General features: G+C 59.9%; 54 protein-coding genes and 5 tRNA genes (2 of these 59 running past the window's edge). 38 read left to right on the top strand and 21 right to left on the bottom strand.

The features are described from left to right. Positions 1 to 205, top strand: the 3' portion of a protein-coding gene (locus BLU37_RS03145) for a hypothetical protein (RefSeq protein WP_090202215.1). Its footprint begins 155 nt before the window's first position; the window shows 205 of its 360 coding nt (coding positions 156-360); its start codon lies beyond the left edge, outside the window; it ends in the stop codon at positions 203 to 205. Positions 206 to 247: 42 nt separating this feature from the next. On the opposite strand, the gene BLU37_RS03140 is transcribed toward BLU37_RS03145, so the two are convergent. After that, positions 248 to 2101: an Lnb N-terminal periplasmic domain-containing protein gene (locus tag BLU37_RS03140; protein ID WP_090202214.1), complete on the bottom strand. Its 1854-nt coding sequence runs from the start codon at positions 2099 to 2101 to the stop codon at positions 248 to 250. A 63-nt stretch (positions 2102 to 2164) separates the two neighbouring features. Then, positions 2165 to 2653, bottom strand: a complete 489-nt coding sequence (locus tag BLU37_RS03135; RefSeq protein WP_010451777.1) for a DUF3015 domain-containing protein — start codon at positions 2651 to 2653, stop codon at positions 2165 to 2167. Positions 2654 to 2925: 272 nt separating this feature from the next. Here BLU37_RS03135 and BLU37_RS03130 point away from each other — a divergent pair, with 272 nt between their 5' ends. Continuing rightward, positions 2926 to 5364, top strand: a complete 2439-nt coding sequence (locus BLU37_RS03130; protein ID WP_010451779.1) for a Lon protease family protein — start codon at positions 2926 to 2928, stop codon at positions 5362 to 5364. Positions 5365 to 5566: 202 nt separating this feature from the next. Next, positions 5567 to 5884, top strand: coding sequence for a PA4575 family protein (locus BLU37_RS03125; protein WP_010451781.1), 318 nt, complete (start codon positions 5567 to 5569; stop codon positions 5882 to 5884). A gap of 4 nt (positions 5885 to 5888) precedes the next feature. Here BLU37_RS03125 and BLU37_RS03120 read toward each other — a convergent pair whose 3' ends face one another. Continuing rightward, positions 5889 to 7715 (bottom strand): hypothetical protein, encoded by a 1827-nt coding sequence (locus BLU37_RS03120; RefSeq protein WP_090202213.1) that lies wholly within the window; start codon positions 7713 to 7715, stop codon positions 5889 to 5891. A gap of 172 nt (positions 7716 to 7887) precedes the next feature. Between BLU37_RS03120 and BLU37_RS03115 the strand changes: the two genes are divergently transcribed. Both BLU37_RS03115 and BLU37_RS03110 read left to right on the top strand, forming a co-directional pair. Further along, on the top strand, positions 7888 to 8376 hold the full coding sequence (locus tag BLU37_RS03115) for a TIGR00645 family protein (RefSeq protein WP_010451783.1): 489 nt from the start codon (positions 7888 to 7890) through the stop codon (positions 8374 to 8376). Between the two features lie 189 nt (positions 8377 to 8565). Then, a complete protein-coding gene (locus BLU37_RS03110) occupies positions 8566 to 9183 on the top strand; it encodes an FKBP-type peptidyl-prolyl cis-trans isomerase (RefSeq protein ID WP_090202212.1) in 618 nt (205 codons plus the stop codon). 142 nt (positions 9184 to 9325) lie between these two features. Here BLU37_RS03110 and BLU37_RS03105 read toward each other — a convergent pair whose 3' ends face one another. The 3 genes from BLU37_RS03105 to BLU37_RS03095 all read right to left on the bottom strand — a co-directional run bounded on the left by BLU37_RS03105 (position 9326) and on the right by BLU37_RS03095 (position 11287). Continuing rightward, entirely contained in the window at positions 9326 to 9583 is a 258-nt protein-coding gene (locus tag BLU37_RS03105) for a PA4570 family protein (protein WP_010451786.1), read from the bottom strand. A 228-nt stretch (positions 9584 to 9811) separates the two neighbouring features. Then, positions 9812 to 10153, bottom strand: coding sequence for a zinc ribbon domain-containing protein YjdM (locus BLU37_RS03100; RefSeq protein WP_010451787.1), 342 nt, complete (start codon positions 10151 to 10153; stop codon positions 9812 to 9814). 165 nt (positions 10154 to 10318) lie between these two features. Further along, positions 10319 to 11287: a polyprenyl synthetase family protein gene (locus tag BLU37_RS03095; RefSeq protein ID WP_090202211.1), complete on the bottom strand. Its 969-nt coding sequence runs from the start codon at positions 11285 to 11287 to the stop codon at positions 10319 to 10321. Between the two features lie 378 nt (positions 11288 to 11665). On the opposite strand from BLU37_RS03095, the gene rplU reads away from it, so the two are divergent. The 5 genes from rplU to BLU37_RS03070 all read left to right on the top strand — a co-directional run bounded on the left by rplU (position 11666) and on the right by BLU37_RS03070 (position 15407). Next, the gene (gene rplU, locus BLU37_RS03090; protein WP_007950961.1) at positions 11666 to 11980 is read left to right on the top strand and encodes a 50S ribosomal protein L21; all 315 of its coding nucleotides are present in this window, start codon (positions 11666 to 11668) and stop codon (positions 11978 to 11980) included. Positions 11981 to 12014: 34 nt separating this feature from the next. Beyond that, a complete protein-coding gene (gene rpmA, locus BLU37_RS03085; RefSeq protein ID WP_003281574.1) occupies positions 12015 to 12272 on the top strand; it encodes a 50S ribosomal protein L27 in 258 nt (85 codons plus the stop codon). 189 nt (positions 12273 to 12461) lie between these two features. Further along, positions 12462 to 13685: an Obg family GTPase CgtA gene (cgtA, locus tag BLU37_RS03080; protein ID WP_010451806.1), complete on the top strand. Its 1224-nt coding sequence runs from the start codon at positions 12462 to 12464 to the stop codon at positions 13683 to 13685. A gap of 121 nt (positions 13686 to 13806) precedes the next feature. Further along, on the top strand, positions 13807 to 14925 hold the full coding sequence (gene proB / locus BLU37_RS03075; RefSeq protein WP_010451809.1) for a glutamate 5-kinase: 1119 nt from the start codon (positions 13807 to 13809) through the stop codon (positions 14923 to 14925). Positions 14926 to 14945: 20 nt separating this feature from the next. Next, entirely contained in the window at positions 14946 to 15407 is a 462-nt protein-coding gene (locus BLU37_RS03070) for a CreA family protein (protein WP_026007560.1), read from the top strand. Positions 15408 to 15622: 215 nt separating this feature from the next. Here BLU37_RS03070 and rpsT read toward each other — a convergent pair whose 3' ends face one another. Next, on the bottom strand, positions 15623 to 15895 hold the full coding sequence (gene rpsT, locus BLU37_RS03065; RefSeq protein ID WP_010451812.1) for a 30S ribosomal protein S20: 273 nt from the start codon (positions 15893 to 15895) through the stop codon (positions 15623 to 15625). A gap of 253 nt (positions 15896 to 16148) precedes the next feature. On the opposite strand from rpsT, the gene murJ reads away from it, so the two are divergent. The 6 genes from murJ (at position 16149) to ispH (ending at position 23543) form a co-directional block, all read left to right on the top strand. Next, positions 16149 to 17687: a murein biosynthesis integral membrane protein MurJ gene (murJ, locus tag BLU37_RS03060; RefSeq protein WP_090202210.1), complete on the top strand. Its 1539-nt coding sequence runs from the start codon at positions 16149 to 16151 to the stop codon at positions 17685 to 17687. 87 nt (positions 17688 to 17774) lie between these two features. After that, positions 17775 to 18725, top strand: coding sequence for a bifunctional riboflavin kinase/FAD synthetase (gene ribF / locus BLU37_RS03055; protein WP_090202209.1), 951 nt, complete (start codon positions 17775 to 17777; stop codon positions 18723 to 18725). After that, the gene (gene ileS, locus BLU37_RS03050; protein ID WP_090202208.1) at positions 18722 to 21553 is read left to right on the top strand and encodes an isoleucine--tRNA ligase; all 2832 of its coding nucleotides are present in this window, start codon (positions 18722 to 18724) and stop codon (positions 21551 to 21553) included. The genes ribF and ileS overlap by 4 nt, the downstream gene beginning before the upstream one ends. Beyond that, a complete protein-coding gene (gene lspA, locus BLU37_RS03045; protein ID WP_010451819.1) occupies positions 21546 to 22061 on the top strand; it encodes a signal peptidase II in 516 nt (171 codons plus the stop codon). Before ileS ends, lspA begins: the two co-directional genes overlap by 8 nt. After that, positions 22054 to 22509: an FKBP-type peptidyl-prolyl cis-trans isomerase gene (fkpB, locus tag BLU37_RS03040; RefSeq protein ID WP_019361550.1), complete on the top strand. Its 456-nt coding sequence runs from the start codon at positions 22054 to 22056 to the stop codon at positions 22507 to 22509. Before lspA ends, fkpB begins: the two co-directional genes overlap by 8 nt. 86 nt (positions 22510 to 22595) lie before the next feature. Further along, positions 22596 to 23543, top strand: a complete 948-nt coding sequence (ispH, locus tag BLU37_RS03035) for a 4-hydroxy-3-methylbut-2-enyl diphosphate reductase (protein ID WP_010451823.1) — start codon at positions 22596 to 22598, stop codon at positions 23541 to 23543. On the opposite strand, the gene BLU37_RS03030 is transcribed toward ispH, so the two are convergent. Then, the gene (locus BLU37_RS03030) at positions 23520 to 24059 is read right to left on the bottom strand and encodes a GspH/FimT family pseudopilin (RefSeq protein WP_090202207.1); all 540 of its coding nucleotides are present in this window, start codon (positions 24057 to 24059) and stop codon (positions 23520 to 23522) included. The two genes, ispH and BLU37_RS03030, sit on opposite strands and share 24 nt — an antisense overlap. 129 nt (positions 24060 to 24188) lie before the next feature. Between BLU37_RS03030 and BLU37_RS03025 the strand changes: the two genes are divergently transcribed. The 7 genes from BLU37_RS03025 to thiO are packed head-to-tail and all read left to right on the top strand — an operon-like array spanning position 24189 to position 31029. Further along, positions 24189 to 24656: a GspH/FimT family pseudopilin gene (locus BLU37_RS03025; RefSeq protein ID WP_090202206.1), complete on the top strand. Its 468-nt coding sequence runs from the start codon at positions 24189 to 24191 to the stop codon at positions 24654 to 24656. Then, on the top strand, positions 24656 to 25126 hold the full coding sequence (pilV, locus tag BLU37_RS03020; RefSeq protein WP_090202205.1) for a type IV pilus modification protein PilV: 471 nt from the start codon (positions 24656 to 24658) through the stop codon (positions 25124 to 25126). The genes BLU37_RS03025 and pilV overlap by 1 nt, the downstream gene beginning before the upstream one ends. Continuing rightward, a complete protein-coding gene (locus BLU37_RS03015; protein WP_090202204.1) occupies positions 25123 to 25842 on the top strand; it encodes a PilW family protein in 720 nt (239 codons plus the stop codon). The genes pilV and BLU37_RS03015 overlap by 4 nt, the downstream gene beginning before the upstream one ends. 38 nt (positions 25843 to 25880) lie before the next feature. Next, positions 25881 to 26345, top strand: a complete 465-nt coding sequence (locus tag BLU37_RS03010) for a pilus assembly PilX family protein (RefSeq protein WP_232000458.1) — start codon at positions 25881 to 25883, stop codon at positions 26343 to 26345. Next, positions 26332 to 29463 (top strand): pilus assembly protein, encoded by a 3132-nt coding sequence (locus BLU37_RS03005; RefSeq protein ID WP_090202202.1) that lies wholly within the window; start codon positions 26332 to 26334, stop codon positions 29461 to 29463. The genes BLU37_RS03010 and BLU37_RS03005 overlap by 14 nt, the downstream gene beginning before the upstream one ends. A 12-nt stretch (positions 29464 to 29475) precedes the next feature. Further along, entirely contained in the window at positions 29476 to 29874 is a 399-nt protein-coding gene (locus tag BLU37_RS03000) for a type IV pilin protein (RefSeq protein WP_010451835.1), read from the top strand. A gap of 51 nt (positions 29875 to 29925) precedes the next feature. Continuing rightward, positions 29926 to 31029, top strand: a complete 1104-nt coding sequence (gene thiO / locus BLU37_RS02995) for a glycine oxidase ThiO (protein WP_090202201.1) — start codon at positions 29926 to 29928, stop codon at positions 31027 to 31029. A gap of 46 nt (positions 31030 to 31075) precedes the next feature. On the opposite strand, the gene BLU37_RS02990 is transcribed toward thiO, so the two are convergent. The 4 genes from BLU37_RS02990 to BLU37_RS02975 all read right to left on the bottom strand — a co-directional run bounded on the left by BLU37_RS02990 (position 31076) and on the right by BLU37_RS02975 (position 35389). Beyond that, positions 31076 to 32419, bottom strand: a complete 1344-nt coding sequence (locus BLU37_RS02990; protein ID WP_090202200.1) for a sigma-54-dependent transcriptional regulator — start codon at positions 32417 to 32419, stop codon at positions 31076 to 31078. A gap of 2 nt (positions 32420 to 32421) precedes the next feature. Next, complete coding sequence (locus tag BLU37_RS02985; protein ID WP_090202199.1) at positions 32422 to 34011, bottom strand: sensor histidine kinase; 1590 nt, start codon at positions 34009 to 34011, stop codon at positions 32422 to 32424. Further along, positions 34001 to 34234, bottom strand: a complete 234-nt coding sequence (locus tag BLU37_RS02980; protein WP_010451843.1) for a PP0621 family protein — start codon at positions 34232 to 34234, stop codon at positions 34001 to 34003. The genes BLU37_RS02985 and BLU37_RS02980 overlap by 11 nt, the downstream gene beginning before the upstream one ends. Before the next feature lie 138 nt (positions 34235 to 34372). Then, a complete protein-coding gene (locus BLU37_RS02975; protein ID WP_019361540.1) occupies positions 34373 to 35389 on the bottom strand; it encodes an outer membrane protein assembly factor BamD in 1017 nt (338 codons plus the stop codon). A 150-nt stretch (positions 35390 to 35539) separates the two neighbouring features. Between BLU37_RS02975 and rluD the strand changes: the two genes are divergently transcribed. The 7 genes from rluD to BLU37_RS02940 all read left to right on the top strand — a co-directional run bounded on the left by rluD (position 35540) and on the right by BLU37_RS02940 (position 40641). Then, positions 35540 to 36502 (top strand): 23S rRNA pseudouridine(1911/1915/1917) synthase RluD, encoded by a 963-nt coding sequence (gene rluD / locus BLU37_RS02970; protein ID WP_019361539.1) that lies wholly within the window; start codon positions 35540 to 35542, stop codon positions 36500 to 36502. Then, positions 36499 to 37224 carry a peptidoglycan editing factor PgeF gene (gene pgeF / locus BLU37_RS02965; RefSeq protein ID WP_090202198.1) on the top strand — a complete coding sequence of 242 codons (726 nt, stop codon included), beginning with the start codon at positions 36499 to 36501 and terminating at the stop codon, positions 37222 to 37224. Before rluD ends, pgeF begins: the two co-directional genes overlap by 4 nt. Positions 37225 to 37353: 129 nt before the next feature. Then, positions 37354 to 39918, top strand: coding sequence for an ATP-dependent chaperone ClpB (gene clpB / locus BLU37_RS02960; RefSeq protein WP_090202197.1), 2565 nt, complete (start codon positions 37354 to 37356; stop codon positions 39916 to 39918). 310 nt (positions 39919 to 40228) lie between these two features. Next, positions 40229 to 40304, top strand: a tRNA-Asn gene (locus BLU37_RS02955). Positions 40305 to 40313: 9 nt separating this feature from the next. Then, positions 40314 to 40390, top strand: a tRNA-Pro gene (locus tag BLU37_RS02950). Positions 40391 to 40395: 5 nt separating this feature from the next. Continuing rightward, positions 40396 to 40471: transfer RNA gene (locus BLU37_RS02945), tRNA-Lys, on the top strand. Positions 40472 to 40564: 93 nt separating this feature from the next. Then, positions 40565 to 40641 (top strand) — tRNA-Pro (locus BLU37_RS02940). A 121-nt stretch (positions 40642 to 40762) separates the two neighbouring features. On the opposite strand, the gene BLU37_RS02935 is transcribed toward BLU37_RS02940, so the two are convergent. The 3 genes from BLU37_RS02935 to BLU37_RS02925 form a co-directional block, all read right to left on the bottom strand. After that, a complete protein-coding gene (locus tag BLU37_RS02935; protein WP_090202196.1) occupies positions 40763 to 42070 on the bottom strand; it encodes an NAD(P)/FAD-dependent oxidoreductase in 1308 nt (435 codons plus the stop codon). 63 nt (positions 42071 to 42133) lie between these two features. Then, positions 42134 to 42307, bottom strand: coding sequence for a DUF3094 family protein (locus BLU37_RS02930; RefSeq protein WP_090202195.1), 174 nt, complete (start codon positions 42305 to 42307; stop codon positions 42134 to 42136). A gap of 170 nt (positions 42308 to 42477) precedes the next feature. Further along, a complete protein-coding gene (locus BLU37_RS02925; protein WP_010451875.1) occupies positions 42478 to 43107 on the bottom strand; it encodes a DUF1780 domain-containing protein in 630 nt (209 codons plus the stop codon). Between the two features lie 119 nt (positions 43108 to 43226). On the opposite strand from BLU37_RS02925, the gene BLU37_RS02920 reads away from it, so the two are divergent. Further along, positions 43227 to 43925, top strand: coding sequence for an energy-coupling factor ABC transporter permease (locus BLU37_RS02920; protein WP_090202194.1), 699 nt, complete (start codon positions 43227 to 43229; stop codon positions 43923 to 43925). Positions 43926 to 43992: 67 nt separating this feature from the next. Continuing rightward, positions 43993 to 44208 carry a hypothetical protein gene (locus BLU37_RS02915; RefSeq protein ID WP_010451878.1) on the top strand — a complete coding sequence of 72 codons (216 nt, stop codon included), beginning with the start codon at positions 43993 to 43995 and terminating at the stop codon, positions 44206 to 44208. A gap of 11 nt (positions 44209 to 44219) precedes the next feature. On the opposite strand, the gene yacG is transcribed toward BLU37_RS02915, so the two are convergent. The 5 genes from yacG to pilB are packed head-to-tail and all read right to left on the bottom strand — an operon-like array spanning position 44220 to position 48837. Next, a complete protein-coding gene (gene yacG / locus BLU37_RS02910; protein ID WP_090202193.1) occupies positions 44220 to 44423 on the bottom strand; it encodes a DNA gyrase inhibitor YacG in 204 nt (67 codons plus the stop codon). After that, positions 44420 to 45043, bottom strand: a complete 624-nt coding sequence (gene coaE / locus BLU37_RS02905) for a dephospho-CoA kinase (RefSeq protein ID WP_090202192.1) — start codon at positions 45041 to 45043, stop codon at positions 44420 to 44422. The genes yacG and coaE overlap by 4 nt, the downstream gene beginning before the upstream one ends. Further along, on the bottom strand, positions 45043 to 45912 hold the full coding sequence (locus BLU37_RS02900) for a prepilin peptidase (RefSeq protein ID WP_090202191.1): 870 nt from the start codon (positions 45910 to 45912) through the stop codon (positions 45043 to 45045). The genes coaE and BLU37_RS02900 overlap by 1 nt, the downstream gene beginning before the upstream one ends. Positions 45913 to 45915: 3 nt before the next feature. After that, entirely contained in the window at positions 45916 to 47133 is a 1218-nt protein-coding gene (locus BLU37_RS02895) for a type II secretion system F family protein (protein WP_090202190.1), read from the bottom strand. Between the two features lie 3 nt (positions 47134 to 47136). Further along, on the bottom strand, positions 47137 to 48837 hold the full coding sequence (pilB, locus tag BLU37_RS02890) for a type IV-A pilus assembly ATPase PilB (RefSeq protein WP_090202189.1): 1701 nt from the start codon (positions 48835 to 48837) through the stop codon (positions 47137 to 47139). A 224-nt stretch (positions 48838 to 49061) separates the two neighbouring features. Between pilB and BLU37_RS02885 the strand changes: the two genes are divergently transcribed. The 4 genes from BLU37_RS02885 (at position 49062) to BLU37_RS02870 (ending at position 52807) form a co-directional block, all read left to right on the top strand. Beyond that, complete coding sequence (locus tag BLU37_RS02885) at positions 49062 to 49469, top strand: pilin (protein WP_090202188.1); 408 nt, start codon at positions 49062 to 49064, stop codon at positions 49467 to 49469. A 98-nt stretch (positions 49470 to 49567) separates the two neighbouring features. Further along, positions 49568 to 51235 (top strand): tetratricopeptide repeat protein, encoded by a 1668-nt coding sequence (locus BLU37_RS02880; protein WP_172832994.1) that lies wholly within the window; start codon positions 49568 to 49570, stop codon positions 51233 to 51235. Between the two features lie 407 nt (positions 51236 to 51642). Further along, on the top strand, positions 51643 to 52692 hold the full coding sequence (locus BLU37_RS02875) for an O-antigen ligase family protein (protein ID WP_172832993.1): 1050 nt from the start codon (positions 51643 to 51645) through the stop codon (positions 52690 to 52692). 39 nt (positions 52693 to 52731) lie between these two features. Further along, positions 52732 to 52807, top strand: a tRNA-Thr gene (locus BLU37_RS02870). A 122-nt stretch (positions 52808 to 52929) separates the two neighbouring features. Here the strand turns inward: BLU37_RS02870 and BLU37_RS02865 are convergent. Further along, a complete protein-coding gene (locus BLU37_RS02865; RefSeq protein WP_331716696.1) occupies positions 52930 to 53616 on the bottom strand; it encodes a helix-turn-helix transcriptional regulator in 687 nt (228 codons plus the stop codon). Between the two features lie 258 nt (positions 53617 to 53874). Between BLU37_RS02865 and BLU37_RS02860 the strand changes: the two genes are divergently transcribed. Together BLU37_RS02860 and BLU37_RS02855 are read left to right on the top strand one after the other, a co-directional pair. Beyond that, a complete protein-coding gene (locus BLU37_RS02860; RefSeq protein WP_090202185.1) occupies positions 53875 to 54498 on the top strand; it encodes a glutathione S-transferase family protein in 624 nt (207 codons plus the stop codon). Between the two features lie 145 nt (positions 54499 to 54643). Further along, positions 54644 to 55859, top strand: partial view of an AlkA N-terminal domain-containing protein gene (locus BLU37_RS02855; protein ID WP_090202184.1) — the 5' portion only. Its footprint extends 281 nt past the window's final position; 1216 of the gene's 1497 nt are visible here — the first part of the coding sequence; it begins with the start codon at positions 54644 to 54646; its stop codon lies beyond the right edge, outside the window.

Raw genomic sequence — 55859 nt, 5'->3', positions numbered from 1 at the left:
AGCCGTCGAGGAGCCCGCCAGCCGGTTTCAACTGCAGCCGGAGTTGCCCGTGGTGGATATCCGTTTCTCGGAGCGGACGGAACCGGAGAGTGTCGGCAATATCAGCATCGACAATATGCGCCGGCGCGATCAGGAACATTGCCTGCGCCTGCTGGAGCAGTCGGTGGAGCGTGATCCCGGGCGAGCGAAGCTGCTGTGTGATTGAGCCGGTTGGACGTGTCATGGCCCGCTCCGTCGCGGGCCCGATTCAATAGTGGTACCACTTCAGCTCCAGCATGACTTCGTTTTCCGCTGACGCCAGTTTGCTGAACTCGCGTTGAGCGCTCAGGCGCAGGCCGAGGTTACGCGACAACTCCCATTGCTGATTGAGGCTCAGGCTGCGGCGCACTTCACCATTGGTGAAATAGTCGCCCTTGGCTTCCAGGCTCAGGTTGCCCAATGGGTTCTTCCATAACAGGCCGGTGTTGAAACCGCTGGCCGGCGAGACGAAGGCAGCGAAATCGGCGTTGTGTTCCAGGCGTACGGTGCCCAGGGCAAAGCCGAGCAGGTTGTCGCTCAGTTGCCAGGTGCCGCCGGCACCGCCATTCACATGGCTGACCAGGGTCTGGTCGTCATGCTTGCCGGGGACCCGCTCCAGCCCGCCGGTGACTTGCCAGGACCAGGGTTGCAGCAGCTCATTGCGCGGTGTCAGCGAGCGGATGGTCGCCAGGTCCAGTTGTTGCAACTGCCAGTGGTTGCCCTCGTACTGGCGCAGTTTCATTTGCAGGATTTCGATCTGCGCGCCCAGAGGGAAGCCCTCGGCGTTATCGTTCAGGTCGTGGTAGGCCATGCGCAGGCCGTACTCGCCAAAGGCCCGGCTGCCCCGAGTGCCGACGCCGGCCTGCCAGGTCCGCGACTCATGACCGTTTTCCGGTAGCCCGGGCGGGGTGATCTGCAACTCCGGCGCCGGATTGCGATTGATTGCCCGCAGCAGTTCGAAACTGCGTTGTGCCTGTACCGGGTCACGCTCCTGGCCGTTGGCCCGATAGCGTTCGAGCCGATAGGCGGCATCGACGATCAAAGCCTGGCGATCGCGGGGCAGAGCCTTGAAGGCCGGGTCTTGCAGGACTTTCTGTTCGGCACTGACCTTGAGTACCCATTGTTGTTCGTCGGCGCTCAGGGGCTTGGCCCGTTCCAGCAGTTCACGCTCGCGGGACGGGCGGTAGTCGATCTTCTCCACCAGGCCAGCTTCCTTGACCGCCTTCACGGTGTCGGTGGGGATCGCCGTCAGCGGAAACTGCCCGGTCAGGCGCAGTCTGGGGCGGGCGACCTGCAGCAGTTCGAGCAGGCGATAGGAGCAGTTCTCGTCGAAGAAGAAATAGTCGAACTGGATCTGTTTCAGCTCCCAGACGTGCTCGACCATGCGTGCGGTTTCTTCCGGGGTCAGGTTCAGCCGGTATTCCCACAGGTCGCGGTTTTCCAGGCTACGGTATTCGGCCAGTTTTTCCTGGTAGGGGACCAGGGCGAACAGGCCCGGGTAGCCACCCATCAAACCTTTCCAGGCATAGAGGATGCTGTTGTCCGAGCCTTCGATGTAGGCACCGAAGTTGATCGCGTAGCTGAGCAGCGCGGTCTGATCGCGCTGGACATCGGCCTGGTCGATCCGCAGCAGGGTATGTCCGAACATCGACGATGGGCTGTTCAGGTAGGCTGCGGGAAAGATCATCACTGTGCTGTGGGGCGAAACTTCCTTGAACCACTGCTTGAAGTCGGAACAGTCCACGGCCGGCAGGTCGTTCAACTGCAATTGGGCCTTGAGCCAGCGAGTCCGTGCGGGATACACGCACTGTGCATGCTGATTGCCGGCGCTGGCCGGGGCGTAGAGCGCGGCGACGGTAGCCTTCAGTTCGGCATCGGGATGATGGGCACCCTCGGCGGCGAGAAAGAATTTTTTGTCATTGACGTAGCTGCGCCAGCCACCGAGCTTGGCGTGTTCGTAATGGCCCAGGGAAATCCAGAAGGGATCGTTGGCCAGTTGCTGCAAACGTTGATCATCGAGGTGTGAAGCGGCCTGGAGCGGAGCACAGGCGCAGAGCGCCAGATAGGCAAGGCGTTTGAGCATGGTGGGCAACTGTTGTCCGGGTCGGGCAGGGAATGCCCGCCCCGAGGGGCGGGCGGGTCACGCTCAAGCCTGGGTAGCGTACTTGGCCAGGCGCGGGTCGTTCTTGAGAACGGCCAGGGTATTGGTATGCACGTCGTCGGCGGTGACGTCGGCCTTGCTGAAGATCTGCTGGAAGTGCTCGTGGGTCACGGCAGCGAAATGCGCGCGATCCTCGGGGGCGACACCCAGCACCACAGCGTAGGTGGTCAGGGCTTCGCCCTGGCCCTTGGCCATGTCTTCCGACAGCTCGTTCATCATGCCATTCATGGCGATCCAGGATTTGCCGCCGTAGGTCAGGGCGTCCTTGGTCGAGCAACCGTTGGTACCGGACGTCATGCCGAAGGTGGCGTTACCGGAAGTGCCGTTGGTGGTGGAAGCCAGGAAGTGAGCCGGGGTGCCGCGCTGGCCTTTGAACAGCATGTTGCCCCAACCGCAATCCGGCCCGCCTGGTGCCTGTGCCATGGCCTGGAGGGAGACAACGGTGAAGAGAGTACCGAGAAGAATCCGTTTCATAGCTTTGTTCTCTTTGTGTGCATGCCAAAAAACAAGGGACCGGTCTGTGCAAGCGCCGGTGGGCCGGTTATCTCTCCGGCCGCGCACGTTGGAGTTTAGGCATTATCCAAGGGTTCCGTGATTTTTTGCTCGAATAATGAACTCTGTCTTCTGTGGGACGGTTCCGAGTGCTTGAGCCTCGACTTGAGGATTCATCCATCGGTCGCCTTGCCAGCCGGGTACGGGCAGCGCCAGAATGCTTTTATCTGCCCCGCCTGATGTAAGGAAGCCCGATGTCTGATTCTGTTGCTGCCAGCCTGCGTCTTGCGCCTGAAGCGCTGACTCGCCCTTTTTCCGCTGAACAGTTCAGCTTCTCTACCACCAATGATCTGGAGCCTTTTCGCGGTGTGCTTGGCCAGGAACGCGCGGTCGAAGCGTTGCAGTTCGGTGTGGCGATGCCACGCCCCGGTTACAACGTGTTCGTCATGGGCGAACCGGGAACCGGTCGGTTTTCATTCGTCAAACGTTACCTCAAGGCCGAAGGCAAGCGTTTGCAGACCCCTTCGGACTGGGTTTACGTCAATCATTTCGATGAACCACGGGAGCCACGTGCGCTGGAGTTGCCTGCGGGCGAGGCCGGCGCCTTCATCAGTGACATCGGTGGTCTGATCGACAATCTGCTGGCGACTTTTCCGGCAGTATTCGAGCACCCTTCCTACCAGCAGAAAAAAAGCGGTATCGATCGCTCCTTCAATCAGCGCTACGACCGCGCGCTGGATGTGATCGAGCGCCTGGCGCTGGAGAAGGACGTCGCCCTGTACCGTGACAGCAGCAATATTGCCTTTACTCCGATGAGCGACGGCAAGGCCCTTGACGAAGCAGAGTTCGCCCAGTTGCCGGAGGCCGAGCGCGAGCGTTTCCATGCCGACATCGCCGACCTCGAGGAACGCCTCAACGAGGAACTGGCCAGCCTGCCGCAATGGAAACGTGAGTCGAACAATCAACTGCGCCAGTTGAACGAAGAAACCATCACCCTGGCCTTGCAGCCCCTGCTTGCACCGTTGTCGGAAAAGTACGCGGAAAATGCGGCCGTCTGTGGGTACCTGCAAGCCATGCAGGTCAATCTGCTCAGGACCGTGGTCGAGCAACTGGTCGACGACAGCAAGACTGACGCCGTGGCCCGCAAGCTGCTCGAAGAGCAGTATGCCCCGAGCCTGGTGGTCGGCCATCCGGCCAGCGGCGGTGCGCCGGTGGTGTTCGAGCCGCACCCGACCTACGACAACCTGTTCGGCCGGATCGAATACAGCACTGACCAGGGCGCGTTGTACACCACCTACCGGCAACTGCGCCCCGGGGCGTTGCACCGGGCCAATGGCGGTTTCCTGATCCTCGAAGCCGAGAAGATGCTCAGCGAGCCGTTCGTCTGGGATGCCCTCAAGCGGGCGTTGCAGTCGCGCAAGTTGAAGATGGAGTCGCCGCTGGGCGAGCTGGGGCGCCTGGCGACCGTGACCCTGAACCCGCAAGTGATCCCGTTGCAGGTCAAGGTCATCATCATCGGCGCTCGCCAGCTCTACTACACCCTGCAGGACCTGGATCCGGATTTTCAGGAGATGTTCCGGGTGCTTGTGGACTTCGACGAAGACATTCCAATGGTCGACGAGAGCCTTGAGCAGTTCGCGCAGTTGCTCAAGACCCGTACCTCGGAAGAGGGCATGGCGCCGCTGACCGCCGATGCGGTGGCGCGCCTGGCGACCTACAGCGCGCGCCTGGCCGAACACCAGGGGCGTTTGTCGGCGCGCATCGGCGATCTGTTCCAGTTGGTCAGCGAGGCGGATTTCATTCGGCACCTGGCCGGCGATGAACGGACTGACGCCGGCCATATCGAGCGGGCGCTGAAGGCCAAGGCCACGCGTACCGGGCGAGTATCGGCGCGGATTCTCGACGACATGCTGGCGGGTATCATCCTCATCGATACCGCCGGTGCGGCAGTCGGCAAGTGCAACGGTCTGACGGTGCTGGAGGTCGGTGATTCGGCGTTTGGCGTGCCGGCGCGAATTTCCGCCACGGTCTATCCGGGTGGCAGCGGCATCGTCGACATCGAGCGTGAAGTGAACCTTGGCCAGCCGATTCACTCTAAAGGGGTAATGATCCTGACCGGCTACCTGGGTAGCCGATATGCCCAAGAGTTTCCCTTGGCGATTTCCGCGAGTATCGCCCTGGAGCAGTCCTACGGTTACGTGGATGGCGACAGCGCGTCCCTCGGCGAGGCCTGCACGTTGATTTCGGCCTTGTCGAAAACGCCGCTCAAGCAGTGCTTTGCCATTACCGGCTCGATCAACCAGTTCGGTGAGGTGCAGGCGGTCGGTGGGGTCAACGAGAAGATCGAAGGGTTCTTCCGTCTCTGCGAAGCTCGTGGCCTGACGGGCGAGCAGGGGGCGATCATCCCGCAGGCCAACGTCGCCACCCTGATGCTCGACGAGAAGGTCCTGCAGGCGGTACGTGCCGGGATGTTCCACGTCTATGCGGTGCGCCAGGCCGACGAGGCGCTGAGCCTGCTGGTGGGCGAGCCGGCCGGTGAGCCGGATGCCGATGGCCAGTTCCCGGAAGGCAGCGTCAATGCGCGGGTGGTGGAGCGTCTGCGGGTGATCGCCGAACTGATCAGTGAAGAGGATCTCAAGGAGGCCGAGAAGGAGGCCGCCGAGCAGGCGCTGGCGGAGGTCAAGCCGTCCTGATGTCCGCTGGTGGGGGCCGGCAGGCTGGCCTCCACGCCACGCTCAAGAGTTTGACGTTTTTCGAAAAGGTGTCCGTTTGTCCTCCAGGCTCATGTACAGCCTGGATTTATTCTATTCTCAGGGCAAGGACATCCACAGTAGTCACTGGAACCATGCAGACCCCGTTGGGGCCTGAAGACAGGATCTACCGAGGGTCGCCGTCATGTCGCGCAGCCTGTGTCTTACCCGCCAATGCCTGGGGCTGGTCACCCGTATCGAATGCGTCATTCGCCCGCTTGCCGGGGATAACGGTATGTGGGCTCTGCTGTTTGCCGCTGGAATGGCGGGTGAGCAGCCCTCCGCAATCAAATCCCAGGGCCCGTTCCATGGCCCCTTCGTTGCCGAATCGATCCTCGACTCGATTGTCGAAAGCCTGACCCTGCACGGCTACCAACTGGCCGAGGAACCGCAGATCTGGCGTCTGCACCTGCAGGCTCAGCTCCGGCAGATCAACGGCTCGCGTGGCCGGCAGTTGCATTGAGAGATCATTCGGTCGGTTCGTTGTTCTGGACCTTGTCGAGCTTGACCTCGAAACCGTACTCGACGGTCTGCAGGTCGGTGCGCTGGTAGCTTTCCAGTTGCGTTGGCTGGCCGTAGAAGTAATGCACCTCATTGACCGGTGCCGAGCCGGTTTTTTCATTGGGGCTGCTGGTGAGGACTTCCTTCAGGTAGTTGCCGCTGTCGTCCTTGGCGTAAAAGCGCCAGGACTCGGCGGGAAACTGCTTCTGGTCGACAATCAGCGCGTTGCCTCGCAATTCCAGGCCTTTGGGCAACTGGCGCGCATCGAGAGTGTTTTTCTGGATGCTGGCGAGAAACATCGGGATCGAGCCGATGGCATAGGCCGGTGTTTCCGGAAACAGGTTGAGATCGTAGGTGATCGAGCCTTCCAGCGGATCGACCTCGAAGGCTTCCTTCGGCAGTTCCAGGGGCTCGCCGCGCTTGCCGTGCTCATCTTCGGCGAAAAAGGTGACCGGGCTGTCGCCGGGGTTGAGGGATGAACCGAGTAGTTCGTCGTTGAAGGTCCTGGGGTGGTCGAACTCGATACGGGCTGCGCTGGCATCCTCGACCGATTGGCTGATAGTGACGCTCTTTTTCAGTCGCTCGGCATCGAGGTTGGCGTCCTTGAGGTAGCTGACGGCCTGGTCGTCGTAGACCACCACGGGCATCGGCAACGGCTGGACTTCCTTGCCGGTAGTGTTGTCGAACTGGCGTACCGGCAGGTCCAGCTCCTTGCGGTTGACGATGGCGTCGGAGAAATCGAGCACGCTGACCTCCAGCGTATCGACCAGGCCATTGAAGTACACACGGGCATAACGGCTGGGCTGGCTGGCCTCGAAGGCTTTCTGTTCGCCGTCGAGTTTTTTCTCGAATTCATCGCTCCAGCTTTTCTGCTTGAGCATTTCGTCCAGTTGCTTCTGATAGAAGGCGAGCTGGGCGGCGTTTTCATTGATCGAGCCTGAGCGCGAGAGGAACTGTCCGGTTTTGTCCTTGGCCTGGACAATCAGCGGATTGAGTGGGGTATCGCCCAACTGCGGGGACTGCGGCGCACTGTTGCTCAGTTCGATTTCGGCATTGTTCTTGTCGAGGGAGACCAAGGTCAGGCTGACGTTGTCTTGGCTCTGGCGTTTGCCGACGTCCTTGCCGGTCAGGGTGAAGGTCACGATCTTGCGGGGCGCGATCACTTCGACCTTGCCATGCAGGGTGACCGGTTGCGGCTGCTTGCTGTTCTCGACCTCCAGCCCCTCGATGTAGGGGTAGGTGATTGTCAGGTCATCGGGGTTGGTCATGTTGGCGCTGGACGGGCTCAACTGGATACCGGGATCGGTCTCTGACCATTCGGGCTGGAAGGGAATCACCTGTTTGTTGCTCAGGGTCACCGACTGCCATTCCAGCGCATGGGGGAAGGGAAATTCGGTCGGGTAGTTGAAGCTGAACGGGAAGATCGGCTGCAGGTCGGTCAGGTAGTCGGAGCTGGATTTCTTGCGCAGTACGAACAGCCCGTTGATGTAGGTCTCGGCCAGGGCCTGTGGGCTGGCGTAGTGCTTGAGCAACGCCAGGGCATCTTCGCTGTACTCGGTTTCGATCGGCTTTTCCCGCAGGCGCAGGCGCGCCCGTTCAAGCAGCAGCAGCGAGCCGCCGAGGTCCGCCACCGCGTCCTTGAGCTTGGGGTCCTGGAGGCTATCCAGGGTTTTCTCGAACTGCGCGGTTCTTTCCTCAAGGCTGGCCTGTGGCGGCTTGTCGTGAGGGGAGCAAGCGCTCAGCAGCAGAGCGACCGAGAGTCCGAGGCAACTCAGGGGGCGTTGCAAATCCATTGTTCAGTTTTCCTGTCCACAGTACGTGCGCAATGTCATTGATGCCGACACTAGCAGAAAAACATGCGTTCGCAGCTGTCCTCCTGTTGAACGAGGTGTTTGGCGCAGGCTTTTTCTCTCTGGTTGAGGCGCTGGTATACTCAGCGCCATTTTCAGGCGATGTGTGAGATTCATGGAACGGTTTATCGAAAATGCGATGTATGCCTCGCGCTGGCTCCTGGCCCCGATCTACTTCGGGCTGTCCCTGGGACTGCTGGCCCTGGCACTGAAGTTCTTCCAGGAAGTGTTTCACGTTATCCCCAACGTGTTTTCCATGGCCGAGTCGGAACTGATCCTGGTGCTGCTGTCGATGATCGACATGGCGCTGGTGGGCGGGCTGCTGGTGATGGTGATGATGTCCGGCTACGAAAACTTCGTTTCCCAGTTGGACATCGCCGATGACAAGGAGAAGCTCAGCTGGCTGGGCAAGATGGACTCCACCTCGCTGAAGATGAAAGTGGCGGCTTCCATCGTGGCAATTTCCTCGATTCACCTGTTGCGCGTGTTCATGGACGCCAAGAATGTCGATCCGGTGCATTTGCAGTGGTATGTGATCATTCACATGACGTTCGTGGTATCGGCGTTCGCCATGGGGTATCTGGATAAAGTCACCAAGCATTGATCCCTGGCTGTTCAGCCGACCTGCACCGCCCGTGCGTTGTGAAACGCACGGGCGGTATCGTTTCTGGGCTGGAGGCTGCTAACCCCGCGTGCTTCTGTGCTAGTCTGCTGGCCCTTTTTGGTTCCGGGCGCGAGGGAAAATGCCAGCTTCAGGGTGTTTTCCAGAGCAGACCCATAGCGGAGCAGTGTCATGTCCGAAGTAAATCTGTCCACCGACGAAACCCGCGTCAGCTACGGCATTGGCCGTCAGTTGGGCGACCAGCTGCGTGACAACCCGCCACCTGGCGTGAGCCTGGACGCGATCCTGGTGGGCCTGACCGATGCGTTCAACGGTCAGCAAAGCCGTGTTGGCCAGGAAGAGCTGTCCGCCAGCTTCAAGGTCATCCGTGAAATCATGCAGGCCGAAGCGGCCGCCAAGGCTGAAGCCGCAGCGGGTGCCGGCCTGGCATTCCTGGCTGAAAACGCCAAGCGTGACGGTATCACCACCCTGGCGTCGGGCCTGCAGTTCGAAGTGCTGACTCAGGGCGACGGCGCCAAGCCGAGCCGTGAGGACACCGTGCGCACTCACTACCACGGTACCCTGATCGACGGTTCCGTGTTCGACAGCTCCTACGAGCGTGGCCAGCCAGCCGAATTCCCGGTAGGCGGCGTGATCGCCGGTTGGACCGAAGCACTGCAACTGATGAACGCCGGCAGCAAATGGCGTCTGTACGTGCCGAGCGAGCTGGCTTACGGCGCCCAGGGCGTTGGCAGCATCCCGCCACACAGCGTGCTGGTATTCGACGTCGAGCTGCTCGCCGTCCTGTAACGCGCTGTAGGAGCAGGCGGTGTGGCGATCCGACTGGTCCGCGATGGGCTGATGGCCTACTCGCGGATCAACCGGATCGTAGCACCGTGTGCTCCCACAAGGCCTGCTTTCACAGAGGCTGCGGTGTGAAAATGGATGATGTTCACATCTGCAACTTGCTGTTGATGTCCACCGTCGGGCGCAATGCCCGGGCATAACAGAACAGAAACAGGTTGCGCACCAGTTCCTTGAGCACCAACGGTTCGCTGGAACTCAGGCTGCTGACATCCAGGTCGCCCTGATCCTGCAGTTCATGCAGTGCTTCTTCCTCCAGTACCGCACAGACTTCGCCCGTTTCCCGATGCAGGATGCGCAGGTAAGGGTGTGGACGGTCCAGCCAGGCATCGATCAAATAAGTCATGGTCTCATCTCCTTGATGGGTTTCAATGAGAATAATTCTTATTCAAATAATAGCAAGTGCCTATTGGCGGATTCCTGTTTTTTTGTGTGGGGAATTTGTCTGGGGACAAGGGATCGGGTGTAGGTGGGGGATGCAGTGTCAGGCGGATATGCCTGCGGATGATGCCGAAAGGGCGCTCCGGGCTGCCGGCGACAAGGCTTTGGGCCTGATCGCCAGCGCCGTGTCGGCTCAGGCTTTCCTGACGAATTCCGACTTGAGTTTCATCGGGCCGATGCCGTCGATCTTGCAATCGATATCGTGATCGCCGTCGCACAGGCGGATGTTCTTGACCTTGGTGCCGACCTTGACCACCAGCGAGGTGCCCTTGACCTTGAGGTCCTTGATCACGGTGATGGTGTCGCCGTCCTGGAGAATGTTGCCCACAGAATCCTTTTTCACGCTGTCGTCGGATGCGGCTTCAGCTTCGCCACTAGCGGACCACTCATGGGCGCACTCGGGGCAGACCAGTTGGACGCCATCTTCGTAGGTGAATTCGGAATTGCATTTGGGGCAGGGTGGCAACGTGCTCACTAGGGCTCCTCAGGTTCAGGGAAGGCTAAAAGCGCACATTATATAGGGTTTTATCGGCGAAAGGGGGCGTCGCGGACGTCTGCAGGAGCGAGGCTTGTCCGCGAAGCTTTCGGCGGCCCCAAGGCCCATTCGCGGGCAAGCCACGCTCCTGCCAGGGGCGGCTTGTCAGTGGGTACGGGCGACGGCGAACTCGCTCAGCTCGACCAGGGCATCGCGGTACTCGCTGGCTGGCAGTGCTTCCAGGCAGGCAATGGCGCGAGCGACGTAGTCACGGGCCAGTTGCGCGGTGTATTGCAAGGAGCCCGAAGCTTCCACGGCGGCGCGGATGCTTTCGAGGTCTTCGATCCCGCCTTTCTGGATCGCCTGGCGAACCAGGGCGGCCTGTTCCGGTGTGCCTTCGCGCATGGTGTAGATCAGCGGCAGGGTCGGCTTGCCTTCGGCGAGGTCGTCACCGACGTTCTTGCCCAGGGTTTCGGCGTCGCCCTTGTAGTCCAGCAGGTCGTCGACCAGTTGGAAGGCCACGCCCAGGTGATCGCCAAAGGTGCGCAGGGCTTCGGCCTGTTCCGGGGTCGCTCCGCAGAGGACGGCGGCGCTGTGGGTCGAGGCTTCGAAGAGCATCGCGGTCTTGCCGCGGATGACTTCCATGTAGGTTTCTTCGGTGGTACTGGCGTCGCGGACCTTGGACAACTGCAGCACTTCGCCTTCGGCGATGATGCGGGTGGCCTGGGAGAGGATCTTCATCACGGGCATCGAGCCCAGTTCGACCATCATCTCGAAGGAGCGCGAATAGAGGAAGTCGCCGACCAGCACGCTGGGGGCGTTGCCCCACATGGCATTGGCGGTGGAGCGACCACGGCGCATGCCGGACATGTCGACCACGTCGTCATGCAGCAGGGTTGCGGTGTGCAGGAACTCGATGGTTGCCGCCAGCAGGCGCAGGTCGTCGCCTTCACGACCGAGGGCCTTGCCGCTCAGCAACACCAATAAAGGACGCAGGCGCTTGCCCCCGGCCGAGGTGATGTAGTCACCGATTTTCGAGACCAGCGGCACCCGCGAAGTCAGTTGCTTCTTGATGATGCCATCGACGGCGCTAAAATCGTCCGCCACCGCGCGGTAGAAAGCTTGGGGTTGCATCAGCGAGAGTCGCTCCAGAAGGGTTGCGCGGCATGCTAGGGCGGGGGGTAAGGCCTGTCAAGGCAGCCTCAGGCACTGTGAAAGCTACTGCGCTCGATAATCCTGCGTCAAAAGCAGGCTCGGAATGCTCATTTAGGCCCCTAAACTCCGCTTCCTCGCCTGCTTTTTCCTTGTCTTCTCTTCGCTCGCTACGCTTTCACAGCGCCTGCGATCCACTTGCAAGGAGCCAGCGGCTTGCGTACAATCGCGCACCCTGAACTTCCTGGGCAGCACCTGCCTTACGCAATTGCACTTGGGCCGTTCCAGCCCCATGCAGCCATGCCAGCCAATACCTTTACCTATAAAGCGCTGGGTGAGCAGGATTATCGGAGAAATACCATGTCTTACGCAGTAATCGTTACCGGCGGCAAGCAGTACAAAGTCGCCCCAGGTGAATACCTGAAGATCGAAAAGCTGGAAGTCGCCACTGGCGAATCCGTTACCTTTGATCGCGTTCTGTTGGTCGCCAATGGCGATGACGTGAACATCGGCGCTCCAGTTGTTGCTGGCGCTACCGTTGTGGCTGAAGTGATCTCCCAAGGTCGTCACGATAAAGTCCGCATCATCAAGTTCCGTCGTCGTAAGCACCACATGAAGCGTATGGGCCACCGTCAGTGGTACACCGAGATCAAAATCACCGGTATTCAGGCTTAATTCAGCCTAATCCCCTTTTTGGAGAATTGAACTCATGGCACACAAAAAAGCTGGTGGTAGTACCCGTAACGGTCGCGACTCAGAAGCCAAACGCCTTGGCGTGAAGATGTATGGCGGCCAGGCTATCAAAGCGGGCAACATCATCGTGCGTCAGCGCGGCACCCAGTTCCACGCTGGTTACGGCGTTGGCATGGGCAAAGATCACACCCTGTTCGCTAAAGTCGAAGGCGTGATCAAGTTCGAAGTCAAAGGCGCCTTCGGTCGTCGTTACGTGAGCGTCGTCGCGGCTTAATCGCGGCAATGCTGGAGAAGCCCTGTCTTGCGACGGGGCTTTTTCGTTTGTGGGGTGAGTCTCTTGCAAAGCTGTTTGCATGGGCCCGGCGTTGGTTTCGCGGGTAGGTTGGTAGCGCTGCGCTCATCTTTGCAAGAGTCTTATGTCTTGATTTCTATCGGCTCGTCCTGGTGACGAGAGGCGTGTGTTATGAAGTTTGTTGATGAAGTATCGATTCGCGTAAAAGCTGGTGATGGCGGTAACGGTTGCATGAGTTTCCGTCGGGAAAAATTCATCGAGAAGGGTGGCCCCAACGGTGGTGATGGTGGGGATGGCGGCTCGGTCTACATGGTTGCCGACGAAAACCTCAACACCCTGGTGGATTACCGCTATACCCGGCATTTCGATGCCGAGCGCGGTTCGAACGGCGGCAGCACCGACTGCACCGGCAAGAAGGGCGATGATCTGGATCTGCGTGTGCCGGTCGGTACCACGGTGATCGACTCCGCTACCCAGGAGATCATTGGTGACCTGGTCAAGCATGGCCAGCGTCTGCTGGTGGCTCATGGTGGCTGGCATGGTCTGGGTAACACCCGCTTCAAGTCCAGTACCAACCGTGCGCCGCGCCAGACTACGCCAGGTAAGCCGGGCGAGCAGCGTGATCTCAAGCTGGAAATGAAGGTGTTGGCCGACGTCGGTCTGTTGGGGCTGCCGAATGCCGGCAAGAGCACGTTCATTCGTTCGGTTTCGGCTGCGCGACCGAAGGTTGCGGACTACCCGTTCACCACGCTGGTGCCGAACCTGGGTGTGGTCAGTGTCGATCGCTGGAAGAGCTTCGTCATCGCCGACATTCCGGGGTTGATCGAAGGTGCTTCGGAAGGTGCTGGCCTGGGTATCCGTTTCCTCAAGCACCTGGCGCGTACCCGTCTGCTGCTGCACCTCGTCGATATGGCGCCGCTGGATGACAGCAGTGCCGCGGATGCCGCCGAAGTGATCGTCAACGAGCTGGCGCGCTTCAGTCCGTCGCTGGCGGAGCGTGATCGTTGGTTGGTGCTGAACAAGTGCGACCAGATCCTCGAGGAAGAGCATGAGGCGCGGGTCAAGGAAGTGGTCGACCGCTTGCAGTGGACCGGTCCGGTCTATGTGATTTCGGCGATTGCCAGTGAGGGCACCGAGCGCCTGACTCGCGACATCATGCGTTATCTGGAAGATCGTCTCGATCGTCTGGCCAATGATCCGGCCTATGCCGATGAGTTGCGCGAACTCGACCAGCGTATCGAGGATGAGGCCCGTGCCCAGTTGCAGGCCCTGGATGACCAGCGTGCCCTGCGCCGTAGTGGCGTCAAGAGCGTCCATGACATCGGTGACGATGACTGGGACGAAGAAGACGTTGATGATGACGATGGTCCGGAAATCATTTACGTCCGCGACTGATTCATTCGGTAAACTAGAACGCCGCTCTCTCGAGCGGCGTTTTGGTATCCGTAACACGTAAATCACATAATCGCGTGAGTGGCGCTCGGTCGCGCTGCTCGCTGGCAAAGGTTGGAAGATCATGCGGAGCAAGGTGACAGGTGCGCAGCGTTGGGTCGTCAAGATTGGCAGCGCACTGCTGACGGCAGACGGCAAGGGGCTGGATCGCGCGGCGATGGGAGTCTGGGTTGAGCAGATGGTGGCCTTGCACGAGGCCGGCGTGGAGCTGGTGCTGGTGTCGTCCGGTGCGGTGGCTGCGGGCATGAGTCGGCTTGGCTGGACCGCGCGACCGAGTGCCATGCATGAGTTGCAGGCTGCTGCGGCTATCGGTCAGATGGGGCTGGTGCAGGCCTGGGAATCGAGCTTTGCCGAGCATGATCGCCATACCGCGCAGATTCTGCTGACTCACGACGACCTGTCCGACCGCAAGCGCTACCTCAATGCCCGCAGCACCTTGCGGGCGCTGGTGGAGCTCAAGGTCATTCCGGTGATCAACGAGAACGACACGGTGGTCACCGATGAGATTCGCTTCGGTGACAACGATACCCTGGCGGCGCTGGTGGCCAACCTGGTGGAGGCCGATCTGCTGGTGATCCTGACGGATCGCGACGGTATGTTCGATGCCGATCCGCGCAACAATCCCGATGCCCAGCTGATCTATGAGGCTCGGGCCGACGATCCGGCGCTGGATGCAGTTGCGGGTGGTACCGGCGGCGCTCTGGGGCGTGGCGGTATGCAGACCAAGCTGCGTGCGGCGCGGCTGGCGGCACGTTCGGGGGCGCACACCATTATCGTGGGCGGTCGTCTGGAGCGGGTGCTGGACCGCCTCAAGGCAGGTGAGCGTATCGGTACTCTGCTATCGCCGGAGCGCGGTATGCTGGCTGCGCGCAAGCAGTGGCTGGCCGGGCATCTGCAGACCCGTGGCACCCTGGTGCTCGACGAGGGGGCGGTCAATGCCCTGGCGCGGGATCACAAGAGCCTGCTGCCCGTGGGGGTCAAGCGGGTTCAAGGCAGTTTCCGTCGTGGCGAGATGGTGGTGTGTGTGGCGCCGGACGGTCGTGAGATCGCTCGCGGGCTGGCCAACTACAGTGCGCTCGAGGCGCAGAAGATCATTGGGCAGTCGTCGGATGCCATTGTCGGCCTGTTGGGGTATATGGCGGAGCCGGAGCTGGTTCATCGCGACAATCTTATTCTGGTGTAACGGATTCGAGGGTAGTGGGCATGGGATTGGCAAAAGGATTGTTCGGGTTGTTCCTGGCGTTGCCGTTGCTGGCGTCGGCCGAGGAGATCGGTCAGGTATCCACGGTGTTCAAGTTTGTCGGGCCGAATGACCGGATCGTGGTCGAGGCTTTCGATGATCCGAAGGTCGAGGGGGTGACCTGCTATCTGTCGCGCGCCAAGACTGGTGGCTTGAAGGGCGGTCTGGGGTTGGCAGAGGATCGTGCCGAGGCCTCGATTGCCTGTCGTCAGGTGGGCGCAATCCGCTTCAGTGGTGAGCTCAAGGATGGCGAAGAGGTGTTCAAGGAGCGTACCTCGCTGGTGTTCAAGACCATGCAGGTGGTGCGTTTCCTCGACAAGAAGCGCAATACCCTGGTGTATCTGGTCTATAGCGACCGCCTGATCGAGGGTAGTCCGCAGAACGCGGTGACGGCGATTCCGATTCTGCCTTGGCCAAATCGGTAATTTGCAGAGGTGGTGCGCGCCCTGGCTTGCCGAGGCGTTGGACACTCCCTGTGTAGGAGCCGGGCTTGCCCGCGAATAGGCTCTTGAGCCTTGCATCGTTGATGAGGTCGCTTTCGCGGGCAAGTCCTGCTCTTACGGGGTCGGGTCGCCGCAAGGGCTGAATCGCAGGCAATAAAAAACCGACCCTAGGGTCGGTTTTTTAGCAGGCTTGTTGCTTAGGCAGCAACAGCCAGGGCCTTGATGTGGCCATTCAGACGGCTCTTATGACGAGCGGCCTTGTTCTTGTGGATGATGCCTTTATCGGCCATACGGTCGATAACAGGCACGGCCAGAACGTAGGCGGCTTGTGCTTTGGCAGCGTCTTTTGCGTCGATGGCTTTAACTACGTTCTTGATGTAGGTACGAACCATGGAACGCAGGCTGGCGTTGTGGCTGCGACGCTTCTCAGCCTGTTTAGCACGTTTTTTGGCGGAAGGTGAGTTGGCCACCGTCGAGCTCCTCGAAAGACTTTTTAGGGAATAGCAAACAAAATAGGCCGCGAATCATGCCGATGAGTTGAAGTCTTGTCAAGGGCGAACGATGTGCTCCGCTGAGTGGTAGGTACGTAACACCGGGATATTTCTTTCCGGCCTACGACCTGTAAACTCGCGAACTTTGGCTCTGCGCTGTTGCGGCGCGGAGTATCGCACAGCCGGGCGGATCATTTCGCCTGTTCTTTATCCAAAGGCGCACAATCTTTCAATGAATCTGCTCAAGTCGTTGGCCGCCGTCAGCTCTATCACGATGCTCTCCCGGGTGCTGGGTTTCGTGCGCGATACCATTATTGCCCGTGCCTTTGGTGCCGGAATGGCGACGGATGCCTTCTTCATTGCCTTCAAATTGCCCAATCTGCTGCGGCGAATCTTCGCCGAGGGGGCTTTTTCCCAGGCATTCGTTCCCATTCTGGCGGAGTACAAAAGCCAGCAGGGCGATGAAGCGACACGCACTTTCATTGCCTATGTCAGCGGCCTGCTGACCCTGGTACTGACGCTGGTGACCGCGCTGGGCATGCTCGCTGCCCCCTGGGTGATCTGGGCGACGGCGCCAGGGTTCGCCGATACGCCGGAGAAATTCAGGCTGACTTCCGACCTGTTGCGGGTGACCTTTCCTTATATATTACTGATCTCACTGTCGTCGCTGGCCGGGGCGATCCTCAACACCTGGAACCGCTTCTCGGTGCCGGCGTTCGTGCCGACCCTGCTGAACCTCAGCATGATCATCTTCGCCCTGTTCCTGACGCCTTATTTCGATCCGCCGGTGATGGCGCTCGGTTGGGCGGTGCTCGCCGGTGGCCTGGCGCAGTTGCTCTATCAACTGCCGCACCTGAAGAAGATCGGCATGCTGGTGCTGCCACGCCTCAACCTGCGCGACAGCGGGGTGTGGCGGGTGATGAAGCAGATGCTGCCAGCGATTCTCGGGGTCTCGGTCAGCCAGATTTCACTGATCATCAATACCATCTTCGCTTCGTTCCTGATGGCGGGTTCGGTGTCGTGGATGTATTACGCCGACCGTCTGATGGAATTGCCTTCCGGGGTATTGGGTGTGGCGCTGGGGACCATCCTGTTGCCGATCCTGTCCAAGACCTACGCCAGCAAGGATCGCCATGAATACTCGCGCATCCTCGATTGGGGGCTGCGCCTGTGTTTCGTGCTGGTCTTGCCGTGTTCGCTGGCGCTGGCGATTCTTTCCGAGCCCTTGACGGTCTCCCTGTTCCAGTATGGTCAGTTCAGCGCCTTTGATGCCTCCATGACTCAGCGGGCGCTGATCGCCTACTCGGTCGGCCTGTTGGGGATCATCATGATCAAGGTGCTGGCGCCGGGGTTTTATGCGCAACAGAACATTCGCACCCCGGTAAAGATCGCGATCTTTACCCTGGCCGTCACCCAACTGCTCAATCTGGTGCTGATCGGCCCCCTGGCCCATGCGGGGTTGGCGCTGGCCATCAGCGGCGGTGCCTGCCTCAATGCCGGCCTGCTGTTCTGGCAACTGCGCCGGCAGAAACTGTTCGTGGCGCAGGCCGGCTGGGGGATGTATCTCCTGAAGCTGGTGGTCGCCGTGGTGGTGATGTCGGCAGTATTGCTGGGGCTGATGCACGTAATGCCAGCCTGGGATCAGGGGGGCATGTTCGAACGGTTCCTGCGGCTGGGTGCCCTGGTGGTGGCGGGTGTGGTGGCCTACTTCGGGATGCTGCTGCTGATGGGCTTGCGCCTGCGGCATTTCAATCGCAAGTCGTTGATGTGATCAGCGCAGCCGATGTCGACGCATGACGGGTACTAAGCACGGCCGGGTATGGTTATAATCGACCACTTTATGAGCAAGAAGCGCGTTATGCAGCTGGTTCGAGGCCTCCACAACCTGCGTCCCCGGCACCGGGGCTGTGTCGCCACCATTGGCAACTTTGACGGTGTTCATCGTGGTCACCAGGCTATCCTGGCGCGTCTGCGCGAGCGTGCGCAGGAGTTGGGGGTACCCAGCTGCGTGGTGATTTTCGAGCCACAACCGCGCGAATTCTTTGCCCCCGAGACTGCGCCGGCGCGTCTGGCACGCTTGCGCGACAAGCTGCAACTGTTGGCCGCCGAAGGCGTCGATCGGGTGTTGTGCCTGGCGTTCAATCAGCGGCTGAGCAAACTCAGCGCCTCCGAGTTCGTCGATACCATCCTGGTCGACGGCCTGGGCGTACAGCATCTGGAGGTTGGCGACGACTTCCGTTTCGGTTGCGACCGTGCCGGTGATTTCGATTTTCTGCTGCAGGCCGGCAAGGCCAGTGGCTTTACCGTCGAGGCGGCGCAGACCGTCGAACTCGATGGCCTGCGGGTCAGCAGTACCCAGGTGCGTAACGCCCTGGCGGCGGCTGACTTTCCTCTGGCCGAACGTCTGCTCGGTCGCCCGTTCCGGATTGCCGGGCGGGTGCTGCACGGACAGAAGCTGGCGCGCCAATTGGGTACGCCAACGGCCAACGTGCAACTCAAGCGTCGTCGCGTGCCGCTGACCGGGGTTTACCTGGTCAGTGTCGAGATCGACGGCCAGCCGTGGCCGGGCGTCGCCAATATTGGCGTGCGGCCCACGGTAGCGGGTGATGGCAATGCCCACCTGGAAGTGCATCTGCTGGATTTTGCCGGTGATCTGTACAACCGGCGTTTGACGGTGGTTTTCCACCACAAGCTGCGCGATGAGCAGCGATTCGCCTCTCTGGAGGCGCTCAAGACGGCGATCAATGCGGACGTCGCCGCCGCCCGTGCCCATTGGCAGGGTTCACCGCTTACAAAGAGCCTGAAATGACCGACTACAAAGCCACGCTTAACCTCCCGGACACCGCCTTCCCGATGAAGGCCGGCCTGCCACAGCGCGAACCGCAGATTCTGCAGCGCTGGGACAGCATTGGCCTGTACGGGAAGTTGCGCGAGATTGGCAAGGATCGTCCGAAGTTCATCCTTCACGACGGTCCTCCCTACGCCAACGGCACGATTCATATCGGTCATGCGCTGAACAAGATTCTCAAGGACATGATCGTCCGCTCCAAGACCCTGGCCGGTTTCGATGCCCCCTATGTGCCGGGTTGGGACTGCCATGGCCTGCCGATCGAGCACAAGGTCGAAGTGACCCACGGCAAGAACCTGGGCGCCGACAAGACCCGCGAACTGTGCCGCACCTATGCTGCCGAACAGGTCGAGGGGCAGAAGTCCGAATTCATCCGTCTGGGTGTACTGGGCGACTTCGCCAACCCCTACAAGACCATGGACTTCAAGAACGAGGCCGGTGAAATCCGCGCCCTGGCCGAAATCGTCAAGGGCGGCTTCGTGTTCAAGGGCCTCAAGCCGGTGAACTGGTGCTTCGATTGCGGTTCGGCGCTGGCCGAAGCCGAGGTCGAATACCAGGACAAGAAGTCCTCGACCATCGACGTCGCGTTCCCGATCGCCGATCAGGACAAGCTGGCGGCTGCTTTCGGTCTGCCCTCGCTGACCAAGCCGACCTCGATCGTGATCTGGACCACCACCCCGTGGACCATCCCGGCCAACCAGGCGCTGAACGTCCATCCTGAGTTCAACTACGCGCTGGTGGATGTCGGTGACCGCCTGCTGGTGCTGGCCGAGGAACTGGTCGAGTCCTGTCTGGCGCGCTACAAGCTGGAAGGCTCGGTGGTTGCTGTCGCCAAGGGCCAGGCCCTGGAGCTGATCAACTTCCGTCATCCGTTCTATGACCGCCTGTCGCCTCTGTATCTGGCCGAGTACGTCGAACTGGGTGCCGGTACCGGTGTGGTTCACTCCGCCCCTGCCTACGGCGAGGACGACTTCAAGAGCTGCAAGCACTACGGCATGGTCAACGATGACATCCTCACGCCGGTGCAGAGCAACGGCGTGTATGTCGAGTCCCTGGAGTTCTTCGGTGGCCAGTTCATTTTCAAGGCCAACCCGGCCATCATCGAAAAACTGGCCGAAGTCGGTGCGCTGCTGCACACCGAAACCATCAACCACAGCTACATGCACTGCTGGCGTCACAAGACCCCGCTGATCTACCGTGCCACCGCGCAGTGGTTCATCGGCATGGACAAGGCGCCGACGTCCGGCCCAACCCTGCGTGAACGTTCGCTCAAGGCGATCGAAGACACCCAGTTCGTACCGGCCTGGGGCCAGGCGCGCCTGCACTCGATGATCGCCAACCGTCCGGACTGGTGTATCTCCCGCCAGCGCAACTGGGGCGTACCGATCCCGTTCTTCCTCAACAAGGAAAGCGGTGAACTGCACCCGCGTACCGTCGAATTGATGGAGCAGGTGGCCCAGCGCGTCGAGCAGGAAGGCATCGAGGCCTGGTTCAAACTGGACGCTGCCGAGCTGCTCGGTGACGAGGCGCCGCTGTACGACAAGATCAGCGACACCCTGGACGTCTGGTTCGACTCGGGTACCACCCACTGGCACGTACTGCGCGGCTCGCACCCGTTCGGTCACGACAGCGGTCCGCGGGCCGATCTCTACCTGGAAGGCTCCGACCAGCACCGTGGCTGGTTCCACTCGTCGCTGCTGACCGGCTGCGCCATCGACAACCACGCGCCGTATCGCGAACTGCTGACCCACGGCTTTACCGTCGACGAAGCCGGTCGCAAGATGTCCAAGTCCCTGGGCAACGTGATCGCGCCGCAGAAGGTCAACGACACCCTGGGCGCCGACATCATGCGCCTGTGGGTCGCCTCGACCGACTATTCGGGCGAGATGGCCGTCTCCGACCAGATCCTGCAACGTAGCGCCGACGCCTACCGGCGTATCCGCAACACCGCGCGTTTCCTGCTCTCCAACCTGAGCGGCTTCAACCCGGCCACCGATATCGTCCCGGCCGAGGAAATGCTCGCCCTGGATCGCTGGGCCGTGGACCGCACACTGCTGCTGCAGCGCGAGCTGGAAGTGCACTACGGTGAATACCGCTTCTGGAACGTCTATTCCAAGGTGCACAACTTCTGCGTGCAGGAGCTTGGCGGCTTCTACCTCGACATCATCAAGGACCGCCAGTACACCACCGGTGCCGACAGCAAGGCCCGGCGTTCCTGCCAGACCGCGCTGTTCCACATCTCCGAGGCGCTGGTGCGCTGGATCGCGCCGATCCTGGCTTTCACAGCCGACGAGCTGTGGCAGTACCTGCCGGGCGAGCGCAACGAATCGGTGATGCTCAACACCTGGTACGAAGGCCTCAGTGAACTGCCGGAAGGCTTCGAGCTGGGTCGCGACTACTGGGATCGGGTCATGGCGGTAAAGGCTGCGGTCAACAAGGAGCTGGAAGTGCAGCGCGCCGCCAAGGCGGTGGGTGGCAATCTGCAGGCTGAAGTGACCCTGTTCGCCGAAGATGCACTGGTCGCCGATCTGGACAAGCTGAGCAACGAGCTGCGCTTCGTGCTGATCACCTCCACCGCGACGGTTGCGCCGCTGGCGCTGGCGCCGGTGGATGCGGTGGTCACCGAAGTGCCGGGGCTGAAACTCAAGGTGGTCAAGTCCGGCCACGCCAAGTGCGCCCGTTGCTGGCACTGCCGCGAGGACGTCGGGGTCAACCCGGAGCACCCGGAAATCTGCGGCCGTTGTGTCGACAACATCAGCGGCGAAGGCGAGGTGCGTCACTATGCCTAATGCCAGTGCCGGCCGTTTCGGCCGCCTGGGCTGGTTGTGGTTGAGCGTGCTGGTCCTGGTCATCGACCAGGTCAGCAAGCTCCACTTCGAAAGCTCGCTGACCCTGTACCAGCAGATCGTGATCATTCCCGATTACTTCAGTTGGACCCTGGCCTACAACACCGGCGCGGCCTTCAGCTTTCTGGCCGAGAGTTCCGGCTGGCAGCGCTGGCTGTTCGCCCTGATCGCGGTGGTGGTCAGTGCGGTGCTGGTGGTCTGGCTCAAGCGCCTGGGCCGCAACGAAACCTGGCTGGCGATTGCCCTGTCGCTGGTGCTGGGTGGGGCGTTGGGCAATCTGTACGATCGTGTGGCGCTGGGCCATGTCATCGACTTCATCCTCGTGCACTGGCAGAACCGCTGGTACTTCCCGGCGTTCAACTTTGCCGACAGCGCGATTACCGTTGGCGCGGTGATGTTGGCGCTGGACATGTTCAAGAGCAAAAAGTCCGGAGAAACCGTTCATGACTGAACACGCAGTGACTGAGCAACGGATCGGGCAGAACACCCAGGTGACCCTGCATTTCGCCTTGCGCCTGGAAAACGGCGACACGGTCGATAGCACTTTCGACAAGGCGCCGGCTACTTTCAAGGTCGGTGATGGCAACCTGCTGCCTGGTTTCGAAGCCGCCCTGTTCGGTTTCAAGGCTGGCGACAAGCGTAGCCTGACCGTCCCGGTGGAAAACGCCTTTGGCCAGCCCAACCCGCAGAACGTGCAGGTCATGCCGCGTTCGCAGTTCCAGGACATGGAACTGTCGGAAGGTTTGCTGGTGATCTTCAACGATGCCGCCAATACCGAGCTGCCGGGTGTGGTCAAGGCGTTTGACGATTCCCAGGTGACCGTCGACTTCAATCACCCGCTGGCCGGCAAGGTCCTGACCTTCGATGTGGAAATCATCGAGGTCAAGGCGCTGTCCTGAACACCTGTCGGCGCCGGATGACTGGCGATAGGCAACATAAGCGGCCAAACTGATTCAACCCTTGCGCGCAAGACACGAGGCACAGCATGCAAATCAAACTCGCCAACCCCCGTGGCTTCTGCGCCGGTGTGGACCGGGCGATCGAAATCGTCAACCGGGCCCTGGAGGTCTTCGGTCCGCCGATCTATGTGCGTCACGAAGTGGTGCACAACAAATTCGTCGTCGAAGACCTGCGCGCCCGTGGCGCCATCTTCGTCGAAGAGCTGGACCAGGTGCCGGATGACGTCATCGTCATTTTCAGTGCCCACGGTGTTTCCCAGGCGGTGCGCAGCGAGGCGGCCGGGCGTGGCCTGAAGGTCTTCGATGCGACCTGTCCGCTGGTGACCAAGGTGCATATCGAAGTGGCGCGCTATAGCCGCGACGGTCGCGAATGCATCCTGATCGGTCATGCCGGGCATCCGGAAGTGGAAGGCACCATGGGCCAGTACGACGCCAGTAACGGTGGCGCCATCTATCTGGTCGAGGACGAGAAGGATGTTGCTGCGCTGCAGGTGCGCAACCCTGAAAAACTGGCGTTCGTGACGCAGACCACCCTGTCGATGGACGATACCAGCCGGGTCATCGATGCCCTGCGCACGCGCTTCCCGGCGATTGGCGGCCCACGCAAGGACGACATCTGCTACGCCACGCAAAACCGCCAGGACGCGGTCAAGCAACTGGCTGACGAGTGCGATGTGGTGCTGGTGGTCGGCAGTCCGAACAGCTCCAACTCCAATCGCCTGCGTGAGCTGGCCGAGCGCATGTCGACCCCGGCCTACCTGATCGACGGTGCCGAAGACATGCAGCGCAGCTGGTTCGAGGGTGTCGAGCGGATCGGCATCACCGCCGGTGCCTCGGCCCCGGAAGTGCTGGTACGCGGTGTGATCCAGCAGTTGCAGGCCTGGGGCGCGACCGGTGCCGATGAGCTGGCCGGTCGTGAAGAGAACATCACCTTCTCCATGCCCAAGGAATTACGCGTTCGCACGCTGTCCTGAGTCGGAGGCGCCGCATAGCGCCTCTTGCTTCTCGCCTGTTTCAAGCCTGATCCTGCCTGTCCTGGCGAGCACCACACGGTGCTGGCTCAGGGGTTTGTGCCCAGCGCAGATATGCAGGGTTCCCCCGGCTACGCCATCGTTGGTCGGGGCGCCGATCGATGAGAACCGTACGAAACTTCTTACATGTTGGTTGCCGACAATCGGTCCGTGAGCGCTGTCCTGTCGTTCGATCAGCATCGGATTGCTGTCGTCTTCCGGGCCTTGGCCGCTCAGGTCCAGGATGATGCGCCAGCCTTGGCTCCAGTCATCGTTTATCGCGTGGATGACCACCGCCTGGCTGCGCAGGATCGCTTCGGTCCGTGCCGTTTGCAGACCTAGAGCCAACTGCTCGGCGGACAGTTGGCGGCGCTGGGAAGCGATCAGCTCGCCGAATGACGGCCCCGCCAATCTTGCCAATATGGCGACCACCACCAGTACGAGCAGCAGCTCTACCAGGCTCAAGCCTCGTTGATACATGGATTCTCCCTCCTTGGAGAAGGCCGGCGACAAACTTCACGTTGATCCCTAGAAAACAACCGTACGTCCCGGCGATGACTGTTCCAGGTTGTAGAGCCAGTTATAGTCGAGGGACAGGAGGGAGACGTAATGAACAGTGGTAACAAGGGATTTACGCTGGTTGAGTTGATGCTCACCCTCGCGGTCTTCGCGATTCTCGCGGCGATCGCGTTGCCATCCTTCAAGAGCAGCATCGATAAATCCAAGGCCGATACCGAGGTCAATGATCTGATGCGAGGGCTCAGTTACGCGCGCCTGGAAGCCATCGATCGGGGGATCAGCACGCGTATCCGTCCCCAGGTGGCCAATAGCGCCTGGACCAGCCAACTGGTGGTGATGTCGGTGGCCGACGATGCGGCAGGCCGCACCAATTACTATCAGGTCATCTCGCCGATGAACAGTGGTGCCGCGTTGAACGTCACGGCTGGCGTCAGCAGTCTGGATTTCAACAACCTGGGTGGGGTGTCTGCGGCGGCGACCTTTGTCTATACCCGGGGTGCGGAGACTCGAACCGTGAATGTCTGTCTGAACGGCAGGGTTGTCCTGGGGAGTTGCTGATGCCACGAATCGTCGGAGGGAGACAGGCCGGTCTGACCCTGATCGAGGTCATGGTGTCGATGCTGATTCTTGCCGTGGGCCTGCTGGGGGCGGCGGCCATTCAGCTCAATGCGCTGAAATACACCGACAGTTCATTGATGACCAGTCAGGCCAGTTTCATTGCCTACGACATGCTTGACCGTATCCGGGCCAATCCGGACGCGAACTATGCGGTCAGCAACTTGCAGGGGATAACGGCGACGGCCGGCTCCACTGCGGCACGGGATGCCGATCTCTACGACTTCAAGAACAATATCACCACGTTTGCTGCGACGGATGGCAGCGGCAGCATTGCAGTCAACAATCGTGTGGTGACGATCACCATTGGTTGGGGTGATAAGCGAGCCGACGACGCGACGACGGCGAATGCACCGACCCGCACCTTCGTATTGACCAGCCGGGTGGGGACCGACCCCGTGGTGACGCCATGAGAAAGTTGTCCCGGGGCTTCGGCCTGATCGAGTTGATGATCGCTCTCGTCCTCGGCCTGGTGATCGTCGCGGGGATTGCCCAGATATTCATTGCTGCCAAAAACACCTACGCCAGCCAGAATGCGGCGGCGGGAATGCAGGAGGATGCGCGATTCATCCTGAGCAAGATGATTCAGGAAATACGCATGGTGGGGATGTTCGGCTGCCTCACGACTACGGCGATCATTGACGGGAGCAATCCTGCCACCTTCGCCGCGAACGCCAATACCCCGATCTCCTGGAACAACACCAACAAGTCGCTGGTCCTGGTGACGGCCGATATCGGAGCCGGTGGCGGCGTTCCCACCTGGACCATCACGTCCGACTGCCGCACCACTGCCACAGCCTATACCGGAGCGGTGGCGGCCCCTAGTGGACAGCAGGCGTTTCCCATTCGCAAGCTGACCTACACCTATTCCGGCAACCAGTTATTCCTGTTGGCAGGTACGGGGGCAGGGACTGGTGCAGCATTGGTCAATAATGTTGCGGCGTTCGACGTGACATTCGGTGTCGCCGCCAGTGCCACCGACACCGCCGTGCTCAATTACAACACTAACCCCAGCAACCCGGCGACCATTCGCAGCGTACGCCTGAGCATCACTCTGTCCGATCCGAACAATCGGGTAAAAAATCAGACATTCACGGCGGTTGCCGCCTTGCGAAACCGGCTTCAGTAGGTGTGTGCATGAATCTCTCACGGCAAGGCCGACCACGAATGAGCAGTGCAGGGCAGGGGGGAATGGCCTTGCTGGTCAGTCTGGTATTTCTCCTGCTGTTGACCCTGATCGGCATTTCTTCCATGCAAAGTGCAACATTGCAGGAAAAGATGGCCGGCAGCGTGACCTTGCGCAATACGTCTTTTCAGACCGCCGAGGCGGCCTTGCGAATGGGGGAGAATGCGGTCCAGCAGAGCAATTACTCGCTGGCGGCCTGTGTGGGTGCTGTTCGCTGTGCACCGCCTCCCGAATCCGCGACCCTGGTGTCTGCGCAAACGGACACCACGTCAGGGGTGATTTGGGTCGCGGCGGGCAACGGGTTCTACGGGGTGCAGAACATCGGAACTTCCATGACGGCGGTCAACCTGCCGAGCAATACCTCCGCGACCCTGTATCGCATCACCGCAGTCGCCATTTCGGGCAATTCGCGTACGGTTCTGGAGAGTATCTATGCCAAGTACTAGACCTCGCGAAAGCTGGGCCCGACGTTGCCTGAAGGTGGCGGCGGGGGCGCTGCTGGGGTTGTACCTTGGCGCCCCGGCCTATGCCTTCACGCCTGCTGACGCGCCTTTGCTGAGTGCGGCGGCCGTTGCTCCCAACGTCATGTTGCTGGTCGACAACTCCGGCAGTATGAACAGCATTATCTGGGCGGCCGACTTCGATCCCAATGCGAACTGGGGGGCGGTAGCGAACTGCAACTCGGACTTCCTGTGCCTCGGTGCGCAAACGCTGGATGCCGACGATACCAATATCTTCGTTGGCAACCTCTATCGTGGCGGCTGTTCCTTCAGCGGCAACTGGTATGGCTTCTACAGAGGTCTTTTTCAGGCGCCCATCTGCCTGCGTCTGCCCGATCCGGTCGGCGGTGGCAATACCCGCTATTCGACGGCCTACCTGGCCTACCTGCTGAGGAAAGCCAATGGTTCTAACACCGATTTCACCACGGGTACGCTGGTTCCCAATGACTATCGCATCAATGTCGCGCGGGAAGTCTCCAAGACACTGGTGACGCAAAACCGCTCGCTGCGCATAGGCCTGGCGACGTTTAATTCGCCGACCTTCAGCGATCCTGGTCCTGGCGGTTATATTGTGCGCTCGGTGGCTGACCTGTCACCCGTCAGCGGCTCTGTGACCCAGACCCAGGCGAATACCAATTACAACGCGCTGATTACCTCCATCAATGGTTTGAGTGCGATTGCCAACACGCCGTTGGCGGAAACCTACTACGAGATCACCCGCTACTTTCGTGGCATGGCGCCTTATTACAATTCCTCTCCGAGTACTTACACCAGTCCCATCCAGTACCGATGCCAGAAGAACTATGGCGTGGTGATCACCGACGGTTTGCCGACCTACGATCGAACCTTTCCATCGAATGATCCCCTGGCCCAGGGGACAAACAAACTGCCCAACTGGGACGGGAAAAACAACGACGGGAACAACCCGACGGGCGGGGACAACGAGGGCGATAGTCTGTACCTCGACGATATCGCCAAGTTTGCCTATGACATCGACATGCGCTCATCCGGAACCGACGCGGCGGGTAAGAGTTGGGACAGCGCCGATTTTCCGAAACAGAACATGGGCACCTACACGGTAGGGTTCACGGCGGCCAACCAGATGCTCTCCGATGCCGCTGCCTATGGTCAGGGCAAGTATTACCAGGCGATCGACAGCGCCGGGTTGAATACGGCGCTGTCCGCCGCTTTCAGCGACATTACCTCCAAGGCTGGCTCCGGCGGTGGCGGTTCAGCCATTTCAGGTACCGCCACCACGAGCGCCAGTTATTTCCAGACCGGATACGACCCTCTGGATTGGCGCGGGACGATCAAATCCTACGGTTTCAATACCAATGGCACGGTCAATACCAATTTGGTGAGCTGGAACACCGACACCACCATCAGGACCAGTTCCACTGCGCCCCTGTATCAATCGTGGAACACCACGAGCAATGTGGTGGTTGCCCTGGCGTTCAACAATTTTTCCACGACACAACGAACGGCGCTCAACCTGAACCTGCCCAGCGGGATTGTCGGAAACGACTTGGTGGAATGGAGCAAGGGCACCAATAAAACCGGGTTGAAAACGCGTACGGTGTTACTCGGCGATATCATCAACTCGCCGTTGGCAGTGGCTTCGCCCACCGACCAGACCGCAGCCGATCTGGTTGGCGATAGCAGCTACAGTACCTACCTGACTACCAAGGCCAGCGGGATGAACAGCAATCTGGTGGTCAATGGCAATGACGGTTTCATGAGTGTGATCAATTCGAACACCGGTGCCCGGGTCTATGCCTATATGCCCAGCAGTGTCCTGCCTTCGCTGCATTTCATTGCCGACCCGGCCTACATCAACGGTACCAGCCACAAATTCCTCAATGACGGCCAGGTCGGGATATTCGATGCGCAATTCAACAACAGCGCCTGGAAGACCGTGGCACTTGGCGGGGTGGGCGCGGGAGGCAAGGCATTCTTTGCCGTCCAGTTGTTCGATGCCACGGTGGGGAATGTCTACAACGCGTTGTGGGAGCTGCGTGCTCCCGACACTCCGGATACCAGCAATCCGCTGAACGATATCGGCTACGCCTACGCCAAACCAGAGGTCGCCCGCTTGCCCGATGGCCGTTGGGCGGCGTTCATCGCCAATGGGTATGGCAGCAACTCCGGCGTCGCGGCGCTGTACATCGTCGATATCCGCGACGGTTCGCTGATCAAAAAAATCGTGGTCGACAGTACCGAAACCACCAACGGCCTGTCCTCGGTCAAACTGAAGGTGAATGCCCAGAACGTGGTCCAGGCGGCCTATGGTGGCGACCTCAAGGGGCGGATGTGGAAGTTCGATCTGAGTTCCACCACGATCAATAGCTGGGGCTTGGCCTTTGCGGGTTCGCCGCTGTTTACCGCGCCAGGGGGCGCCACCCAGCCCATCACCGCGCAACCGTTGCTGGTCGATCATCCGATCAACGGCAAAATGGTGTTTTTCGGTACGGGTAAATTCAATGAGACGTCGGATAAGTTGAGCAAGGACCAGCAGGCTTTTTATGCGGTCTGGGATGCCGATGGCGGGGCTGGCAGGATTACCGTCAGCAACCTGGTGGCCCAATCGATTACCGGCGTGTTTACGTCCAATGGCACCCAATACATCACCACCAGCGAAAACCCGGTGACTTACCCGGCACAGAGCGGCTGGTACCTGCCGTTGATCTACAACAATGTTGCCACGGGCGAGCGCGTGATTTATCCGGCGCGCACGACCCTGGGACGGATCGTCTTCACCACTGCGGCTGTCGATACCACCGATCCCTGCGCCAGCTTCGGTACCGGTCGGGTGGTGGAGCTGGATGCGTTCACCGGGAAAATGCTCAGCTACGCGGTGCTCGATACCAATGGCGACGGTGTTGTCGATAGCACTGACCAGCGTTCGAGTGGCTTCAACTTTTCGGCTATCCCGAATCTGACCGGGATCATGGGCGGCAATACGGCCCAGACTAAAATCTTCAGTGACTCCAGCGGCGGTACCACCTCCATGGCGGAAAAGGGCGGCGGCGGCAGCCGACGGATCATGTGGCGGCAAATTCAATAGGGAAGGCAGCGTATGCAGCAGGTAGCCAAAGGCTTTACCTTGATCGAACTCATGATTGTCGTGGCTATTGTCGGTATCCTTGCGGCGGTGGCCTACCCCAGTTATATCGAGTATGTGAAACGTACCCATCGCACGGAGATTGCCGTGCTGCTTTCGGAGCAGGCGCAGAATCTTGAGCGTTACTACTCGAGGAATGGTTTTTACACGAATGCCAGCGTCGTCGGCGGGAACGGTTATTACACCATTACCCCGACCCTGAATGCCCAGGACTTCACCCTGGCGGCTACGGCGACAGCGGGCTCGATGATGGTGGGTGACAAATGTGGCGGCTTCACGATTACCCAGACGGGTGCACGTAGCAACCCGGGCGCCAGCTCAGGTGTAACGACAAAGGACTGTTGGGGGCGCTGATGGTTTTTCCGGGGGCGGCTGAGCGCACTCCCTACAGGTTTGGATCAAGAGATGAGCACGCAGCAACAAGTGGTAATCGTGGGTGGCGGGGTGATCGGTCTATTGACCGCGTTCAATCTGGCAGCGAATGTCGAGCGAGTGGTCCTGCTCGATCGCGCAGGCCTGGGCCAGGAGTCTTCCTGGGCCGGCGGCGGTATCGTTTCGCCGCTGTACCCGTGGCGCTACAGCGCAGCCGTCACGGCTCTGGCCCACTGGTCGCAGGATTTTTATCCACAGTTGGGCGAGCGGCTGTTCGCCAGCACTGGTGTTGACCCAGAAGTTCATGTTACCGGCCTCTATTGGCTGGACCTCGATGACGAGGCCGAGGCGCTGGCCTGGGCCGAACGTGAGCAACGTCCCTTGCGTCGCGTGGATATCTCGGCGGTTCGCGACGCGGTGCCGGTCATGGGCGATGGTTACTCGCGCGCGATCCATATGGCTGGTGTCGCCAACGTGCGCAACCCGCGGCTGGTGAAGTCGCTCAAGGCCGCCTTGCAGGCGTTACCCAATGTCACGATCCAGGAACAGTGCGACGTCGCCGGTTTTGTTCGCGAGGGCTCGAAGGTGGTTGGCGTGCGGACTTCGTCAGGGGAGGTTCAGGCCGATCAGGTGGTGCTGGCCGCTGGCGCCTGGAGCGGCGAACTGTTGAAAACCCTGGGGCTGGAGTTGCCGGTCGAGCCGGTCAAGGGGCAGATGATCCTCTACAAATGTGCGGCGGATTTTTTGCCAAGCATGATCCTCGCCAAGGGCCGTTATGCGATTCCTCGGCGGGATGGGCACATTCTGATCGGCAGCACCCTGGAGCATGAAGGTTTCGACAAGACGCCGACTGTTCCGGCGCTGGACAGCCTCAAGGCCTCGGCGGTGGAACTGATCCCGGCGCTGGCCGGAGTCGAGCCCGTTGCCCACTGGGCGGGGCTGCGGCCAGGCTCGCCGGAGGGGATACCCTTTATCGGTCAGGTGCCCGGGTTCGACGGGCTCTGGCTCAACTGCGGTCACTATCGCAATGGCCTGGTGTTGGCGCCGGCGTCCTGCCAACTGTTTGCCGACCTGCTGCTGGGGCGCGAGCCGATCATCGATCCGGCACCTTATGCGCCTGCCGGACGCGTCCTGTAGGAGCCGGGCAGCGCGCGAGGTCACAAGCAAGGTGGACTGGGTAAACTCAGTCCAGCCCCAGTTTCTTCAGGCGATAACGCATCGAGCGAAACGACAGGCTCAATCGCTGCGCCGCCGCCGTGCGGTTCCAGCGGGTTTCCTCCAGGGCCTGGAGGATCAGCTTGCGTTCGACGCTCTCCAGGTAGTCCTCAAGGTTGTCGATCTGCGCCAGGCTCGGCTCACCGGCCTCGGCCGTATTACCCGAGGCTTCGGCCAGGCGCAGGTCGCAGGCTTCGATCTGGTCGTTTTCGCACAAGGTATAGGCCCGCTCAAGCATGTTCTCCAGCTCTCGCACATTGCCGGGAAAACGATAGTTCTTGAGCGTATCCAGTGCCTGTGGGTGCAGCCTGGCGGCAGGCAATCCACTGCCCGAGGCCAGGCGCTTGAGCACATTGCTCGCCAGTGGCTCGATATCGTCGCGGCGCTCGCGTAAGGGCGGGACACGCAGCTCGATGACATTCAGCCGGTAATAGAGGTCCTGGCGAAACCGTTCGGCGCTGACTTCGGCGTTCAGGTCCTTGTGGGTGGCACAGAGGATGCGCACATCCACCACTTCTTCCTGCTGCCCGCCAATGCTGCGTACGGCCTTTTCCTGGATCGCCCGCAGCAGTTTGACCTGCATCGCCAGTGGCAGATCGGCCACTTCGTCGAGGAACAGCGTGCCACCGTTGGCCGCCTGGAACAGTCCGGGCTTGTCCTCGACGGCACCGCTGAAGCTGCCTTTGCGGTGGCCGAAAAATTCGCTTTCCATCAGTTCCGACGGAATCGCTCCGCAGTTGACCGGCACGAACGGCCGTTCGGCGCGGGGACCCTGCTCGTGGATCAGGCGGGCCACCAGTTCCTTGCCACTGCCCGATTCGCCACTGATATAGACCGGTGCCTGGCTGCGAGCCAGCTTATCGATCTGTTTGCGCAAGGCTCGCATCGGTAGCGAGTCGCCGAGCAACCGGGTATCGATGGTGGTCGGTTTCTGCCCGGCCATGGGCAGCCGCAAGGCGCTGCTGACCAGTTCGCGCAGGCGGGGCAAGTCCACCGGTTTGGTGAGAAAGTCGAAGGCGCCGGACTTGAGTGCATTGATGGCGGTATCGAGGCTGCCGTAGGCAGTGATCATTGCCACCGGCACCTGGGGATGACGCTGCTGGATGTGTTGCACCAGTTCCAGGCCGGTGCCATCCGGCAGGCGCATATCCGTCAGGCACAGGTCGAAGCTGTCGCGGGCCAGTTTTTCTCGTGCTTCGCCGACATTGCGGGCGCTCTGGGTCTCGAGTTTCATCCGGCCCAGGGTGATTTCCAGGAGTTCGCGGATATCCGGCTCATCATCGACGATCAGGATCTTTTGCCGTGGGCTCATGTTCAACTCTGTTTATGTACGTGAGCGAAGGTGATGCGAAAGCAACTGCCGCCTTGGCGTCTTGAATAGTCTAGGCGGGCCCGATTGCTTTCGCACAACTCGCGGGACAGGTACAGGCCCAGGCCCGTGCCCTGGCTTTCGGTGGTGAAGAACGGTTCGAACAGGTGTTGCAGTTGTTCCGGGGCGACGCCCGGGCCGTTGTCGAGGACTTCGAGGGTGGGCAGGTCATTCTTCTGATCCCGCGACAAGGTCAGCCAGACTTCGGCCTGCTCATGCAACTGGGCGCTGTAGCGCAGGCCGTTTTCCAGCAGGTTGTTCAGCACCTGGGTCAGTTGCTGTGGATCGGCGTGGGTTTTCAGCCAGTCGTTCTCGATTCTCAGGTGCAATTGCTGGTTGGGGCGGGCTCTTTCGCGCCAATCCCTTACAAAGGCTTGCAGCCAGGGACTCAGGTCGAGCAATTGCAGTTCGGCCTGGCGTCGTCGCGACAGCTGCAGCACGTTCTCGATCACCAGATTCATGCGCTTGGATTGGTCCTGGATGATTTGTGTGAGGCGACGGTCGGGACCGTGCAGCTCTTCCGACTCCTGCAGCAACTGGGCGGCATGGCTGATGGCGCCCAGTGGGTTGCGGATTTCGTGGGCGATCCCGGCGGTCAGCCGGCCCAGGGCAACAAGCTTGAGCTGTTGGGCCTGCTGGGTGATTTTCGACTGGTCCTCGAGGAAAATCAGCGTCTCTTGCTGCTCGCCCCGCTGCAGGGCAATGAAGCTGGGTTGCAGGACCGTGCTGCTGCCGACGACCTTCAGGCTTTGTGGGCGCAAGGTCGGGTTGCTTTGCCACAGTTGCAGGCCGGCGATCAGCTGCGGTGAGTAAGTTTCGATCAGGCGTCCATGCAGATGTTCCTGGCCGAGCAGCGTCAGGACGCTCTGGTTGGCCAGTTGCACGCGATATTCAGCGTCGAGCACCAGGATGCCGGTGTGCATGCGTTGCAGGATCAGCGCATTGAGCTCTTCAAGCTTGGTCACGTCGCTGGCGCGCTGTTCGGCGAGGGTTTCGCTCACGTCCAGCAGGCGTGTCAGGCCCTGGACCAGGAACGAGGCGGCGAAGCACAGCACGCCGAGCAGCCCGGCCTGCACATAATAGTTGGCGGCCGCCGGACGACTGAAGCTCAGGTAAAAGGTCAGGTAGATGATGCCGATGGCTGAAATCGCCGCGATCAGCAGACCCATGCGCCCACGCAGCAACACATTGCTGATGGCGACCGAAGCGATCAACAGGTTGCCGAGACCGCTTGGGGTGCCTCCCGCCGCGTAGAACAGCCCCGAGAGCATCACCGCATCGGCCAGCGCGAGGCCGAAGACCTGTGCCTGGCGCTTGGGGTTTTCCAGCAGCACCACCACCAGGATATTGAGGATCAGGTAGATCCAACTGCCGGTGCGAAACAGTTCGCCATCGGTCAGTTCCAGCAGCTTGTCGTCCATCTTGCTGGAGATCAGCAGGACCAGGGTGATGCCGATGCTCAAACGATAGAGGTTATAGAGCCGCAGCAGGCGTTGCGCCTGGGCACCGCCGAGACTGAAGGTCTCAGCGGTCACGTGTGCCCGGACCTTGTTCGAGATGCGCCTGGCTGCAATACCACTGTTGTTGCTGGCTCAGGGCGCGGTCGCGGGGCAGATGTACGCCGCAATGGGCGCAGCGCACCATGGGGGCGGCATTGGGCTCGTCTGTGGGACGGCTGCCGGTTTGGGCCCGTTTGAATTTGCGCCAGAACCAGACGGCAGCAGCGATCAGAGCGATCCAGAACAGTAAACGAACCATGGCAACCAGCTTTTCGGCGAATGATCCGGCAGTTTAGCCAAGCTCATGACGCGAGCCCAGTGCAATCGCGGTGTGCTGGCTAAAAGGCAAAAAAAGAGCCTCGACGAGAGGCTCTTTTTTCTCAAGCGCAATAATGACTCAGTCGAACAGACCGAAGGTCATGTAGCTGAACCACGAGCGATTGCTGTTGTTGCCCTGGGCTTCATGCTGTTCTTCCTGGGCAGCATCGCCCTCGACCGGTTTCAGGTCGGCCGGGATGGCGTCCTTGGCGTCCTGGAACTGTTTCATCACGTCCTGGTTGGCGCGGGTTTCTCCCGGCGGCAGCGGAGGACGCGACTCGATCAGGCCGAGAGTGACCTTGCTCATCCAGGAGCGGTTGTCCGCTTCGGCGACGCGTGGCACGAACTGGCCATCAACCAGGCTCGGATTGTTCGGGTAGTTGGCTTTCAACACTTCCAGGCTGGTGGCGGCCAGTTCGTCCAGGTGCAGGCGCTGGTAAGACTCGACCATCACCGCCAGGCCGTCGCCGACCGAAGGGGTTTCCTGGAAGTTTTCCACCACATAACGACCACGGTTGGCGGCAGCAACGTAGGCCTGACGGGTCAGGTAGTAGTCGGCCACGTGGATTTCGTAGGCGGCCAGCAGGTTGCGCAGGTAGATCATGCGCTGCTTGGCGTCCGGCGCGTAGCGGCTGTTGGGGTAGCGGCTGGTGAGCTGGGCGAACTCGTTGTAGGAGTCGCGGGCAGCGCCCGGATCACGCTTGGTCATGTCCAGGGGCAGGAAGCGCGCCAGCAGGCCGACGTCCTGGTCGAACGAGGTCAGGCCCTTGAGGTAGTAGGCGTAATCCACGTTCGGGTGCTGCGGATGCAGGCGGATAAATCGCTCTGCGGCAGACTTGGCGGCTTCCGGCTCGGAGTTCTTGTAGTTGGCGTAGATCAGCTCGAGCTGAGCCTGGTCGGCATAGCGCCCGAACGGATAACGCGACTCCAGGGCCTTGAGCTTGGCGGTGGCGCTGGTATAGCTGTTATTGTCCAGATCGGCCTGTGCCTGCTGGTACAGCTCGACTTCGCTCAGGTTTTCGTCGACGACTTCCTTCGATGAGCAAGCAGCAGTCAGTGCGAGGATGGCGATCAGCAGCAGGTGTTTCACTTGCATGGCGGCTTGCGTCCCTATGACGGCCGCTGTCTTGGGCGGTGCCGTCCTGTTATGATGAATGCCCCGTTGAAAGCCTCGGGGCAAAAGACGCCGTATTTAACCACAAGCGCGCAGCCGAAACCAAAGGCTGTGCCGACGCCCAGTCCGAGCATGTCCGATAAAATTGAACTTCGCGCAGAGGTACCGTCCGAACTGGGTGGTCAACGCCTCGATCAAGTCGCCGCCCAACTGTTTACCGAGCACTCGCGCTCGCGCCTTTCCACCTGGATCAAGGACGGCCGCCTGACCGTGGATGGCGCGGTGATTCGCCCGCGCGATATCGTCCATGGCGGCGCCGTTCTCGAACTGACCGCCGAGCAGGAAGCCCAGGGCGAGTGGGTGGCCCAGGACATCGAGCTGGATATCGTCTATGAAGACGACGATATCCTGGTCATCAACAAACCCGCAGGCCTGGTGGTGCACCCGGCGGCAGGGCATGCTGATGGCACTTTGCTCAATGCCTTGCTGCATCATGTGCCGGATATCATCAATGTGCCCCGCGCCGGTATCGTGCACCGGCTGGACAAGGACACCACCGGTCTGATGGTGGTGGCCAAGACCATCCAGGCGCAGACGCAGTTGGTGGCGCAGTTGCAGAGCCGTACCGTCAGCCGCATCTATGAATGCATCGTGATTGGCGTGGTCACCGCCGGCGGCAAGATCAACGCCCCGATCGGCCGGCACGGCCAGCAGCGCCAGCGCATGGCGGTGATGGAGGGCGGCAAGCCAGCCGTCAGCCATTATCGGGTGCTTGAGCGTTTCCGTTCCCACACTCATGTCCGGGTGAAGCTGGAAACCGGCCGGACCCACCAGATCCGCGTGCACATGTCGCACATCAACTTCCCGTTGGTCGGCGACCCGGCCTACGGTGGGCGTTTCCGTATCCCGCCTGCTGCCAGCGTAACCATGGTCGAGTCGCTGAAAAACTTTCCGCGTCAGGCCCTGCATGCCCGTTTCCTGGAACTGGACCATCCGACCAGCGGCGAGCGTATGAGCTGGGAGTCGCCACTGCCGGACGATTTCGTCTGGTTGCTGTCGCTGCTCAAGCAGGATCGCGAGGCATTCATCGGGTGAACGACTTCCTGATTCCGGACTGGCCTGCGCCGGCGCGGGTCAGGGCGTGCGTCACCACTCGCTCGGGCGGTATCAGCCAGGCACCGTTCGACAGCCTGAACCTGGGCGATCATGTCGAGGACGATCCGGCCGCCGTTGCCGAAAACCGTCGACGCCTCGATAGCGCTTTCTCCATTCGGCCGGCCTGGTTGCGCCAGGTGCATGGGGTGGTGGTGGTCGAGGCCGATCCAGACCTGACCGTCGAGGCCGATGGCAGTTGGACGATGACACCGGGCGTGGCCTGCACGGCGATGACCGCCGATTGTCTGCCGGCCTTGTTCTGTGACCGCGCCGGGACTCGCGTGGCTGCCGCTCATGCCGGCTGGCGCGGCTTGGCGGCGGGTGTGCTGGAGGCGACCGTCGATAGCCTCGACGTGGCGCCTTCGGACATTCTGGTCTGGCTGGGCCCGGCTATTGGCCCCCAGGCGTTCGAAGTGGGGGCGGAAGTGCGTGAGGCATTCATCGCCACTCATCCGCAAACCACCGAGGCCTTCGTACCCAGTCACAACGCTGGCCGCTTCATGGCCGACATCTATACCCTGGCGCGCCTGCGCCTGACGGCACGGGGTGTCACTGCTGTGTACGGTGGCGGCTTGTGTACCGTCTCCGATCCGCGCTTCTATTCCTACCGGCGCAGTCCACGCACCGGTCGTTTTGCCTCCCTCGTCTGGCTTGAAGACTAGACTCTCCTGACCTGTGTCAATCTTCGGCGCTTGAAACTCCCGGAATCGCCCGTATCTATAGGAGCATCTGGCAGGCTTCTCTATTCAGGTGTGTTCATCGCTCCGGCCTGCTCAAAAGGAAGGTGACTAATGCGTATAGACCGATTAACCAGCAAATTGCAGTTGGCCTTGTCCGATGCCCAATCCCTGGCCGTTGGCCTTGATCATCCGGCCATCGAACCCGCCCACTTGCTACAGGCGTTGCTGGAGCAGCAGGGTGGTTCGATCAAACCCCTGCTCATGCAGGTAGGCTTCGAGGTCAACAGCCTGCGCAAGGAGTTGAGCAAGGAACTCGACAAACTGCCGAAAATCCAGAATCCCACCGGCGACGTGAACATGTCGCAGGATATGGCACGCCTGTTGAACCAGGCCGATCGCCTGGCCCAGCAGAAGGGTGACCAATTCATCTCCAGCGAACTGGTGCTGCTCGCCGCCATGGACGAGAACAGCAAGCTGGGCAAGCTGCTGCTCGGCCAGGGGGTGAGCAAGAAGGCCCTGGAGAACGCGATCAATAACCTGCGCGGCGGCGCGGCGGTCAATGACGCCAACGTCGAGGAATCGCGCCAGGCCCTGGACAAATACACCGTCGACCTGACCAAGCGCGCCGAGGACGGCAAGCTCGACCCGGTGATCGGTCGCGACGACGAGATCCGTCGTACGATTCAGGTGCTGCAGCGGCGGACCAAGAACAACCCGGTGCTGATCGGCGAGCCCGGCGTGGGCAAGACCGCCATTGCCGAGGGCCTGGCCCAGCGCATCATCAACGGCGAAGTGCCCGATGGCCTCAAGGGCAAGCGCCTGTTGTCGCTGGACATGGGCGCGCTGATTGCTGGCGCCAAGTACCGCGGCGAGTTCGAGGAGCGGCTCAAGGCCTTGCTCAATGAGCTGTCGAAGCAGGAAGGGCAGATCATCCTGTTCATCGACGAACTGCACACCATGGTCGGCGCCGGCAAGGGCGAGGGCTCGATGGATGCGGGCAATATGCTCAAGCCGGCACTGGCGCGTGGCGAGTTGCATTGCGTCGGTGCGACCACCCTCAACGAGTACCGTCAATATATAGAGAAGGATGCGGCGCTCGAACGGCGCTTCCAGAAGGTGCTGGTGGATGAGCCGAGCGAGGAAGACACCATCGCTATCCTGCGCGGCCTGAAAGAGCGTTATGAAGTGCATCACAAGGTGGCGATCACCGATGGGGCAATCATTGCCGCTGCCAAGCTCAGCCATCGCTATATCACTGACCGCCAGTTGCCGGACAAGGCCATCGACCTGATCGACGAGGCCGCCAGCCGCATCCGCATGGAGATCGACTCCAAGCCTGAAGTGCTCGATCGTCTGGAACGGCGCCTGATTCAGCTCAAGGTCGAAGCCCAGGCACTGAAGAAAGAGGACGACGAGGCGGCGATCAAGCGCCTGGACAAGCTTCAGGAAGACATCGCCCGGCTGGAGCGTGAGTACTCCGACCTGGAAGAGATCTGGGCTTCGGAAAAGGCCGAAGTGCAGGGCTCGGCGCAGATCCAGCAGAAAATCGAACAGTCGCGCCAGGAACTGGAGGCTGCACGCCGCAAGGGCGACCTCAATCGCATGGCTGAGCTGCAGTACGGCGTGATTCCGGACCTGGAGCGCAGTCTGCAGATGGTCGACCAGCATGGCCACAGCGAGAACCAGTTGTTGCGCAGCAAGGTCACCGAGGAAGAAATTGCCGAGGTGGTGTCGAAGTGGACCGGCATTCCTGTGTCGAAAATGCTCGAGGGCGAGCGGGAAAAACTGCTGAAGATGGAAAGCCTGCTGCACCAGCGCGTTATCGGCCAGAGCGAAGCCGTGGTTGCGGTGGCCAATGCGGTGCGACGTTCCCGTGCCGGCTTGTCCGATCCGAATCGGCCGAGCGGTTCGTTCATGTTCCTCGGCCCGACCGGGGTCGGTAAGACCGAGCTGTGCAAGGCCCTGGCCGAGTTCCTGTTCGACACCGAAGAGGCGATGGTCCGAGTCGACATGTCCGAGTTCATGGAGAAGCACTCCGTGGCTCGCCTGATCGGTGCGCCTCCGGGGTATGTCGGCTATGAAGAGGGCGGTTATCTGACCGAGGCCGTGCGTCGCAAACCGTATTCGGTGATCCTGCTGGATGAAGTGGAGAAGGCGCATCCGGATGTGTTCAACATCCTGCTGCAGGTGCTGGAGGATGGCCGTCTGACGGATAGCCATGGCCGTACCGTGGATTTCCGCAACACCGTGGTGGTGATGACCTCCAACCTTGGCTCGGTGCAGATCCAGGAACTGGCCGGTGACCGTGAAGCCCAGCGGGCAGCGGTCATGGATGCACTGGGCAGCCACTTCCGGCCGGAGTTCATCAACCGGGTCGATGAGGTGGTGATCTTCGAGCCGCTGGCCCGTGATCAGATTGCCGGCATCACCGAAATCCAGTTGGGCCGCCTGCGCGGTCGCCTGGCCGAGCGCGAGCTGAGCCTGGCCCTGAGTGACGAGGCGTTGGACAAGCTCATCGCCGTGGGTTACGACCCGGTCTATGGTGCGCGGCCGCTGAAACGGGCGATCCAGCGCTGGATCGAGAACCCGCTGGCCCAGTTGATCCTGTCGGGACGCTTTGTGCCGGGGACCAGCATTACAGGCCGGGTGGAGAACGACGAGATCGTCTTTGCCTGAGGCGTTGCGGCACTGACGTGAAAGGGCCTTGCGCCGCAAGGCCCTTTTTTTCGGCAAGATGTTGAATTCAGTGAAAAAGGCTTGTAAAGTGCGCCCCGCAACACGGTCACCCCTGATCTTCCCCTCAAAGGGAATCCCAGAAAAAAGATTGCAAATTCAGTGTCTTGAAAGCAATTTAAGGGTTGACAGATGATGAAAAGGTTGTAGAATGACGCGCCTCAGAGACGCAAACGCAGCGATGCGAGAGCGGCGAAGAGTCAAGGCCAGCGATGGAATTGAAGCGTTAACGTTGTAACTTGAAATATGTTGTTCCGTGATAGCTCAGTCGGTAGAGCAAATGACTGTTAATCATTGGGTCCCAGGTTCGAGTCCTGGTCACGGAGCCAATTTCAAATCGGGGTATAGCGCAGTCCGGTAGCGCGCCTGCTTTGGGAGCAGGATGTCAGGAGTTCGAATCCCCTTACCCCGACCATTTTTGGGTCGTTAGCTCAGTTGGTAGAGCAGTTGGCTTTTAACCAATTGGTCGTAGGTTCGAATCCCACACGACCCACCATTTTTGAGACCAGTTCGCTGGAATCGAATCTTAAGATCAGAGGCCAAAAGCGCTGATCGAAGAAGGCGCCTCTTGAGGGTGCCTTTTTTTTACCGGGGTATAGCGCAGTCCGGTAGCGCGCCTGCTTTGGGAGCAGGATGTCAGGAGTTCGAATCCCCTTACCCCGACCATATTCAGAAAAAAGCACCCGAAAGGGTGCTTTTTTTTGCCTGTTTTTCAGCGCTGTTGCCGAATAAGAGACCCTTGCCAGTGAGGCAGCCGCCAGGGCTGCCTCGTCGACCTGCTGATCGATCAGTGCAGTTTCAACCGCGGATCGGTCCCGCGCCCGATCCGGCTTCCCAGCATCAGCATCAGCGTGCGGAATGTGCCATACAGCGCCATCTGGTGCATGCGATACAGCGACACGTAGAACATCCGCGCCAGCCAACCCTCAAGCATCACGCTGCCGGTCAGGTTGCCCATCAGGTTGCCGACGGCCGAGAAACGCGACAGCGAAATCAGCGAGCCGTAGTCGGTGTAGCGATACTCCGGCAGGGCCTGAGTCTTGCCTTCAACCCGTTGTTTCAGTGACTTGGCCAGCAGCGATGCCTGCTGATGGGCCGCTTGTGCCCGGGGTGGCACGTTGCGGTCGGTACCCGGCTGTGGGCAGGCCGCGCAGTCGCCAAAGGCGAAGATGTTTTCGTCGCGGGTGGTCTGCAGGGTCGGCAACACCTGGAGTTGGTTGATCCGGTTGCTCTCCAGGCCGTCGATGTCCTTGAGGAAGCCGGGCGCGCGAATACCGGCAGCCCAGACCTTGAGGCTCGCCGGAATGACCTGGCCATCCGCGGTGACCAGGCTTTCGGCGGTCACTTCGCTGACCGAGGCGTTGGTCATGACCCGCACCCCGAGCTTTTCCAGGGTTTTATGCACAGGTCCGCTGATCCGCTCCGGCAAGGCCGGCAACACCCGTGGACCGGCTTCGATCAGGGTGATGTGCATGTTTTCCGGTTTGATCCGGTCCAGGCCATAGGCTGCCAGTTCATGGGCCGCGTTGTGCAGTTCGGCGGCCAGCTCCACGCCGGTGGCACCGGCACCGACGATGGCGACGCTGATCATCTGCTCGGGAGCATCGTGGTTTCCGGCGTGGGCCCGCAGATAGTGGTTGAGCAACTGCTGGTGAAAGCGTTCGGCCTGCTTGCGGGTGTCGAGGAACAGGCAGTGCTGCGCGGCGCCCTGGGTGCCGAAATCGTTGGTGGTGCTACCGACAGCGATCACCAGGGTGTCATAACCCAATTCACGTGCCGGCAGCAGTTCCACGCCGTGTTCATCATAGGTCGCGGCCAGCTGGATCTTTTTCCCGGCGCGATCGAGCCCGCTCATGCGGCCCAGCTGGAACTCGAAGTGGTTCCATTTCGCCTGGGCGACATAATTGAGTTCGTCTTCCGAAGAGTTCAGGGAGCCGGCGGCCACTTCGTGCAGCAGTGGCTTCCAGATGTGTGTCAGGTTCGCGTCGACCAGCACGATGCTGGCGCTGCCACGTTTACCCAGAGTCTTACCCAGGCGGGTCGCCAACTCCAGGCCGCCGGCGCCGCCGCCAACGATCACGATACGATGGTTCATAGGGATATCTCGCAAGGCTAAAGGAAATCTGTGCCTGCGTTATCCGGGCGAGCGCAAGGCAGCTCATAGCACCAGATAACTCAGGAGGCGGCTCAGCAGACCCAGGCCGATCACCGCGATGAGCACCACCACCAGGAGCATCCACGGCCGAAAGGGCCGGCGCTCGACCTGGTGTTGGGATAGTTGCAGGTACTCTTCGACATGCTTCTGGTCTTCCGGGTTCAGGCGGCTGCTCATAAAGAAGCTCTCCTCAGATAGACGTTACCGAATGTGTAAACGCTACATGCAGACTCCCATGGCGTTACTGGAGCATAGCCACCTGCCGGGCGTGTTCGTCGTACCCGAGGTCGACGTTTCGGCTCAATGATAACGCTTTGTATCATCCGAGCGGCCATTGCTTCAGGAAACTACAGGCTGATGCCCACATCGAAAACGATGCTGCGTCCCAGGTTGCCGCGCAGGAAGTCGGGGGCATCCGGGTGGGCGAACAGTACCCGGGCGAAGGTCGGCCCGACCAGGGATAACGAGCGCCACCCCTGGCGCAGGTATTCGGTGGGCGGCGGGAAGTGGCTGTTGAGATCCAGCACCTCGCGCTTGAGGCTGGCGAAGGCAATGATGTCCAACTCGCCCAGGTCCAGGCCGCGTTCCTTGTAGTTATGGGCTTTCTTGCGCAGGGTCGGCGCCAGGCGCAGCAGCAACTCCGAGGCGGGAATACGCCTGGGCTTGGCCTCGCGGCGTACCAGTTGGCTCAGGGAAAACGCGCTGCGCCGGCGTTGCAGTTCCTCACGCCATTCGTCGTTGAGGCGGCGGCCTTCATCGAGGACGAAAAACACCTCGAAGCAGGCATCGCGAAACAGTACGTCCGGGGGCTCCTGGCCTGCTGGGTGGAAGTCCTCGTGACGGTACGGCACGTTCAGTCCTTGCAGCAGGCGTTGGCAGACCCAACGCTCACGCTCCCATTTGCGGGCATTGGAAAGAAACATGTTGGCTTGCTCGGCCTGGATGGTCAGCAAGCGTAAGAAGTCTGAGTCGTCCATGGCCCAAGCTTAGCGTTGAAATCGTGACAGCAGGAAGTGGCCTGTGGACTTTATCCGGGCCGGCGCCGTATTGCCCGGTGTAGACTGTAGGCCCTACGCGGACAAGGAGTTCGGTGCTCATGATCGGTGCGCAATTGCTGTCACCCGGCAGCCTGATCATCGGCTGGCTGATCTATCTGCCCGTGGTGCTGTGGGCGATCTGGCGTTCGCCCTGGGTCGAGTTGTTCACCGACAGCCGGCGCCAACATCTGTTGTTCGGCACCGTGTTCGCCTTGTTCCTGCTCTGGTTGTTGCGCCGCGATTTCGACAGTGGCGTGTCCTATCACTTCATCGGTCTTACTGCGGTCACCCTGTTGCTCGATTGGCCGCTGGCGATCGTCGGCGCCTTGGTGGCGCAGCTCGGGCTGGTGCTATTGGGACGACAAGACCTGGCGGCTCTGGGTGTCAACGGCACGTTGCTGATCCTGTTGCCGGTGCTGGTCACCGAGGTCTGTGCGAGGCGGGTAGAGCGCGCCCAGCCGCGCAATCCCTTCGTCTACATCTTCTGTTCGGGGTTTTTCGCTGCGGCCCTGGCGGCGTTGCTCTGCTTGTTGGCGAGCCTGGCCTTGCTGTGGTTTGACGGAATTTTCGCGATGCCGGAATGGCTGGAGGACTTTGTCGGTTACCTCTGGTTGATCATCTTCCCCGAAGCTTTCATCAATGGCACGGTGATCAGTGCGCTGGTGGTGTTCTGCCCCGAATGGCTGGAAACCTTCAACCGTACGCGTTACCTGTCAGCGCCCTGGAAGGACAACGATCCGCCCGGGAACTCCCGTTGATCTGCATCAAATAACTCGATGCGCAGGGCGCTCATGCTGGGGAAAACACCCGGGGAGAGGCGCAGTGATGAGTGTGTACGAATGGGCGCGTCAGGAAGTGCAGGCCAGTCTGGATGCCGCACAGGCCGTGGGATTCGAACCGGGGCTGGGGCTGCGGGCCCTGCTCAGTGCGGTGGTGCAGCAGAGCAAGGCGTTGCGCAGTGCCGAGGATCTGGCCGACGAGTTGCAGTTTCTCGCCGAAAACCTCGATGACGATCAGGACTACAGCTTCATGCGACCCTGATCAGTGCTGGCTCAATGAGTGCGCGGTGACAGTTCTTCGGAAAACAGCTCTTCCTCGGCATCCGGGCTGACAGGGATCTTGTGCTCTTCCGCCGCCCACGCGCCCAGGTCGATCAGCTTGCAGCGATCGGAGCAGAATGGTCGGTGGGTATTGGTCGCTTTCCATTCCACGGGGGCTCCGCAGGTTGGGCATTCGACGGTCAGGGACTGGCTCATGTTCGGCCTCCAGGTAAAGTCAGGTAAAAGGTGTGCAGGCGCTCGACTTCGCTGTGCAGCCAGGCGAGGTCGCGATCGTTGACCAGCACATCATCGGCATGTTTCAGGCGTTCCTCGCGACTGGCCTGAGCCTTGAGGATGGCTTGCACCTGTTCTTCGCTGGTCTGGTCTCGTTGCAGGGTGCGCTGCATCTGCAGCGCCTGCGGCGCGTCGATGACCAGCACGCGCTGGGTCGTGGCGTACTGGCCGGATTCTATCAGCAGTGGTGAAACCAGAATCGCGTAGGGCGACTGTGCCCTGGCCAGGTGGCTGGCAATCTCTGCAGCTATCAATGGGTGCAGCAGTGCTTCCAGCCAGCGCCGTTGCCCGGCATCCTCGAAAATCAGCTTGCGCAGGGCGGTCCGATCAAGCTGACCGTCAGCCTGCAGTACGCCTGGGCCAAAGTGTTCGGCAATCTTCTGCAACGCCGGACGACCGGGTTCCACCACCCAGCGGGCGGCGTGGTCGGCATCCACGGCGTGAATACCCAGGTCGATGAAGTGCTGGGCGGCAGCGCTCTTGCCACTGCCGATGCCGCCGGTCAGGCCGAGAATCCAGGGTTTTGCAACGGGTGTGGTCATTAGAAGCCGGCAAATTGCAGATAGGAGGCGGTTATTTGACCACCCCAGAGCAATGCAATCCAGCCGGCAATCGCCAGATAAGGGCCAAAGGGGATCGGCGTCGAGGTCTGGGCGTTACGCAGGCGCAGCAGAATCAGCCCGAGTATCGCGCCTACCAGTGACGACAGCAGGATGGTCAGCGGCAGTATTTGCCAGCCGCCCCAGGCGCCGAGCATCGCCAGCAGCTTGAAGTCGCCATGGCCCATGCCTTCCTTGCCGGTCAACAGCTTGAATACCCAATACACCGACCACAGGCTCAGATAACCGGCGACGGCGCCCCACAGTGCATCGTTCAGCGAGGTGAACATCGCGAAGTGGTTGGCGATCAGGCCCAGCCAGAGCAGGGGCAGTACCAGGACGTCGGGGAGTATCTGGTGGTCGGCATCGATCAGGCTCATGGCCAGCAGCCCCGAGGTCAGCACCAGCATCAAGCCGGCAGGCCAGCCGAAGCCGAAGTGCCAGGCGATAAATGCCGAGAGCAGGCCGCAGGCCAGTTCGGTCAGCGGGTAGCGCTTGCTGATCGGGGCCTTGCAGCTTGAGCATCTGCCGCGTAGCAGGGCGTAACTGAGCAGTGGCAGGTTTTCCCAGGCTCGGATGCGATGGTTGCAGTGCGGACAATGCGAATGCGGCAGCAACAGGTTATAGGCCGAGGTGTGGGCGGGGGGCGGCAGGCCGAGTACATCGTGTGCCTGGGCGCGCCAGTCGCGCTCGAGCATTTTCGGCAGTCGCCAGACGACGACGTTGATAAAGCTGCCGACGATCAGGCCGAGAATGAGTGCGCAAAAAACAAAGGCCAGCGGGTAGCTGGCCAGGAAATCGGGTAGGGGCATCGGTTAGACCACTTGGCCAAGCTTGAAGATGGGCAGGTACATGGCGATCACCAGGCCGCCGACGATGACGCCCAGTACGGCCATGATAATGGGTTCCATCAGGCTGGTAAGGCTGTCGACGCTGTTGTCGACTTCGGTTTCATAGTAACTCGCGACCTTGTCGAGCATGTCGTCAAGGGCGCCGGACTCTTCACCGATGGCCGTCATCTGCAGCGCCATACTGGGGAAAACACCGGTGGTGCGCATGGAAAAATTCAACTGCATGCCGGTGGAAACGTCCTGCTTGACGCGGTTTACCGCATTCCTGAACACCACGTTGCCGGTGGCGCCCGAGACCGAGTCCAGGGCTTCGACCAGTGGCACGCCCGCTGCGAAGGTGGTCGACAAGGTACGGGCGAAGCGTGCAACGGCAGACTTGTAGAGTATCGGACCGACAATCGGGAACTTCAGAAGCGCTCGATCCATCCAGTTGCGAAAGCGTTCGGAGGTCTTGTGTGCGCGTATCAGCGCATAGATACCGCCTCCCAGGCCAATCGCCACTGCCCACCACCAGTCCTGCAGTATCTGCGACAGACCGATCACCATCAGCGTGAAGGCCGGCAGTTCCGCGCCGAAGCCGGCGAAGATCGCCTGGAACTGTGGCACCACCTTGATCAGCAGGATCGCGGAAACAATGATCGCTACCAGGACGACCGCGATCGGGTAGTTCATGGCCTTTTTGATCTTGGCCTTGAGCGCTTCGGTTTTTTCCTTGTAGGTCGCTACCCGCGAAAGCAGGCTTTCCAGGGCGCCGGCCTGTTCGCCAGCGTCGACGAGGTTGCAATACAGGTCATCGAAGTACTCCGGCTTCTTGCGCAGAGAGGTCGCGAAGCTGTTACCTGCCGCGACCTCCTGCTTGATATCGTCCACCAGCTTGCGCATGTTCGGGTTGTCGAAACCCTCGGCAATGATGTCGAAGGACTGCAGCAGCGGTACCCCGGCCTTCATCATGGTGGCCATCTGGCGGGTGAACAGGGCGATGTCCAGAGGCTTGATGCGTTTGCCTTTACTGAACAGCGAGGTGCCTTTCTTGCGAACCCGGCCCGGATTGATCCCCTGCTTGCGCAACTGCGCCTTGATCAGGGCCGGATTGTGGCCGGTGAGTTCGCCGGAAACCTTGGTCCCTTTCTTGTCGGTTCCTTCCCAGGCGTAGGTGCTGATTTTTACTGCTTTCGTCGCCATGAATCAGTCCTTGGTCACCCGGTTGACTTCTTCCAGGCTGGTCAGCCCCTGCATGGCCTTGCGCAAGCCCGAGGTGCGCAGGTCGTTGAAGCCTTCCTTGCGCATCTGATCGGCGATCTCGATCGAGTTGCCTTCAGCCATGATCAGCCGTTGCAGTTCCTGGGTGTTCTTCACCACTTCATAAATCCCCACGCGGCCCTTGTAGCCGCCGTTGCACTGATCGCAGCCTACAGGTTCGTAGACCTTGAATGTACCGATCTGATCCGCTGGGAAGCCTTCCTTCAGTAGCGTCTCCTGGGGAATGTCGATTTCCTTCTTGCAGTGCGGGCACAGTTTGCGGGCCAGGCGCTGGGCAATGATCAGGCTGACCGAGGTGGCGATGTTGAAGCCGGGAATGCCCATGTTCTGCAGACGGGTCAGGGTTTCCGCCGCGCTGTTGGTGTGCAGGGTCGACAGCACCATGTGGCCGGTCTGGGCCGCCTTGATCGCGATTTCGGCGGTTTCCAGGTCGCGGATCTCGCCGACCATGATCACATCCGGGTCCTGGCGCAGGAATGAGCGCAGCGCCTGGGCGAAGTCCAGCCCTTGTTTCGGGTTGACGTTGACCTGGTTGATGCCTTCCATGTTGATCTCCACCGGGTCTTCGGCAGTGGAGATATTGATATCCACGGTGTTGAGGATATTCAGGCCGGTATAGAGCGAAACGGTTTTACCCGACCCGGTGGGACCGGTCACCAGAATCATGCCCTGTGGCTGCTTCAGCGCGGCCATGTACAGGTCTTTCTGATCCGGCTCATAACCCAGGGCATCGATGCCCATCTGGGCACTGGACGGATCGAGGATCCGCATCACGATCTTTTCGCCCCACAGGGTCGGCAGGGTGTTGACCCGGAAGTCGATGGCCTTGTTCTTCGAGATACGCATCTTGATCCGACCGTCCTGGGGTTTGCGGCGCTCGGAAATATCCAGGCTGGCCATGACCTTCAGGCGTGCGGCGATTCGGCTGGCCAGGTGAATCGGCGGCCGGGCGACTTCCCTGAGCATGCCGTCGGTACGCAGGCGCACACGGTAGATTTTCTCATAAGGTTCGAAGTGCAGGTCGGAAGAACCGCCCTTGATCGCATCCAGCAGCATTTTGTTGACGAAGCGCACTACGGGGGCGTCGTCGGCATCCTGGCCGGCGATGGGATCGTTTTTCTTGTCATCGATCGATTCGATGTCCAGGCCTTCGAGATCGACATCGGCCATGTCTTCAAGGCCAGTGGCGTTACTGTCGAAGAACTTGTCGATGGCGTCGGTAAGCTTGTCATCCTCGACCAGAATCGCCTCGGTGTTGAGGCCGGTGCTGAACTGGATATCGGTGATCGCCTGATGGTTGCTCGGATCGGAGATGCCGACGAACAACTTGTTGCCGCGCCGCCATAGAGGCAGGACATGGTGTTGGCGGATCAGTTTTTCACTGACCAGGCCCTTGGGCTGGCTTTCCTTGTCGAGGCAACTCAGGTCGAGCAGGGCGACACCAAAATGCTCGGAGGCAATCTCCGCGACTTCGCGGCTCTTCACCAGCTTGTTCTGGACCAGGTAGCTGACCAGGGACATCCGATTGCGTTGGGCTTGCTGATACGCCTGCTGAGCGTTCTTGTCGGTAATCAGCTCGGCCGCCACCAATTGCTTGGCCAGACCGGAGAGGGCGATATCGTTCATTGAGGCACCAGATACAGACATTGCGAGTTTTATAGCGTAGTCGGGCGGTGGTGCCAAATCGGGGAGTGCTAGGTGACAAAAAATGTCAGGTTTTGTTGTTCTGGAGCAGCGTTCAGGCGAAGCGAGGGCCCTGTCGCAGGCGTGGGGCAATCCGATGAGGCATGGCACGGGGCGTGCTTTGGAGTACATGAGCCATACGGCCTTTTCACGTCTGGAGACGAAATATGAATGCTCAAAAGGGTTTCACCTTGATCGAACTGATGATCGTTGTGGCGATCATCGGTATTTTGGCGGCGATTGCGTTGCCTGCGTATAACAACTACACGCAGAGAGCCAGGTTCGCTGAAATAAACACAATGGCTGATGCATATAAGACTGCAGTGGCACTTTGCCTTAATGACATCGGTAATACCACCAACTGCTCGGCAGGTTCTAATGGGATTCCCGTGTTGCCAACTACAGCGACTGCAAGCTTTAACCCAACTGGTTCTAGTGTGGCTGGTGGTACAATCACTTTGATCGGTACTACTGCTACCGGTAGCCTTACATCGGTACTTACACCTGTTAGCAATGGTGGTATTACTACCTGGACGCAGACTGGTACCTGTCTTGCAGCGAACGCCTGTAAGTAGTGATGGAACTGGCTTTGGATACTGAGACTTAGGCTTTATAAGGTTCAATGCCGGTATTCTCTTGTGGGGTACCGGTTTTTTTGGAGGTGAGCTATTTGATGTTTGAATTTCAGTTGAGTATGACTTTGCGTCGAAATATTTATTTGTTGTTTGCTGTTTTGGTTGCCATTTTTTTGTTATTGCTTTGTTATTCTTTTTTGAATAATCCCTTGATTTTTGACGATGAGCCGTTCTTCAGAGAGGGCGGGCCTGCCGCATTGCTATCCAGTGGGTTTAGCCTGACTCCGCGGTTATGGGTGTATGACTCCATGGCTGCCAATATAGTCTATTTTAGTGATAAGATTGTTTGGCTTAGGTTAGGTAACTTGTTTCTTCATTTTTGCACCGCTCTGGTGATTTTTGGTTTTATACGAAATTTACTCGGTAGTTTGGATGCACGAGATTCTTTATTTTTGAATGTAGATTTCGCCGCATTTATTTCGGCATTTTTGTTTGCTATACATCCGCTGGCCATTTTGACCCAGGGATATCTCATACAGCGTACGATTATATGTGCCACTCTTTTGGGAGTGCTTGGGTTATGGATGTTTTGGCAGGGGCTCTGTGGTAGACGTTGGGCTCTTTGGGGATCCTGCTTTTTTGTATTTTTATCCTTGTATGCAAAAGAGCATGCGGTGATGTTGCCTGCTTTATGCTTCCTTCTATGGGTTCTACATCGACGTAGCCAGCTTTCCATTTCATCTGGCTCTCGAGAGATTTTTGTAGTTCTTTTACTCCAGGGCGTCATGGCGCTATCTGTTGTGCTTTGGGCAAGGGGCATGATTGGAAGTGCTTATGAAATCAAGAGTGAGGAAGTACTCAGTGATGAGGTCTTTCAGCCGGATGGTTCCCTCTATGTGTTGAGTGTGTTGAACCAGATGGGGTTGTTTTTCAAGTATCTGGCAGTGTTTATTCTTCCTCGAGATAATGCTCTGGGCTTGGATCTTCGTGTTCCATTTCCTCTAAGTTACAGTACCTGGTGGGCCTGGGCTGGTTTGGTGGCGTTTATTTCCTATGGGGCGGCAGCGTTCGTATTGCTGCTGCGTGGAGCAAACAAGGGAGGGCTGGGTTTCGCCTTATTATTTCCATGGGTAATGTTTGCTACGGAGCTGGCTTCGGTCCGTTTGCAGGAACCATTTGTTTTATATCGTAGTTATCTGTGGGCTCCAGGTTTGTTTTTTGCCTTGGCGCTAGGGCTTCGGCGGTTGAAGAAGATTTACATAGTTACTCTGGTACCTGTTTTTTTAGTTTATTTTTTTGGGCTTTCCTATGATCGGCTGTTAGCTATGTCCATGCCAGTTCTTGTTTGGGATGAAGCTGTTCAATATTATGAGGCGCAGGGCGATAAGCCAGGTCTCTTTGGTGGTTATCGGGTTTACTATAATCTGGGGGTCAGCTATCTGGATGCCGGATATATTGATGCTGCCTCGAAAAATATTGAAAAGGCTCTGGAGTTGAAGCCATCCTACGAGTATGCATATTACCAACGCGGAAAAATTCTTCTGCTTCGTGGAAAGCCGGAAGATGCTAAAGTGGAATTCGAACATGCCATAAATCTCAGGCCCAGCTATGCAAGACCATACGTAGGCATGGCCGACGCATTCAAGGCGCTTGGACAAACCGAGGAGTCACAGCGCTACCTTGAGCTTGGGTGCGGTAAGGGAAACCAACTAGCTTGCTCACGCGCTTACCCCAAGGCACCATTGATGCTGGCTCCAAAAGCTTGAGCTTTCGAGAGTCTGTTTGAAATGGACGTTTCGACACGTTGATGGATATCTCCCAAACTCCACGAACAAGAATCTGGTTGTTATTCGCCCTGTTCCTCTTGGGCATGATGGTGCTCGGGCGCGGTTTTGGTGAGCATACGGTTCAGCGCCTCGGGCAGATCATTGTTGCCGGTACCGCGCTTGTCTTTCTCCTGTGCTGGCGGAGACCCTATTCACCAAGCTTGGTTGATCAGCCTGTTGTTCTGGGCTGTGGATCGATTCTGGTAATAGGTGCCATTTCTTCTCTGCGCTCGCACCAACCGCTTTGGGCTTTCGCGGAAGTGGCTCTGATCACGGCAGGTGGTCTCTGTGCCGGAGCCATCGCCCATACGCGCCGGTCAGATGACGTTTCTCTCGATCGGGTGCTGATGCTCTTCATCGTGTTCATCTGCGCCTTCAAAAGTTTCGACTTCCTGACTTTGGCGTTTCATTCGCTTTCCTCGGGTGTCGGCACGCTGGACGCCGATACGTTCCTGAGAGGCTTCTCGAACAAGCGCTTCTACGGCCAGTTCCAGACCTTTACCCTGCCGCTGCTGTCCCTTCCATTACTGTTGGCGAGTAAACGCACCACCCGGCTCTGGGTATTCGTGCTGCTGGCTATCTGGTGGATGGTCGCGATCTCGGGTGGTACGCGTGGCACCTGGCTCGGTATGGGCGTCGCCGGATGCCTGATGGTCATTTGCGGGCGCAGCGGTAGACGTTGGTTCTCATGGCAATTACCGGCAGCTGCAACTGGCCTGTTGCTGTTCTGGTTTGTATTTGGTGTCTTGGCTGATCATCTCGGCCTTACGGTAGTGAACTTCGCCGGCGATCGATTGACCACCTCGCTCTCTGCCCGTGACGTGATCTGGCAACAAGCCTGGGACATGATCCGCGAACGTCCCTGGCTCGGCTTCGGCCCCATGCATTTCGCCGATATCCACAACCCCATCGCCGCCCACCCGCACCAGGCCATTCTGCAATGGGCCTGCGAGTGGGGTATCCCTTCCACCCTGCTGGTGATGTGGCTGGTCGGCCGCGGACTCTGGGCCACTTTCCGCCTGGTCCGCGAGCGCGCCGACTCCAACGACCCGGTCGACCTGCTGCGAGTCTGCCTGTTCGCCAGCCTGATCGGCGCCCTGACCCAATCAATGGTCGATGGGGTGATTGTCATGCCGTACTCCCAGTTGTGGCTGTCCCTGGTGGTCGGATGGCTGATGGGCATTCATGTCTGGAAAAGTGAACCCGCCAAACCCAATGCCTTCATCCACTGGTCCTGGATGGGCATCAGTACCGCCGCCGTGCTGTTCCTGGTCTACGTGGTGATCCGCGACGTGCCGCACCTGGACGAGCGCAACAAGCTCTATCAGCAGCAATACGGCGGCCACTTCCAACCGCGCTTCTGGGCCCAGGGTGTCATCGCGATCAAGCCTGAGTAGCTTGCTCCGCTCGTCGCCTGGTGCTAGCGTTAGCGCCACGCCGGTGTAGCTCAGTCGGTAGAGCAGCGCACTCGTAACGCGAAGGTCGTAGGTTCGATTCCTATCTCCGGCACCAGAACAATCAAGGCTTGCAGTGATGCAGGCCTTTTTTGTTTTTGGGGTGGGCCTGTACTGTGCTCGTAAAAGTCGGCCGTTTCACTGCCTGTATGCGTAGACCCCAGGACCGCGCCAAGCACGCTAAGACAAAGGCTGCCGCGCTCGCTGAATGCGCTGAAGAATGTCCACCTCACGCCATTCTTTAAGCAAGATCTGCTTCCGACGAGGGTAGCGCTCGGGCTCTACTCTCAAGGCCGATATGCGATCCGTCCTGAAATGACGGAACTCTTGCCGTAGTTCGCACCACCCGGCAAGCATCCGAACCTGGTCAAAATAGCCCAGCGCAACGGGCCAGATCGTTCTCTCTGAACGGGCTCCCTTCAGATCCAGGTACTTGATCTGTACCTTGTGCTCGATTCGAATGGCTCGGCGAATCTGCGACAGATCGATGGCCTCTGTTTCTGTTTGAGCGACTGTGCCAACCATCAATGAGCTGGCATCCAGTTCGGTTCGCAGGTCTTGGGGTAATACAGAAGCTATTTTTGACAAGGCTACCTTTGCGGCTCTACTTAGTTGAAGGTCGGCCCGCTCGGACACCCAGCGAGAACCCAAGACAAGGGCCTCTATTTCCTCTTCGGTAAACATTAATGGCGGGAGCATGAAGCCAGGGCGCAATACGTAACCAAGTCCTGGCTCTCCTTCAATATTGGCACCTTGTCCCTGAAGTGTTGCGATATCTCTGTAAAGCGTACGAACGCTTATCCCCAGTTCTTTGGCCAAATGATTGCCAGTCACTGGAAACCGATGGCTTCGCAGGGTCTGAATCAAGTCAAATAATCGTTCTGTGCGAGACATGAGTGGCTTTGTTGAGGAGTGGATCTCAACGAGATCCTGCCATCATTGGGCGGTAAGTCAAAGAGCTGTTTGCCCTCAACCCATGGGCAGGACTGCAGCCCCATGGATCATGCTGATAGCGCCGGCTGACAGGAGCGGACAGCAAGCACGCATCGCATCACTACTGACACTTTCTGTCAGTGTGCAGGGCAATAATGGCTGCGTTGATCACTAGACAAGGAGCAGGAAACCATGCGTCTTCACTACCACCTCGTATCAACTTGCAGCCGACGGGTGCTGATGGTCGTACAACACCTCGAAATCAAAGTCGATCTCGTGTTGGTGAACCTGTTCAAGGGGGAGCAGAACTCTCCAGAGTTTTTGAAACTTAACCCGAATCATCAGGTTCCAGTTCTCGAACATGATGGATTTGCTCTTTGGGAGTCTTACGCCATCATGCAGTACTTGGCGGATATGACCCCAGGCCAAACCATTTGCCCTGTCGATCCCCGTGGCCGTGCGGACGTTAACCGCTGGCTTTTCTGGTGTGGGCAGTACTTCATGCCGGGCGCCAGTATTCTTAATTGGGAGAACTCGATCAAGTCTTTGGCTGGAATGGGTTCGCCCGACCCCATTGAAGTTGCTCACGGAGAACAGCTTATGACTGAGGCCGCGAGAATTCTTGATGCGCATCTGGGTAATCGGGAATGGATTTGCGACACCGGTCTTTCGCTCGCCGATTTTGCTATCGCCGCACCACTCGCTGACCAGCACCGCAGCAAATTCCCTGTAACGGATCTGCCAAACCTCCAGCAGTGGTTTAGGCGAGTCCAGGCGCTTGATTCCTGGAAGCAGACGGAAGCAGGAGCTCTTTAAGTTCAAGGTGTCCGGGGGAGTCGATCACAGCAAGGGATTCATGCCTGAGCCGCTCGATGAGCCATGAGGAGGACGTGCGACAACTCTGGACATTGCTGTCCGAAAATGGCGAGTACGCCCCCATGCCCGGTGCTAACCTGCGCCCATGAACAGGACAATCACTGCACCCTTTCCCACCGCCGATATCTGCGAGAAGGCTCGTCTGAGCCGCGATGCGCGGTTCGATGGGGTGTTCTTCACCGCTGTACTCAGTACCCGGATCTATTGCCGGCCGGTCTGTCCGGCGCGGCCGCCCAAGGTCGAGAACGTGCAGTATTACCCCAGTGCCGCGGCCGCTGAGGCATTGGGTTTCAGGCCTTGCCTGCGCTGCCGCCCGGAGCTGGCGCCGGGTAATAGTGTCTGGCTGCACGGCGAACATCGGGTCGCCCGGGCGCTGAAGCTGATCCATGAGGGTTTTCTTGCCGAGCACTCGCTGGACGAACTGGCCGCGCGACTGGACGTCGGTGGGCGGCAGTTGCGCCGGCTGTTTGTCCAGCACCTGGGGGCCTCACCCATTGCGGTGCATGCGACTCAGCGCCTGCTGTTCGCCAAGCAACTGCTGACCGAAACCGCCCTGCCGATCACCGAGGTGGCGTTGGCTTCCGGCTTTCAGAGTCTGCGTCGGTTCAATTCGGCCTTTGCCGAGGCCAATCATGTCGCGCCCCGGGAGTTGCGACGAAAGCCCAAGACGTCTGCCGGCAATGCTCTGGTGCTGCGTCTGGGCTATCGGCCGCCCTACGATTTCACGGCGCTGCTCGCCTTTCTCGCCGGTCGCGCCTTGCCCGGTATCGAGGTGGTCGAGGCGGACAGCTATCGCCGGGTATTCGGCAGCATCGAGTCGCCCAGTTGGCTGCACGTCAGCCCCTGGTCCGGCGAAGCACATGCGCTGAAGCTGGAGTTGTTCAATGTGCCACCGGCACAGATGCTGCCGGTGGTCACGCGGATTCGGCGGATGTTCGATCTGGATGCCGATCCGCAGGCGATTGTCGCCACCCTGGGCGCGAGCCCCGTGCTGGCGCCGTTGGTCGAGCGTTATCCCGGGCAGCGCTTGCCCGGCGGCTGGGACGGTTTCGAGGTTGCGGTGCGGGCGGTGTTGGGGCAGCAGGTCAGCGTTGCCGCGGCACGCACCTTGGCCGCGCGCCTGTTGAGTCGTTTTGGTAGCGTCATTGAAGCACCACCCGCGCCCGGACTGGACCGACTGTTCCCGACGCCGGAACAACTGCTCGAGGCCGACCTGGGCGCCATCGGCGTTATCCGGGCTCGCACCGCGACGATCCAGGGCATCGCCCGGGCTCTGCTCGATGGACGGGTGAACTTTCGCA

This window comes from Pseudomonas asplenii (assembly GCF_900105475.1).
GTDB classification, from domain to species: Bacteria; Pseudomonadota; Gammaproteobacteria; order Pseudomonadales; family Pseudomonadaceae; genus Aquipseudomonas; species Aquipseudomonas asplenii.
This window is presented reverse-complemented; position numbering and strand designations above follow the sequence as displayed.

Coding starts and splice junctions, on each gene's coding strand:
- coaE (WP_090202192.1), bottom strand. CDS start 45,043: ATGACCACACCCGTTGCAAAACCCTGGATTCTCGGCCTGACCGGCGGC.
- BLU37_RS02915 (WP_010451878.1), top strand. CDS start 43,993: ATGAGTGTGTACGAATGGGCGCGTCAGGAAGTGCAGGCCAGTCTGGAT.
- BLU37_RS02930 (WP_090202195.1), bottom strand. CDS start 42,307: ATGAGCAGCCGCCTGAACCCGGAAGACCAGAAGCATGTCGAAGAGTAC.
- BLU37_RS03140 (WP_090202214.1), bottom strand. CDS start 2,101: ATGCTCAAACGCCTTGCCTATCTGGCGCTCTGCGCCTGTGCTCCGCTC.
- pilB (WP_090202189.1), bottom strand. CDS start 48,837: ATGAACGATATCGCCCTCTCCGGTCTGGCCAAGCAATTGGTGGCGGCC.
- BLU37_RS02885 (WP_090202188.1), top strand. CDS start 49,062: ATGAATGCTCAAAAGGGTTTCACCTTGATCGAACTGATGATCGTTGTG.
- cgtA (WP_010451806.1), top strand. CDS start 12,462: ATGAAGTTTGTTGATGAAGTATCGATTCGCGTAAAAGCTGGTGATGGC.
- thiO (WP_090202201.1), top strand. CDS start 29,926: ATGAGCACGCAGCAACAAGTGGTAATCGTGGGTGGCGGGGTGATCGGT.
- BLU37_RS03015 (WP_090202204.1), top strand. CDS start 25,123: ATGAGAAAGTTGTCCCGGGGCTTCGGCCTGATCGAGTTGATGATCGCT.
- BLU37_RS03135 (WP_010451777.1), bottom strand. CDS start 2,653: ATGAAACGGATTCTTCTCGGTACTCTCTTCACCGTTGTCTCCCTCCAG.
- BLU37_RS03105 (WP_010451786.1), bottom strand. CDS start 9,583: ATGACTTATTTGATCGATGCCTGGCTGGACCGTCCACACCCTTACCTG.
- BLU37_RS02875 (WP_172832993.1), top strand. CDS start 51,643: ATGCTCTTCATCGTGTTCATCTGCGCCTTCAAAAGTTTCGACTTCCTG.
- BLU37_RS03115 (WP_010451783.1), top strand. CDS start 7,888: ATGGAACGGTTTATCGAAAATGCGATGTATGCCTCGCGCTGGCTCCTG.
- ileS (WP_090202208.1), top strand. CDS start 18,722: ATGACCGACTACAAAGCCACGCTTAACCTCCCGGACACCGCCTTCCCG.
- clpB (WP_090202197.1), top strand. CDS start 37,354: ATGCGTATAGACCGATTAACCAGCAAATTGCAGTTGGCCTTGTCCGAT.
- BLU37_RS03070 (WP_026007560.1), top strand. CDS start 14,946: ATGGGATTGGCAAAAGGATTGTTCGGGTTGTTCCTGGCGTTGCCGTTG.
- BLU37_RS02900 (WP_090202191.1), bottom strand. CDS start 45,912: ATGCCCCTACCCGATTTCCTGGCCAGCTACCCGCTGGCCTTTGTTTTT.
- BLU37_RS03120 (WP_090202213.1), bottom strand. CDS start 7,715: ATGGATTTGCAACGCCCCCTGAGTTGCCTCGGACTCTCGGTCGCTCTG.
- BLU37_RS02980 (WP_010451843.1), bottom strand. CDS start 34,234: ATGGTTCGTTTACTGTTCTGGATCGCTCTGATCGCTGCTGCCGTCTGG.
- BLU37_RS03125 (WP_010451781.1), top strand. CDS start 5,567: ATGTCGCGCAGCCTGTGTCTTACCCGCCAATGCCTGGGGCTGGTCACC.
- BLU37_RS03025 (WP_090202206.1), top strand. CDS start 24,189: ATGAACAGTGGTAACAAGGGATTTACGCTGGTTGAGTTGATGCTCACC.
- ispH (WP_010451823.1), top strand. CDS start 22,596: ATGCAAATCAAACTCGCCAACCCCCGTGGCTTCTGCGCCGGTGTGGAC.
- BLU37_RS03010 (WP_232000458.1), top strand. CDS start 25,881: ATGAGCAGTGCAGGGCAGGGGGGAATGGCCTTGCTGGTCAGTCTGGTA.
- yacG (WP_090202193.1), bottom strand. CDS start 44,423: ATGAGCCAGTCCCTGACCGTCGAATGCCCAACCTGCGGAGCCCCCGTG.
- BLU37_RS03110 (WP_090202212.1), top strand. CDS start 8,566: ATGTCCGAAGTAAATCTGTCCACCGACGAAACCCGCGTCAGCTACGGC.
- pilV (WP_090202205.1), top strand. CDS start 24,656: ATGCCACGAATCGTCGGAGGGAGACAGGCCGGTCTGACCCTGATCGAG.
- proB (WP_010451809.1), top strand. CDS start 13,807: ATGCGGAGCAAGGTGACAGGTGCGCAGCGTTGGGTCGTCAAGATTGGC.
- rplU (WP_007950961.1), top strand. CDS start 11,666: ATGTCTTACGCAGTAATCGTTACCGGCGGCAAGCAGTACAAAGTCGCC.
- murJ (WP_090202210.1), top strand. CDS start 16,149: ATGAATCTGCTCAAGTCGTTGGCCGCCGTCAGCTCTATCACGATGCTC.
- BLU37_RS02925 (WP_010451875.1), bottom strand. CDS start 43,107: ATGGACGACTCAGACTTCTTACGCTTGCTGACCATCCAGGCCGAGCAA.
- BLU37_RS02895 (WP_090202190.1), bottom strand. CDS start 47,133: ATGGCGACGAAAGCAGTAAAAATCAGCACCTACGCCTGGGAAGGAACC.
- BLU37_RS02880 (WP_172832994.1), top strand. CDS start 49,568: ATGTTTGAATTTCAGTTGAGTATGACTTTGCGTCGAAATATTTATTTG.
- fkpB (WP_019361550.1), top strand. CDS start 22,054: ATGACTGAACACGCAGTGACTGAGCAACGGATCGGGCAGAACACCCAG.
- BLU37_RS02920 (WP_090202194.1), top strand. CDS start 43,227: ATGATCGGTGCGCAATTGCTGTCACCCGGCAGCCTGATCATCGGCTGG.
- BLU37_RS03130 (WP_010451779.1), top strand. CDS start 2,926: ATGTCTGATTCTGTTGCTGCCAGCCTGCGTCTTGCGCCTGAAGCGCTG.
- BLU37_RS03030 (WP_090202207.1), bottom strand. CDS start 24,059: ATGTATCAACGAGGCTTGAGCCTGGTAGAGCTGCTGCTCGTACTGGTG.
- BLU37_RS02990 (WP_090202200.1), bottom strand. CDS start 32,419: ATGAGCCCACGGCAAAAGATCCTGATCGTCGATGATGAGCCGGATATC.
- BLU37_RS02975 (WP_019361540.1), bottom strand. CDS start 35,389: ATGCAAGTGAAACACCTGCTGCTGATCGCCATCCTCGCACTGACTGCT.
- BLU37_RS02935 (WP_090202196.1), bottom strand. CDS start 42,070: ATGAACCATCGTATCGTGATCGTTGGCGGCGGCGCCGGCGGCCTGGAG.
- BLU37_RS02860 (WP_090202185.1), top strand. CDS start 53,875: ATGCGTCTTCACTACCACCTCGTATCAACTTGCAGCCGACGGGTGCTG.
- rpmA (WP_003281574.1), top strand. CDS start 12,015: ATGGCACACAAAAAAGCTGGTGGTAGTACCCGTAACGGTCGCGACTCA.
- BLU37_RS03095 (WP_090202211.1), bottom strand. CDS start 11,287: ATGCAACCCCAAGCTTTCTACCGCGCGGTGGCGGACGATTTTAGCGCC.
- ribF (WP_090202209.1), top strand. CDS start 17,775: ATGCAGCTGGTTCGAGGCCTCCACAACCTGCGTCCCCGGCACCGGGGC.
- BLU37_RS03005 (WP_090202202.1), top strand. CDS start 26,332: ATGCCAAGTACTAGACCTCGCGAAAGCTGGGCCCGACGTTGCCTGAAG.
- BLU37_RS03000 (WP_010451835.1), top strand. CDS start 29,476: ATGCAGCAGGTAGCCAAAGGCTTTACCTTGATCGAACTCATGATTGTC.
- rluD (WP_019361539.1), top strand. CDS start 35,540: ATGTCCGATAAAATTGAACTTCGCGCAGAGGTACCGTCCGAACTGGGT.
- lspA (WP_010451819.1), top strand. CDS start 21,546: ATGCCTAATGCCAGTGCCGGCCGTTTCGGCCGCCTGGGCTGGTTGTGG.